The following is a 55,950-nucleotide window of genomic DNA, read 5'->3' on the forward strand; positions in this document are numbered from 1 at the left end:
CCCCCCCCCCCCCCCGCCCCCCCCCGCCCCGGGGGGGGGGGGGGGCCGCCCCCGCCGTCGTGGTGGGGGAGTGCGGACGGGCCCGCAGGCGCCCCGGGGCTCCCGGCTCAGATGTCCAGGGAGGAGGCCCGGAACGTGTCGCACTGACGGATGTCCGGCTCCTGCTGGGAGCTCTGGTAGCCGCGCATGAACCAGGCCATGCGCTGCTCGGAGGTGCCGTGCGTGAACGCCTCGGGGTTCACCCGGCCGGTGTGGGTGGACTGGATGCGGTCATCGCCCACGGCGGAGGCCGCGTCGATGGCCTGGCGCAGCTGGTCCTGCGAGATCGGCTTCAGGAACGGCGCGCCGGACTCGGGGTCCACGGTGGAAGCGGCGTGCCCGGCCCACATGCCGGCGAAGCAGTCGGCCTGCAGCTCCGCGCGCACGGCGCCGGAGGTGGGGCCGGTGGTCCCGTCCTTGGAGTGCTGCAGGTAGCCGGTGACCTGCTGGACGTGGTGGCCGTACTCGTGCGCCACGATGTACTCCTCCGCCAGCGGCCCGCCCTCGGCGCCGAAGTCGGTCTGCAGCGTCTCGAAGAACGCGGTGTCGAAGTACATGGACTCGTCCGCCGGGCAGTAGAACGGGCCCGTGGCCGAGGAGGCGCTGCCGCAGCCGGTGCTCACGCCGCCCCGGAACAGGGTGAGCTGCGGCTGGCGCCACTGGATGTCCGAGAACTGGGCGAGGTACTCGCCCCAGAACTCGTCCGCGGCCTCGGTGGTCGCGATGACGCGGCAGTCCGTGTTCTGGTTGGCGTCCGCACCGCTGGCGCACGCCTCGTCCGAGATGGGCTGGCCCTGGCCGCCCGAGCCCGTCTGCTGCTGGTACTGGCTCTGTCCGGCGGATCCGCCGCCCGTGTCGATGCCGAGCTGCTCGGCCAGCCCGGGCGCGAAGATCGCGAGCAGCAACGCGAGCAGGCCGCCGCCACCGCCGATGGCGATGCCCCGGCCCCCCAGCCCGCCGCCACCGCCCGATCGGGCCCGGCCGGCGTCGATCTGCACGTTCTCGTTGAAGCTCATGGGGCCAGAGTGTAGACGGACTAGACTGGCCCGGCACCGCACTGGCCCCCGCCCGTCGGGATCGGCCGGGCCCCGCCGGTGCACCCCTGTTCTTCCCTCGACCCCTGGAGTCTGACACCCCCATGCTGACCGTCACCGATGTCGAACTGCGCGTGGGCGCCCGTCTCCTCATGGACGAGGTGAACTTCCGCGTGGACAAGGGGGACAAGGTCGGCCTCGTGGGGCGCAACGGCGCCGGCAAGACGACGCTGACCAAGGTCCTGGCCGGCGGCGGGCAGCCCACGGCGGGCACCGTGACCCGGACCGGGCGCATCGGCTATCTGCCCCAGGACCCCAAGGTCGAGGACATGGACCAGTCCGGCCGAGACCGCATCCTCTCCGCCCGCGACCTGGACCAGACCATCCGGCGCATGCGCGAGGCCGAGGCCGGGATGGCCGCCGTCGACGACGCCGAGCGGGAGCGGGCGATGAACCGCTACTCCCGTCTGGAGGCGGAGTTCGAGGCCCGCGGCGGCTACGCGGCCGAGTCCGAGGCCGCCCGGATCACGTCCAACCTCGGCCTGCCGGACCGCGTCCTGGACCAGCCGCTGCACACCCTCTCCGGCGGCCAGCGCCGCCGCGTGGAGCTCGCCCGCATCCTCTTCTCCGACGCGGACATCCTGCTGCTGGACGAGCCCACCAACCACCTCGACCACGACTCGATCGTGTGGCTGCGCGACTACCTGAAGACCTACTCCGGCGGCCTCCTGATGATCTCGCACGACGTCGAGCTCATGGAGATGACCGTGAACAAGGTCCTCTACCTGGACGCGAACCGGCAGACCATGGACGTCTACAACATGACGTGGAAGAACTACCTCGCCCAGCGCCAGCAGGACGAGGCGCGCCGCCGCCGGGAGTTCGCCAACGCGGAGAAGAAGGCCTCGGCCCTCATGGCCCAGGCCGAGAAGATGCGTGCCAAGGCGACCAAGGCCACCGCCGCGCAGAACATGATCAAGCGCGCCGAGCGGCTCATGCGCGGCGTCGAGGGCGAGCGCGCGGTCGATCGCGTGGCCGCGATCCGCTTCCCCACCCCGCAGGCCTCCGGCAAGACGCCGCTGCGCGCCGAGAACCTCTCCAAGTCCTACGGCTCGCTCGAGATCTTCACGGGAGTGGACCTGGCGATCGACCGGGGCGCGCGCGTGGTCATCCTGGGCTACAACGGCGCCGGCAAGACGACGCTGCTGCGCATGCTCGCCGGGGAGGAGACCCCGGACACCGGGGAGGTGCAGGCGGGCCACGGGCTCAAGCTGGGCTACTTCGCCCAGGAGCACGACACCCTGGACCAGGACGCGTCCGTCCTGGACAACATGCGCCACGCCGCCCCGCAGCTCGGCGACACCCAGGCGCGCACGCTGCTCGGCTCGTTCCTCTTCCAGGGCGACGACGTCGACAAGCCCGCCCGCGTCCTCTCCGGCGGCGAGAAGACCCGCCTGGCGCTGGCCACGCTCGTGGCCTCGAGCGCGAACGTGCTGCTGCTGGACGAGCCCACGAACAACCTCGACCCCGCCAGCCGTGAGGAGATCCTCCACGCGCTGCGCCAGTACGAGGGCGCCGTGGTGCTCGTGACCCACGACGAGGGCGCCGTCGAGGCGCTCGACCCCGAGCGCGTGGTGCTGCTGCCGGACGGGGTCGAGGACCTCTGGAACGACGACTACAGGGACCTCATCACCCTCGCCTGAGTCCGCGGGCCGCCGAGGCGGAGGGCGGGCTCAGTCGAAGAGCGCGTCCTCGGCCTCCTCGTCCGTGAGCCGCCCGTCGCGCCGCCGGACCGGCTTGGCGCGGGGGACCCGGTGAGCGGAGAGCAGCCCGTCGTCCGCGGCGTCGTCGAGGGCGTCGGCCCGGTCGTTGCGGGCGCGCATCCACGCGGAGTACCCCCACACCCCGAAGCCCATGGCCGCGAACAGGTACCACTGGATCGCGTAGGACAGGTGCGGGCCCTCGTCGAGGGTGGGCTCGACGAGCTTCTGCGGCATCGGCTCCACCGCCGGGTCCTCCGTGACCATGATCCCGTAGGCAGTTCCGGCCACGGGCCCGCCCACGGTGTCGGCGATCTCGGCGAGGTCGATCGAGGGCACCTGACCGTCCGGGGCGTCGCGGTCCAGGGCCGGCTCCCCGGGCTTGACCCGCACCACGACCTCGGCGTGGCCGGCGGGCGGGGCCGGCACGGCGTCCGGCTGACCCGGACTGTTGCCCACCGGGAGCCAGCCGCGGTCCACCACGACGACGGGGCCCTCGTCCGTCCGGAACGGCACGAGCACCTCGTAGCCGGGCTGGCCGGCCCGGGGGCGGTTGCGGACGATGAGCGTCTCGTCGACGAGGTACTCGCCGGTCAGTGTCACGGGCGTCCACTCGTCGTCGGTCTGGAACGCGGTGAACAGCCGGGAGGCCTCGGCGAACGGAACCGGGTCGTCGTCGTAGTTCTCCAGGACGCGGTTGACGCGGTGCTGGACCTCCACGCGGCGGTCCCACTGCCACTGCGCGAGCGCATGGCACAGGAACGCGAAGAGGACGCACACCACGAAGCCGAGGATCCACGGGCCGGTGGCGAGGAAGCCGAAGCGCAGGGCAGGAAGGCGTTCGGCGTCGCGGGCGGTCGGGTCCGTCATGGGGGCGGGGGTGCTCATGGGCGCGGGGGCTCCTGCGGGGTCTCGGGCGTGTCGACCTCGGGCGCCTGCGTGGCGGCCGGATCGAGCGGGCGGGAGCGCCGCAGGAAGCCGCGGGCGCTCAGGAAGTCGTCCAGGAAGGGCCGATGGTCCGTGCAGGCCAGCCAGGTCTTCACGCGGTCCGGGGCGTGGACGCGCGGGTTGTTCCACTCCAGGGCCCAGGCGGCCTCCGCGGTGCAGCCACGACGCGAGCAGACCGGCCGCTCGGGCCCGTCCACGGCGGCGTGCGGGGATCGGGCAGTGGAGGCACCGGCGGCGGGGTCAAGGCGGCCGGACGCGAGGGCGCCCAGCAGGTCCATGCCCGGCTCACCCGGGACCGCGCCGATCACGCGCCGCCCCGTCCGGGCAGGCCGGGACCGCCGGCGGACGAGGACCCTCGGCCCAGCGCCCGTGGCGCACGGTCGCGCGGGTCGTCCACGAGGTCGCCGGTGAGCACGACCGGCTCGGGCGCCGCCGCGTCGTCGGGGCGGGGGGTCAGGGCCGGTCCCTGGGCGGGCACGGCGCGCAGGGTGCCGGCCTGCTGCGGGCCGGTGTTGTTCACGCGCACGACGGCGACGTAGGGCAGCACGACCGCGCCGAGGATGAACCCGAGCTGCCACCAGCCGTGGGTGAAGAGCGCGGCGACGAAGCAGGCGGTGCGGACCAGCATCTGGACCAGGTAGACCCTCATGCGCGCCTCCCGGTCCGCGCTGCGGCCGGCGGCGGCGGTGGTGACCCCCTGGACCTCCGGTGTCGCCCCGCGCCCGGCGTGGGCGGGACGGCCGGCTCGGGAGCCGGCGGCGGAGCTGGTCATGGCGCATCCTCCTGGCACGTCGCGCCCTGCGGGGCCCCCGCGCGGCCGCGGACGTAGAGTGGTGGTTCACATGCCGGCGCGCCCGCCGTCGGCGGCGTCCCGCAGGACGGCGTCGACGGCGCCGCGCCGGTGCTCCAGTCTAGTCCCGTCCCGTCCGGAAGGTGTTCCCATGGCCGATCAGACCACCACGCCCGCAGCGGACGCGCAGGCCGCCGGCCGCAGCGTCCTCGTCACGGGGGGCAACCGCGGCATCGGCCTGGCCATCGCCCGGGCGTTCGCCGCGAACGGCGACCGCGTGGCCATCACCTCCCGCTCGGGGGAGGGGCCGGAGGGGGTCCTCGCGGTCCGGGCCGACGTGACGGACGCGGCCTCCGTGGACGCGGCCTTCCGCGAGGTCGAGCAGGCCCACGGCCCGGTCGAGGTGCTCGTGGCCAACGCCGGGATCACCCACGACCAGCTGCTGCTGCGCATGTCCGAGGATGACTTCACCTCGGTGATCGACACGAACCTCACCGGCGCCTTCCGCGTAGTGCAGCGCGCCACCAAGGGCATGATGCGCCTGAAGCGCGGCCGCATCGTCCTGATCTCCTCCGTGGTGGGCCTGCTCGGCTCGCCCGGCCAGGTCAACTACGCCGCCTCCAAGTCCGGCCTCGTCGGGATGGCCCGCTCGATCACGCGCGAGCTCGGCGCGCGCGGCGTGACCGCGAACGTCGTGGCCCCCGGCTACATCGACACCGAGATGACGCAGTCCCTCGACGACGAGCTCAAGGCCCAGTACAAGACGTCCATCCCGGCCGGCCGCTTCGCCGCCCCGGAGGAGGTGGCCGGCGTCGTGCGCTGGCTGGCCTCGGACGAGGCCGCGTACATCTCCGGGGCCGTGATCCCCGTGGACGGCGGCCTGGGCATGGGCCACTGACGACCACCGACCGCTGAGCAGACAGGAAGCACAGAACATGACCGAGCAGGACCTGGCCGGACGCGGCGTCGTCGTCACCGGCTCCTCCCGCGGCATCGGAGCCGCCACCGCCGAGCTGCTGGCCGCCCGCGGCGCGGGCGTCGTGGTGAACTACCGCCAGAAGGCGCCGCGCGCGAACAAGGTGGTGCAGAAGATCGAGGAGGCCGGCGGCCGCGCCGTGGCCGTGGGCGGCGACGTGACCGTCGCCGAGGACCGGGCCGCGCTGCTGGACGCCGCCGTGGAGCACTTCGGCTCACTCGACGTGCTCGTGCTCAACGCCTCGGGCGGCATGGAGTCCCAGTTCGGCGAGGACTACGCCCTGAAGCTCAACCGTGACGCCCAGGCCGCGCTGGCCGACGCCGCGCTGGAGCGCATGGGCGCCGGCGGGCAGATCGTGTTCGTGACCTCCCACCAGGCGCACTTCATCGACGAGGTCGCCACCATGGACTCCTACGAGCCCGTGGCCCGCTCCAAGCGCGCCGGCGAGGACGCGCTGCGCGAGCGCATCCCCGCGTTCACGGAGAAGGGCGTGGGCTTTGTGGTGGTCTCCGGCGACATGATCGAGGGCACCATCACCGCCACCCTGCTCAATCGCGCCGAGCCCGGTGCCATCGAGGCCCGCCGCGAGGCCGCCGGCAAGCTCTACTCCGTGGAGGAGTTCGCCGCCGAGATCGCCTCCCTCGTGGGCCGCGACGACCTCGAGGTCGGCCACACCGAGCTCGTGGGCGGCGCCGAGGACTTCCTCGGACAGGACTGAACCGCACCACACCCCTGACGACGAGGGCCGGATCCGTGGGATCCGGCCCTCGTGATATCCGGGCGCGGGCGCCTCAGAGACCGAGGAGCCACCGCAGGGGGGTGAAGGAGGGCACGTCGACGACGACGTCCGCGTGCTCCCGGAGGATCGGCTTCGCGCACAGAGCCACGCCGCAGCCGGCCGCCTCGAGCAGATCGATGTCGTTGGCGCCGTCGCCCACGCCGACGGCCTGCTCGGGGGCGAGCCCCGCGTCCTCGGCCCAGGCGCGCAGCATGGCGGCCTTCGCCGCGCGGTCCACGACGTCGCCGAGCACCTTCCCGGTCAGGTGCCCGTCCCGCACCTCGAGCTCGTTGGCGCAGTAGGCGTGCACGCCCCACGCCTCGGCCAGCGGGGCGAGCACCTGGGTGAAGCCGCCGGAGACCGCGCACACCCGGCCGCCGGCCGCGGTGACGGCCTCGATCAGCGCGAGGGCTCCGTCGGTGGGCCGGATGGCCCGCACCACGTCCGCCACGACGCCCACGGGCAGCCCCGCGAGCGCCTCGACGCGCGCATGCAGCGAGGCGGCGAAGTCGAGCTCACCGCGCATCGCCCGCTCCGTCACCTCGGCGACCTCGGCCTCGCGGCCGGCGTGGGCGGCGAGCAGCTCGATGACCTCCTGCCGGATCAGCGTGGAGTCCACGTCCGTCACCACGAGGGGCGCCGGTGCGGCGGCGACCGTCGCCGGCACCGTGAGCACGTCCCACCCGGAGCCCGGCTCCGGGGCCGCCGCCCACTCGTCCGCGGCGAAGCGCCAGCCCCGCAGGCCGTCGTCGGCGAGCCGTTCGGCGTTCTCCGGCACGCCGGCCGGGGGCGCGTCCGTGAGGAGGAGGGCGGGGTCGGCGGTGAGGACGAGGCGGCGCACGGTGCTCATGCGCGGCATCCTAGGCGGGGGTGCGGGCGCGGCCGGGCGTGCGTCGCATCGGCGACGCGCCGGCCGGCCGGACTAGGCTGGCCCCCATGACCACCCCCGCGCCTCCCGACGACTGGTTCCTCCCGGATGAGGACGCCGTGCTGCAGCTGCGCCGCGTGCGCGTGCGCCGCGGCGCCACCGACATCCTCGGCCCCCTGGACTGGACGGTCCGCGCGGGGCAACGGTGGATCGTGATGGGCCCGAACGGCGCCGGCAAGTCGACGCTGCTCCAGCTGGCCGCGGCCCGCCTGCACCCGACCGCCGGCGACGTCGGCGTGCTGGACGAGGTGCTCGGCGCCGTCGACGTGTTCGAGCTGCGCCCGCGCATCGGCCTGTCCTCCGCCCAGCTCGCCGCCCAGGTGCCCGCGAACGAGACCGTGCAGGACGCCGTCGTCACCGCCGCCTACGGGATCACCGGCACGTGGCGCGAGCGGTACGAGACGGAGGATCGCGCCCGCGCCCTCGGCCTCGTCGCGACCTGGGGGCTCTCCCGCCTCGCGCACCGCGCGTTCGGCACCCTCTCCGACGGTGAGCGCAAGCGCGTGCTCATCGCCCGCGCCCTGATGACCGACCCCGAGCTGCTCCTGCTGGACGAGCCCGCCGCAGGCCTGGACCTCGCCGGGCGGGAGGACCTCGTGCGCCAGCTGACGGCGCTCGCCACGGACGAGGACGCGCCCGCGCTGATCCTCGTCACGCACCACCTCGAGGAGGTGCCCCCGGGCTTCACCCATGCGCTGCTGCTGCGGGACGGCGGCGTCGTGGCGGCCGGGCCCATCGAGTCGACGCTCACCGAGGAGCACCTCTCCGCGGCATTCGGCACGGACCTGAAGGTGACCCGCACCGGCGGTCGGTACACCGCCGTGGCCCGGTGACGGGGCTGCTGACCGCGCAGCTGCTGGGCATGGACCTGTGGCAGGTCCTGCTCGTGCTGGTCGCGGGGTTCTGGGCCGGCACGATCAACTCCGTGATCGGCTCGGGCACGCTCGTCACCTTCCCCACGCTCGTGGCGGTCGGCTTCCCGCCCGTGACGGCGCAGGTCTCCAACGCGATGGGCCTGGTGGCCTCGGGCTTCTCCGGCACGTACGGCTACCGTCGCGAGCTGGCCCAGTCCCGGGTGCTCCTGCCGAAGCTGACCGTCGCGTCCCTGCTCGGCGCGATCATCGGCGCCGCCCTGCTCACCACGCTGCCCCCGGCCGTGTTCGGCTACGTCGCGCCGGTGCTGCTCGTGGTGGCCCTGACGGTTGTCGTCCTGCAGCCGCGCATCCAGCGGTGGGTCCGGCGTCGGGCGGAGGACCAGGGGCCGACCCCCGGCGCGGACTCTCCCGTGCCGGTGGGCCCCGTGACCCCGACGCTCTGGATGCTCGTGTTCCTGACCGGCATCTACGGCGGCTACTTCGTGGCCGCCCAGGGTGTCATGCTCATGGCGATCTTCGGCGTGCTGCTGGTGGGCGGCACCCTCGTGCACGCCAACGCGGTGAAGACGTGGCTGTCGCTGGTGGTCAACCTCACCGCCGCCGCGTTCTACCTGGTCTTCGCCTTTGACCGCATCGACTGGCGGGCCGTCCTGTTGATCGCGCTCTCCTCGCTCGTAGGTGGGCTCGTGGGCGCGCGGATCGGCCGGCGCATCTCACCGACGGCCCTGCGCGTCACCATCGTGATCGTGGGCCTGGTCGGGCTGGTGGTCATGGTGATGCGGCAGGTCTCGGGTGGGTGAGGGCGGGACCCGCGAGGTGCGCCTGGAACGCATCGATGACCTCGCCGACCCCCGCCTGGCCCCCTACACGACCATGACGGACGCGGCCCTGCGCCGTCGCGTCGACGCGGAGCACGGCGTCTTCCTCGCCGAGTCCTCCCAGGTGGTCCGTCGCGCGCTGGACGCCGGACACACCCCGCGCTCCTTCCTGCTGGGGGACCGCTACCGCGGGTCCTTCGCGGACGTGCTCGCCGCCCATCCGGACGTCCCGGTCTTCACCGGACCCGACGACGTGCTCGAGGCCCTCACCGGCTTCCACCTGCACCGCGGCGCCCTGGCCGCGATGGACCGCCCCGCACCCCGGCCGCTCGCCGACGTCCTCGCGGGCGCCCGGCGCGTGCTCATCGCCGAGGACGTCGTGGACCACACGAACCTGGGTGCCGTGGTGCGCTCCGCCGTCGCCCTCGGCTGGGACGCGCTGCTGCTCACCCCGCAGGCCGCCGACCCGCTGTACCGGCGCGCCATCCGCGTCTCGATGGGCACGGTGTTCCGCCTGCCGTGGGCGCGCCTGCCCGGCCCGGTCGCCGCGTCGCTGCCCGCGCTGCGGGCGGCCGGGTTCGCGGTGGCCGCCCTCGAGGTGACGGACCGCGCCGTGGGCCTGGACTCGCCGGAGATCGAGCCGCTGCGGACCGCCGAGCGCCTGGCCCTCGTCCTCGGCCAGGAGGGGCCGGGGGTCCGGCCCGAGACCCTCGCCCAGACCGACGCCGACGTCGTCATCCCCATGCCCGACGGCGTCGACTCACTGAACGTGGCCGCGGCCGCGGCGGTCGCGCTGTGGGAGCTGCGCGCACGCTGACCGGCCCGGGTGCGGTAGAGTGGGCGGCTGGCCCGCCGTCCGGCGGACCCCCTGACCACACCTCTCGCGCCCCTGGTCCCAATCAGGCGGCTGAAACGAAGGATGCACCATGAAGTCTGAGATCCACCCGGATTACCGCTACGTCATCTTCAACGACCTCGCCTCCGGTGAGAAGATCCTCACCCGCAGCACCGCGAACTCCGAGAAGACCGCGGAGTGGACCGATGGCAACACCTACCCGGTGATCGACGTCGAGATCTCGGCCGCCTCGCACCCGTTCTACACGGGCAAGCAGCGCATCATGGACACCGCCGGCCGCGTCGAGCGCTTCAACGCCCGCTTCAAGGGCTTCGGCGGCAAGAAGTGACCGCGGCGGCCTGAGCCGCGCGCCCACCACGACGACGGGCCCCGCGCCCCCGGAGCGATCCGGGCGGTGCGGGGCCCGTCGCGTCGCCCGTAGGCTGGCGGGCATGACGACTCTCCACGGTGAATACAAGGTGATCGGCGGCAAGCTGGTCGCGGCGGACCTGAGCCTCGCGGACGGCCGGATCGCGACCGCCAGCATCAACGGTGACTTCTTCCTCGAGCCGGACGAGGCGCTCGAGGACCTCAACGCGGCGGTGACCGGGCTGTCCGCGGACGCCGAGCATCGCGTCATCCGGGAGGCCGTCGAGCGGGGTCTGCGACCCGAGGCCGAGCTGTTCGGCGTGGACGCCTTCGCGGTCGCCTCGGCCGTGCGTCGCGCCCTCGGCAAGGCGACCACGTGGGAGGACCACGAGTGGGAGGTCATCGGGCCGGAGCCGATGCCGATCGCGCTGACCTTGGCCCTGGACGAGGTGCTCACCCGACAGGTGGCCGAGGGACGTCGCAAGCCGACCATGCGCCTGTGGCAGTGGAACGAGCCGGCCGTGGTGATCGGCGCCTTCCAGTCGCTGGCCAACGAGGTGGACCCCGAGGGGGCGCGGCGGCACGGCATCAACGTGGTGCGGCGGATCTCCGGCGGCGGCGCGATGTTCATGGAGGCGGACAACTGCGTGACGTACTCGATGCACGTGCCGTCGTCGCTGGTCGACGGGCTGGAGACGGCGGAGACCTACCCGTTCCTGGACGAGTGGACCATGGACGCGCTCGCCCGACTCGGCGTGCAGGCGTTCTACCAGCCGCTCAACGACATCGCCACGGACCAGGGGAAGATCGGCGGCGCCGCGCAGAAGCGGGTGGGCACGGCCGGACTGCTGCACCACGTGACGATGAGCTACGACATCGACGCGGACAAGATGCTCGAGGTGCTGCGCATCGGCCGGGAGAAGCTGCGCGGCAAGGGGGTGGCCTCGGCGAAGAAGCGGGTGGACCCGCTCCGCCGCCGGACCGGCGTCTCCCGCGCCAAGATCTGGGAGACCATGATGACCACCTTCCAGGAGCGCTACGGCGCCCGCCGCGTCGAGCTGGACGAGGCCACCCGCGAGGAGGCCGAGCAGCTGGCCCGCACCAAGTTCACGACCCCGGAGTGGACGGCGCGGGTGCCCTGAGCCACCTGACGGCGTCCCGGCACCGTCCGGCACGCTTCCGTCCGGGGGCGGTTTGCGGTGGTATTCGACGTGAATACCGCCCGAAACCGCCCCCGACGCGTCGAGGTGTGGCGGGGCGGCTCTGTCAGGATCGGACCATGACCCCCGACGACGACGCCCCCGTCCGCCTGATCGCCCGCTCCGACGCCCCGCGGCGCCCACGGTCGACCGTGGACGTCCACTGCGCCCTCGAGCTGGAGCTCGCCTCCGGCCGCCGCGTGCCTCTGCTCACGGACCGCGGCTGGAGCGCGGACGGCACGTGGGACCTCGTCACGGTCCGCGACCTCGACGAGGCCGCCGCCACGGTGACCGGGCCGGACGAGCCGGGCGGCGGCCGCACGCCTGCCCAGGAGGAGACGCGACACTGGGACGCGCTGGCAGCGGTCGCGGCCGAGGCCGGGGTGCCGGTGGGGGCCGCAACGTTGCGCGAGCTGCCGCTGGTGGGGGAGACCTCGCCCGAGCTGGCCGCCCTCGTGGACCGGGCGCACCGCGAGGCCCGCGCCCTGAACCGGCTGCTCGGCGTCCACCCGCTGGCCCTCGGCACGCTCGCGCCGGCCGACGTGCTGGGCGCCGACGCGACCGCCGCGCTGCGGACCGGACTGGCCGCGGGACTCGGCGTCGCGCCGACGGCGTGGGAGGACCCGGGCGTCGTGCTCGCGCCCGCCGCGGACGCCGACCCGGAGCTGCTGCACGTGGTCCTGCTCCACACGACCGCGGTGGTCGCCGGGCCACCCGCACTCGTGGCCCGCCTCGCGGACGCCGACGTCTCCGACCTGCTCGACGACGCCTCCCTCGGCGCGCACCTGCGCGGCCCGGTGGAGGACGTGTCGGCGGCCTGGCTCCACGCGGCCGACCGGCAGGCGCTGTCTCTCGACCCGGACGGCGGGGCCGCGCACGTGGCGCGCCACGCCGAACTGACGGCCGTGCTGGAGACGCGGCCCGTCGTCGTCGAGCGGGTGGGGATGCGCGACCGGGACGCCCAGCGCGCCGCCGACGCCGTGGGCCTGCGCCGGGTGGGCCGGGAACGCGTGCTCCGCGTCGCCGCGCCCTGAGCTGGAATGGTCACGACACGCCGTCTCGCCCGAGGGGAGGCGGCGTGTCGTGACCACTCTGCGCGGGAGGACTTACCGCTCAGCCCGCCGGCTGCACCGCCTGCACGCGCAGGGACCGCCGCAGGGCGTCCGTGTGCTCCACGACCAGGCGCCGCAGGGCCCCCGGGGCGTCGGGGTGCTCGTCCAGCCAGCGCTGGGCCGCGGCCAGCGTCGGGTGCGACTCCTGCGCGTCGGCGTCGCCGGCCACCGCGTCCTGGCGGCCCGGGAACAGCCCGCCGATCGCGCGCGAGGCCAGCCCGTTGGACCGCGAGGCCCACACCGAGGTCAGGCGCGGCCAGAAGCCGGACTCGTAGGGGGCGAGGAGCTCGACCCCACCCGCGGCGAAGCCGGCCGCCGTGGCCGAGAGCAGGTCGTTGGACAGCTCCGTGCCGGTGGCCGTGCGGCCGGACATGACCGCCTCCCACGCCGCGGCCTTGACCTCGGCCTCGGGGCGGGCGGCCGCGGCGAGGCGGTGCCACGTGACCGTCTGGGCGGTGCGGCCGGCCTCGAGCTCCGCGTCCAGGCGGTCCTGGCCGGCCCGGCCGGTCGCGGCGAGGGCCTGGAGCACGAGCCAGCGCAGCTCCGCGTCGATCGCCAGGCCCGGCGCCGACGTCGCCGCGTCCTCGCCGAGCAGGGCGGCCTCGAGGGCCGCGGCCATCCCGACGTCGGCCCGCGCCAGCGTCGCCCACGTGCGGGCCGCGGTACGCTGGCGGTCGGAGCCGGCCTCGAGCGTCCGGGTCTGCTCGGCCAGCACCTCGCCCAGCCGGGTGCGCAGAGCGTCCCGGTCCTCGGCGCGGGCGTACTGGCCCACGGCCGCGGCGGCCTGCGCCAGCACCTGCGCGTGCACGCCCACGGTGGCGATCCGCGCGGACAGCGTCGCGACCGCGTCGAGGAACCGGGCGACCGGCAGCTCGCCGTCGCGGGTCATCGACCACAGGGCGGCCCACACGGTGGCCTCCGCGAGCGGGTCCGCGATGGGGTGGGTCAGGGCCGCGCGCAGCGAGCCCGCGTCGAGCGCGACGGCGGCGTAGGTGAGGTCCTCGTCGTTGGGCAGCACGAGGCGGACGCCCCCGGGGACCTCGAGGTCCGGCAGGGGCACGGCCGCGCCCTCCGCCCCGCCCGGCACGTCGGCGGTGACCTGGGCGGTACGGCGCAGGACGCCGTCCTGCCCGGGCGTGAAGACGCCGACCTTCAGCACGTGTGGGCGGAGGATCGACCCGCCCGTGACCGGGTCCGTGCCCTCCTGGCGCAGCGCCGGGGCGTCGCCGTCGACGTCGACCCGCAGCCGGGGCACGCCGGAGGTGTGCAGCCACGCGTCCGCCCACGCGCGCATGTCCCGCCCCGAGGCGGCCTCGAGCGCGGCCATGAAGTCGGCGAGGGACGCGTTGCCCCACGCATGGGCGGCGAAGTAGCGGTGCGCGGCGTCGAGGAACGCGTCCCGGCCCACGTAGGCGGCCAGCTGCTTGAGCACGGAGGCGCCCTTGGCGTAGGTGATGCCGTCGAAGTTCTGACGGGCGGCCTCGAGGTCGACGATGTCCGCGACGATGGGGTGCGTCGTCGGCATCTGGTCCTGCACGTACGCCCAGGCCTTGCGGCGGGACGCGAAGGTCACCCACGCGGTCCGGAAGTCGGTGGCCTCGTCCACGCCGAGGGCGCCCATGTAGTCCGCGAACGACTCCTTGAGCCACAGGTCGTCCCACCAGTGCATCGTCACGAGGTCGCCGAACCACATGTGCGCCATCTCGTGCAGGATCACGTTGGCCCGGCCCTCGTACTGGACCGCGGTGGCCCGCGAGGTGAACACGAAGTCCTCGGTGAAGGTCACGAGGCCCGGGTTCTCCATGGCGCCGAGGTTGTACTCGGGCACGAACGCCTGGTCGTACTTGCCCCACGGGTACGCGACGCCGAAGAGGTCGTGGAAGAACGTCAGCCCCCGCTTCGTCACGTCGAACACGGCCTCGGGGTCGAACGCGTCGGCCATCGTGCGCCGGGTGAACAGCCGCAGCGGCACGGCCTGCGCGCCGCTGGCCGGGTGACCCTCCCAGGCGTCCTCCCACTGCGCATAGGGGCCGGCGAGCAGCGTCGTGATGTAGGTGGACTGGGGGAGCGTCGAGGCGAACTCCACCCGGACGACGCCGTCCCCGGCCGGCGTCCGGGACACCTCCGGCCGGTTCGAGGCCAGCACCCAGTCCTCGGGTCCGGTGAGGGAGAAGGTGAAGGCGGCCTTGAGGTCCGGCTGCTCGAAGTCCGGGAACACGCGGCGCGCGTCGGCGGGCTCGTACTGGGTGTAGAGGTAGACCTCGCCGTCGGCGGGGTCCGTGAAGCGGTGCAGGCCCTCGCCCGACCGGGAGTACACGGACCGGCCGACCAGCTCGACCACGTTCTGCGCCGCCAGGTCGGGCAGCAGCACCCGGGCCTCGCCCACGACCTCGGCCACGTCCAGTGCCGTGCCGTTGAGGGTCACCGACTCCACACCGCCGTGGATCCAGTCCAGGTGGGTGTCCGCGCCCGGCTCGGCGCACGAGAAGCGGATCACGGTGCGGACCGGATAGGTGTCGGTCGCGGCGTCCCGGGCGTCGGAGAGGTCCACGTCCACGACGTAGTCCTGCACCGTGAGCAGGCGGGAGCGGTCCGCGGCCTCAGCGCGGGTGACGTTGGTGGCGTCGAGGTCGGGGGTGGTGTCGGTCAAGGCGAGCCTCCGGTCGGGGATCCAGCGGGGACGGCGACGCGCGGACACACCGGGGCGTGCCCGCGCGTCGGCGGTGGTCCGGGACCGGCGGCCCGGGGCCGCGTCAGTGCGGCTTCGGGACGGGCTGGCCCTTGGAGAGCACCGTCAGGCCGGATTCTGTCACGGTGTAGCCGTTCGCCTCGTCCTCGGCGCGGTCGAAGCCGATGCGCGCTCCCGGGGGCACGACCACGTTCTTGTCCAGGATCGCGTTGCGCACGTGGGCCCCCTCGCCGATCACGACGGAGTCCAACAGCACCGACTGCTCCACCCACGCCTCGTTCTGCACGCGCACGTCCGTGGAGAGCACGGACTGGGCCACGGTGCCGCCGGAGATGACCACGCCCTGGGAGAGGATCGAGTCGTTCGCCGAGCCGGGACGGCGGGTGGAGGAGCGCACGAGCTTGGCCGGCGGGGAGACGGACTGCCGGGTGTAGAGCGGCCACTCGCGGTTGTAGAGGTTGAACTCCGGCCACGGCTGCACCAGGTCCATGTGCGCGTCGTAGTAGGAGTCCAGGGTGCCGACGTCCCGCCAGTAGTGCTTGCCGGCCGTGCCGCCGGGCACCTCGTTGGAGGTGAAGTCGTACACCCCGGCCTCGCCGCGCTCCACGAACAGCGGGATGATGTCCCCGCCCATGTCGTTGTTCGACTCGGGGTTCTCCTCGTCCTGGTTCAGCGCCGCCACGAGGGCGTCCGTGTCGAACACGTAGTTGCCCATCGAGGCCAGGAACTGCGTGGGGTCGTCCGGCAGGCCGGGGGTCGTCTCCGGCTTCTCCACGAACGCCGAGATCCGCGTCCTGTCCTGCGGGTCCGTCTCGATCACCCCGAACGAGGAGGCCAGCTCGAGCGGCTGGCGCACCGCGGCCACGGTCGCCTTGGCGCCCGAGGCGATGTGCTGGTCCACCATCTGCTGGAAGTCCATGTGGTAGACGTGGTCCGCGCCGATGACGACGACGATGTCCGGCCGTGCGTCGTGGATCAGGTTCATGGACTGGTAGATGGCGTTCGCGCTGCCCGTGAACCAGTCCTTGCCCCGGCGCTGCTGCGCCGGCACGGAGGCCACGTAGTTGTTCAGGAGCGTGGACATCCGCCACGTCTCGGAGATGTGGCGGTCCAGCGAGTGCGACTTGTACTGCGTCAGCACGACGATCTCGCGGTACCGGCTGTTGACCAGGTTGGACAGCGCGAAGTCGATGAGGCGGTACGTGCCGCCGAACGGGACGGCCGGCTTGGCACGGTCGGCCGTCAGCGGCATCAGACGCTTGCCCTCACCGCCCGCCAGCACGACCGAGAGGACCTTCTTCTGCACCATCTGCGTCACTCCTCATGAGCCGGGTCGTCGCGACCCGCACGCGTGCTCTGGGCGTGCGGGGCATCCGTGCCGCCAGACTATCGACCCCCGCCGGGCTGAACTAGGTTGGGGGCGTGCGCATCGACATCGTGAGCAAAGAGTTCCCCCCGTCCATCTACGGCGGTGCCGGCGTCCACGTCGCCGAGCTGACCCGCGTCCTCGCCTCCCGCGTCGACGTCCGCGTCCATGCCTTCGGCGAGCCGCGCGACCCGGACTACCACGGGGCCCGCGTCCTGACGTACCCGAACCCGCCCGGGTTCGACGCCGCCAACGGGGCCGTGCAGACCCTGGCCACCGACCTCACGATCCTCGGGGACCTCGAGGGCGCCGACGTCATCCACTCCCACACCTGGTACGCCAACATGGCCGGCCATCTCGGCAAGCTCCTGCACCAGGTTCCCCACGTCCTCTCCGCGCACTCCCTCGAGCCGCTGCGCCCCTGGAAGGCGGAGCAGCTCGGCGGCGGCTACGCCCTGTCCAGCTGGGCCGAGCGCACGGCCTACCTCGGGGCGGACGCGGTCATCGCGGTCTCGGACGGCATGCGTCGGGACATCCTGGCCTGCTACCCGGACGTGGACCCGGCGAAGGTGCACACGGTCCACAACGGCATCGACACGCAGGTCTGGACCCCGCAGACCGGCACCGCCGCACTGGAGAAGTACGGAATCGACCCGGACAAGCCCTCCGTCGCGTTCGTCGGCCGCATCACGCGCCAGAAGGGCGTGCCCCACCTGCTCCGTGCAGCGCTGCGGTTGCCGGAGGACGTCCAGCTCGTGCTGTGCGTCGGCGCCCCGGACACCGCGGAGCTGGCGCACGAGGTGAACGAGTTGATCGCCGAGCTGCGACGCACCCGCCAGGGCGTCGTCGTGATCGAGGGGATGATCCCGCGCCACGAGGTGATGGAGATCCTCACGGCCGCCACCGTGTTCGCCTGCCCCTCGGTCTACGAGCCGCTGGGCATCGTCAACCTCGAGGCGATGGCGTGCGGCACCGCCGTCGTCGCCTCCGCCGTGGGCGGCATCCCGGAGGTCGTGCAGGACGGCGAGACCGGCCTGCTCGTCCCCTTCGAGCAGGTCGACGACGGCACGGGGGCACCCGTGGACGAGGAGGGGTTCGCCGCCGACTTCGCGGCCGCGCTCACCCGCGTCGTGGAGGACCCGGAGCGCGCCCGCGCGATGGGTGAGGCCGGCCGGACCCGCGCGATCGAGCACTTCTCGTGGGAGACCATCGCCGAGCGCACGATCGAGGTCTACGAGGCCGTGCTGCGCTGAGCCCGCCCGGCCGACCACGCAGACGTGCCCCCGCCACCGCGAGGTGACGGGGGCCCGGTGCGTCCGGGGACGGACGCGGTCAGCCGCGGCGACCCCGCGCCGCCTTCTCGCGGGCGCGCACGGCCTTCTCGTCCTCCGGCTCCTCGCCGGCGGCCCGGCGGGCCGTGAACCAGGCGTGGGCCTCCTCCTGGCGCTGGGTCTCGGCGTCCGTGGCCACCGCCATGCGCAGGTGCTCGGGCTCGAGGCCGAACGCCTCGACGAGCTCGAGGGCGAAGGGGCGCAGCCGCTCGGCCAGCCGGTTGACGTAGCCGCGCAGGGCCCGGGCGCGCTGGCTCGAGACGCGGCCGTGGGCCACGAACCAGCCGAGGTCGTCCTCGATGAGGCGCAGCGCGAACAGGTCGCGCAGCCACGTCAGGACGGTCTTCGTGGTCTCATCCGTGATGCCCTCCAGGGCGCGGGTGAAGGCCTCCCACTGCAGAAGCTCGCCGTGGTTGCGGGCGGCCTCGATGAGCTCGTGCTGGCGCGTGTTGAACGCCTCCGCCTGCGCCGCCTGGCCCTTGCCCCGGGCCCCCGAGAGGGTGCCGGCGATGTCGGCGGTCTTGGCACGGACGCGCTCGGTGAGCAGCTCATGCTGGACGGCGGGGTCCTTGAACCAGTTCGCCGAGCGGCGCTCGGACCCGCCGTCGGCCACGGACTGGACGGCCTTGTGCAGGCCCGCACGGTGGAGGGCGTCCGAGGCCTGGTGGACCACGTAGCGGGAGAGGGCGCCCACATTGAGACGTCCGAACTCCTTCGAGTAGTCGGTCAGCAGGCGCTTGCCCACGAGCTGCAGGAGCACCGTGTTGTCACCCTCGAACGTGACGTACACGTCCAGGTCGGCGCGCATCTGGGCCACCCGGTTCTCAGCGAGGAACCCGGCGCCGCCGCACGCCTCGCGGGCCTCCTGCAGGGTGTCCAGGGCGTGCCACGTGGTCAGCGGCTTCACGGCCGCGGCGAGCGTCTCGAGCTCCTGCCGGTCCACGTCCGTGTCGGAGCGGCCGGAGAAGACGTCGTCGAACTTCTCCACGAGCTCGTTGGAGGAGAAGGCGTCCGCGTAGGCGCGGGCCAGGCGGTCGATGAGGCGGCGCTGGTGGTTCTGGTAGTCCAGCAGCACCTCCTCCCGCTGCGGGTCGGAGGCCTTGAACTGGCGGCGCTGCTCCGCGTAGGCCAGCGCACCGTGCAGGCCGAGGAAGGAGGCCGTGGTGGCGGCGAGGGACAGGGAGACGCGGCCCTGGACGAGCGTGCCGAGCATCGTGAAGAAGCGACGCCCGGGGGAGGCGATGGGCGAGGAGTAGGTGCCGTCCTCGGCCACGTCGCCGTAGCGGTTGAGGAGGTTGGTGCGCGGGATGCGGACCTGAGTGAAGTGCAGACGGCCGTTGTCGATGCCGTTCAGTCCGCCCTTGAGGCCGTCGTCTTCGCCGCCCACGCCGGGCAGGAAGGCGCCCTTCTCGTCCCGGATGGGGACGTAGAAGCAGTGCACGCCGTGGTTGACGCCCCGGGTGATCAGCTGCGCGAAGACCGTGGCCGCCCTGCCGTGCAGCGCGGCGTTGCCGAGGTAGTCCTTCCAGGCGCCCTTGAACGGGGTGTGGATGACGAACTCCTGGGTCGCCTCGTCGTACGTGGCGGTCGTCGCGATCGAGGCGACGTCCGAGCCGTGCCCGATCTCGGTCATGGCGAAGGCGCCCGGGACGCTCAGGTCCATCGCGCCCGGCAGCCACCGGCGGTGGTGCTCCGCGGTGCCCAGGTGCAGGATCGCCGAGCTGAACAGGCCCCACTGCACACCGGCCTTGATCTGCAGGGAGGGGTCGGCGAGCACGAGGTCACCGAAGGCGGCGAGGTTGCCGCCGTGGTTGTCCTCGCCGCCGAACTCGCGCGGGAAGGCGCGGTGGACCGCGTTGCGCTCCACGAGGACGCCCAGCTGCCGCAGGACGCGGGCGCGGTGCTCGTCCATGCCGAGCAGCGGGTCGCGCCACAGGGCGGGATCCTTGACCAGTTCGCGGGATTCGCGGCGCTCCGCGGCCCAGCGGCCGAGGAGGGCCTCCTCGAGGGCCGCGGCGTCGAGGGAGCCGGGCGTCGGCCGCTCGGGCGCGATCTCGGCGACGTCGGAGGGAACCTCGGTGCTGGGCGTCGAGGACTGGGGGGCGAGCTTCTCGTGGACGGTCATGACGATGCTCCTGTTCGTGAGTGGGGGCGGGCGCGGTCGGCGTCCGCCGCCGCGGGTTCGAGGGAGGCGCCGGGCGCGGCACCGATGAGGCCGGTGAGCAGCCAGTCGGCGATGGCGCGGGCCATCGCCTCGACCGGGATGCGACCGGCGGCCGGGGTCCGCAGCCAGGTCTCGGCGGCGGCCCGGACGAGGCCGACGGCGGCGCGCGGCCACAGGGCGAGCGGGTCCGCCGGCGCCGGGGCGTGGCCCCGCGCGGCCATCCCGCGCGCCAGGCCCGACTCGAGCATGGCGTAGACGCGCTCGAGGAACGGGCCCAGCACAGGGGCCTCGGCCGCGGCGGGGGACGGGGCGACGGCGAACGCGTACACCTCGGGCGACGTCGCCGCGACCGTGAGGTACACCTCGACCATGCGACGCAGCGCCTCGGGTTCGGAGACCGGTTCGTCCGCGACCTCGAGCAGGCGGCGCTCCATGTGGGCGGTGACCCGCTCGGACACCGCCAGGCGCAGGCCCTCGCGGTCGCCGAAATAGCGGTAGTAGACGGTCTTGGAGGTGCCCGCGTGGGACGCGATCTCCTCCATCGAGGCGTGTGCGCCCAGGGCGTGCACGGCCGACCGGGCGGCCCGGACCAGTTCCAGACGGCGCTCGGCGCGGTGCCGGTCCCAGCGGACGCTGCGACCGTCCCGGGCGGTGGACGTGACGGGATTCACGAAACCGAGCGTATCAGGTACTGTGGATCACAGTCACCCACCCCGCCGACGTCCGTATCGTCCGTATCGTCCGGGGTGACAACGCCCCCGCCGCGTCGGCGGTGGGCCCGCCGTCGAGAGGACCGTCATGACCCACCACGAGACCCCCGCGTCCGAGACCGCCTCCCGCCCCGCCGTCGCCGGTGGAGCGCTGCGCCCCGCCGTCATCCTGGGCGGCAACCGCATCCCCTTCGCCCGCGCCAACACCGCCTACGCCGAGGTCGGGAACCAGGAGATGCTCACGGCCACGCTCGACGGACTCGTCGCGCGGTTCGGGCTCCAGGGCGAGCGCCTCGGCCAGGTCACCGCCGGCGCCGTCCTCAAGCACCCGCGCAACTTCAACCTCACCCGCGAGGCCGTCCTGGGCTCCGCGCTCTCCGCCGCGACCCCGGCCGCCGACGTCCAGGTGGCCTGCGCCACCGGCATGGAGGCCGTGGGCACCCTCGCCAACAAGATCCGGCTCGGCCAGCTCGACTCCGCCATCGGCGGCGGCGTGGACTCGATCTCGGACGCACCCGTCTCGCTCTCGGACGGCGCGCGCCGCGTGCTGCTGCAGCTCACCACCGCCAAGACCATGAAGGACCGCCTGCGCGCCCTCGCCCAGCTGCGCCCCGGTCAGCTCGTGCCCGAGCCGGCCGGCGCGGGCGAGCCGCGCACCGGCATGTCCATGGGCGAGCACCAGGCCCTAACCACCCACAAGTGGGGCATCACCCGTCAGGCCCAGGACGAGCTCGCCGCGGCCTCCCACCGGAACCTCGGCGCTGCCTACGCCGCCGGGTACATGGACGATCTGGTGACCCCGTTCCATGGCCTGGCCCGCGACAACAACCTCCGCCCCGACTCCACGCCGGAGAAGCTGGCCGGCCTGAAGCCCGTGTTCGGCCGCCAGCTGGGGGACGAGGCGACCATGACGGCCGGCAACTCCACCCCGCTCACCGACGGCGCCTCCGCGGTGCTGCTCTCCTCCGAGGAGTGGGCCGCCGAGCGCGGACTGCCCGTGCTCGCCGAGTTCGTGGACATGGAGAACGCCGCCGTGGACTTCGTCGACGGACACGAGGGCCTGCTCATGGCCCCCGCCTACGCCGTCCCGCGCCTGCTGGCCCGGCACGGGCTCACCCTCGACGACCTCGACTTCGTGGAGATCCACGAGGCGTTCGCCGGCACCGTCCTGTCCACGCTCGCCGCCTGGGAGGACGAGGAGTACTGCCGCGAGCGCCTCGGGCTGCCGGGTGCGCTGGGCTCGGTGGACCGCGCCCGGCTCAACGTGCACGGTTCCTCGTTGGCGGCCGGTCACCCCTTCGCCGCCACCGGCGGCCGCATCGTCGCCCTGCTGGCCAAGATGCTGCATGAGAAGGGGGAGGGCTCCCTCGGCCTCATCTCCGTCTGTGCCGCCGGCGGCCAGGGCATCGTCGCCCTGCTCCGCGGCCGCTGAGCCCCGACCGACCCGACCCGAGAGGACCGACCATGACCGACCGTTACGGCACCTTCGTCGCCTCGCCCCTGGGCCGCCGCCTCACCGGCGCCCTGGGCCTGCCTCAGCCCGTCGAGCTGCGCCGGCACACCCCCGGCGACCCCGTGCTGCCCGGCTCCGTGCTCGTCCTGGGCGCGACCCCCGCAGCCGCGGACGCCCGCACCCTCTTGGCCTCGTGGGGCCTCGAGGTCGCCGACGCCCCCCGGGAGGGCGCCCGCCACGCGGCGATCGTCGCGTGCTTCGACGGGGTCGCCACGCCCGCGGACCTCGGCGCGGTGGCGCTGGAGATCGGCGGCGCGCTGCGCTCGCTGGGCTCCTCCTCGCGCGTGGTGACCGTGTTCGAGGACCCCGAGGCCGCCACGGACCCGGCCCTGCGCGCCGCCCGCCAGGGCGTGACGGGCCTGACCCGCTCGATCGCGCACGAGATGCGCCGTGGCGGCACCGCCAACGGCCTCGTCCTGGGCGAGGGCGTGCCGCTCACTGCCCCCGGTGCGGCCGGCGCGCTCGCGTTCCTGCTCTCCGGTCGCGCGGCGTACGTCTCCGGCCAGTTCGTGCCCGTCTCCACCGCCGACGGCGCGGTCCCCGCCGACGCGGCGCGCCCCCTGGCCGGCAAGGTCGCCGTGGTCACGGGCGCCGCCCGCGGCATCGGCGCCGCCATCGTCCGGACGCTGGCCCGCGACGGGGCCGTCGTCGTCGGCGTGGACGTCCCGGCGGCGGGCGAGACGCTGGCCAAGGTCGTGAACGAGGTGGGCGGCACCGCGCTCGCCCTGGACATCACGGCGCCGGACGCCGGCGCGCGCATCCTCGAGCACTGCCGCACCCGGCACGGCCGGATGGACGTGGTGGTGCACAACGCCGGGATCACCCGGGACCGGATGCTGGCCAACATGGACGCCGCGCGCTGGGACTCCGTCCTCGCTGTGAACACCACGGCCCAGCTGGCCATGAACGAGGCGTTCCTCGCCGAGGACGCCCGGGACGTGGCGGGCCACGGGCTGCGCATCGTGGGCCTGGCCTCCATCTCCGGCATCGCGGGCAACCGCGGCCAGACGAACTACGCGGCATCCAAGGCCGGGGTGATCGGCCTGACCGCGGCCTCCGCACCGGTCCTCGCGGCCCGTGGGGGCACGATCAACGCGGTGGCCCCGGGCTTCATCGAGACCGAGATGACCGCGAAGATCCCGCTCGCCACGCGCGAGGTGGGCCGGAGGCTCAACTCGCTCCAGCAGGGCGGCCTGCCGCAGGACGTGGCCGAGACGGTGGCCTGGCTCGCCTCGGACGCCGCAGGCGGCACCAACGGGGCCACGCTGCGGGTCTGCGGCCAGTCGAAGCTGGGGGCGTGAGGATGCAGACCACGCAGCTGTCCGCCCCGCCCTCCCTCGCCCGGCTCTACGCCCGGGCCGCCAGGCAGGCCGCCACGGACGCCGTCGTCCGTCGGCGCCGTCCCCGCGAGCTCCCGGACCGTCAGGTGGTCGTGACCGGCCACCGCATCCCGGCCGAGGCCGTGTCCGCGTGGCGCGGGGCCGTCGGGTCCGCGGATCCGGCGGACCTGCCCTCGGTCCTGGTGCACACCCAGGTGTTCGGTGCGGCGATGGAGCTGATGGCCGACCCCGAGTTCCCACTGCCCCTGCCCGGACTGGTGCACCTGAGCAACACCGTCCTGCACCACCGGCCCGTCGCGGCGGAGACCCCGCTGCGCGTCACCGCGCGTGCCGTGGGCCTCGTCCCGCACCACGCAGGCACCGCCGTGGACGTCGTCGTGACCGTCGAGGGGCCCGGCGACGACGGCGAGGAGGCACTGCTGTGGGAGGGCGTCTCCCGGTACCTCGCCAAGGGCGTCCACCTCTCCGGCCTGCGTCCCGAGCGGCCCGCCCGCGAGGACTTCGTGCCCCCGACGCCGACCGCCCAGTGGCGCTTCGGGACGGGGGCCGGACGCCGGTACGCGGGCGTCTCCGGAGACTGGAACCCGATCCACCTGACGGGCGTCTCGGCCCGACTGTTCGGCATGAAGGGCGCGATCGCCCACGGGATGTTCCTGGCCGCCCGGATGCTCGAGGGCCGTGAGCCGGCCGGCGCCGGGTTCCGCTGGCACATCGACTTCGAGGCACCCGTCGTGCTGCCGACCACCGTGGCCGTCCGCTACGCGCCCGGGCCCGACGGCGGCACGCGCGTGTGGGGCTGGGATGCGCGGCGCCGGCGCCCGCACTTCTCCGGGGAGATCACTCCGCTCGAGCCCTGATGGCCACCGGACCCGCGCTCCGGCCCGCCGAGACTCGCTGTCTCGGCGGGCCGGTGACCGCGGCGGCTCAGGCGTCCAGCCCGGGCGACCGCCGCGGCACGGCGGCGACGGCCTCGAGCAGCCCGTCCGCGTAGGCCTCCCACGAGTGACCGGCGGCGTGACGCACGGCGCCGGGCCCCAGCGCGGCCCAGGCGTCACGATCCGCCAGGATCTCGGCCAGGGCATCGGCCCACGCCTCAGGGGTGCCCGCCGTCACGTGGTGGCCGGACACGCCGTCGAGGACCGCGTAGACCAGTCCGCCGACCCGGTGCGCCAGCACGGGCGTGCCGCAGGCCTGTGCCTCGAGGGCGACCAGGCCGTAGGTCTCGGACGCGCTCGGCATCGCCACGACATCCGCCGCCCGGAACTGGGCGGCCAGGGCGGGCGCGGGCACCGGCGCGGAGAACGTCACCAGGTCGGCGACCCCCTCCTGCACGGCCAGGCTCGCCAGGTCCAGCTCGTCGTCCCCCGAATCGGCGCCGTTCACGTGCAGGCGCACGCCCGGGTCGGCGCCCTTGCCACCGGCCCGCTCGCGCAGCACCCCGAGGGCGGACACGAGCAGGTGCGGGCCCTTGTGCCGCTGCACGCGGCCGGCGAACAGAACCCGCAGGGCTCCGTTGTCGTCCGGTGCGCCCGGCCACTGCGCGGCACCGTCCGGCGTGAACGTCTCGAGGTCGGCCGCGGGGGGCAGCACCCGGGTGCGGGCGCGGGGCACGTCCAGCAGCTCGCGCAGGTCGGCGACCTCGGCGGCGGAGTTGACCACGAGCAGGTCGGCTCGCCCGACGATCTCACGCTCGGCCTCGATCCGGGCGGCCGGCTCGCGCAGCTCGGGGTCCTCGAGCATCTTCGCCGCCGCCGTGGTGTGCATGGTCTGCAGGTACGGGGCGTGCGCCGCCCGCGCCAGGGCCGCGGCGGTGGACCCGGAGAGCCAGTAGTGGCCGTGCACGAACGCGACCGGGGGGGCCTCCGCTCCACCGAGGACGGGACCGCCCGGCACGGCGTCCGAGGCGAGCCAGTCGAGGGCCGCGCGGGTGAACTCGTCGCGGAGGCCCGCCAGATCCGCCTTGGCCACGGGAGCGGACGGCCCGGCCGCGAGGTCGACCACCGTGACCGGCGGGGCCTGCCCGCCGGCGTCCAGCATCCGGACCCGTGCGCCGTCCGGCCCCACCGGCTCCTCCGCCCGGGTCAGCAGGATCATCCGCACGCCCCGGCGGGCCAGGGCCACGGCGGCCTGCCGCACGTAGACGTTCATGCCGCCGGCGTCGCCGCGGCCGGGCTGGGCCAGCGGGGAGGTGTGCAGGCTGACCCCGATCCCCACCGGCACGGACGCCCGCAGTTCGGCGTCCACGGCGTCGAACAGCCGGGCCGCCGACGCCGAGTCCGCCAGGTCCTCGACGGAGACCATCCGTCCGGCGCCGTCGCCGAGCGGCACGGTCCAGTTCGGGTACTGGTCCTGGAGAGTGCCGGGCTGGTTCTGGATGCGCCGCTCGCCCACGGCGTCCACGAGCGCCACGCTGTGCAGGGCCGAGGGCGCCTGCGCGAGCAGGCGGTACAGGGCCACGATCTGGCGTTCGCGCACCTCGGGGCCGGCGTCGGGGACGTCCACGTCCGCCTCGGCGAGCAGCCCGCGCCGGGCCGCGGCGGCGAGGAACGCGCGCACCTCCTCCGCCGACCGGCGGCGTTCCTGGGCGACGTCCACGGTGTAGAGGCCCAGCCGTTCGCGCAGGTCCACCTGGACGCCCTCGAGGTAGCCGGCCGTCGGCGGCAGGTCATGCGTGTTCACCGCCGCCATGGCCAGCCGCCGGTAGCGCTCCGGCGGGGTGGGCTCGCCGTCCTCCTGCTCGAACCAGAGGATCGACGTGCCGAGCACGCCGGCCTCGGCCAGGCGACGCTGCACCCACGGCTCGAAGGTGCCGAGGTCCTCGCCCACCACGACGACGCCGGCCCGCTCGGCCTCGAGCGTGAGCACGGCGAGCATCGCCTCGTGGTCGTACTCGACGTACGCGCCCTGGGTGGCGCCGGCGCCCTCCGGGATCCACCACAGGCGGAACAGCCCCAGGACGTGGTCCATCCGGATGCCGCCCGCGCCGCGCAGCACGGTGCGCAGCATGTCCCGGAACGCGGCGTAGCCGGTCTCGGCCAGACGGCGCGGATGCCAGGGGTGCTGCGACCAGTCCTGGCCCAGCTGGTTGAACAGCTCCGGCGGCGCGCCGACGGACATGGTCGGCACCAGCACGTCCCCGAGCATCCACGCGTCCGCGGTCTCGCGGGTGGCCCCGACTGCCAGGTCCACCATGACGCCCATGCGCATGCCGGCCGCCCGGGCCCGCTCCTGCACGCCGGCGAGCTGCTCGGCGGCGATCCACTGCACCCAGCGGTGCAGGTCGACGTCGGTCGCGCGTTCGACGCGGACCCGCTCGGCCTCGACCCCGCCCGGCGCCCAGGCCGGGTCGGCGAGATCGGGCCCGGTGCCGTCGCCGTCCAGGCGCAGGACGGACCAGAGGGCGAAGTCGTCCAGGCCCGGGCCGGCCTCGGCGCGGAACCGCGCGTAGGCGGCCTCGCGCTCGGGGGAGCGGGGCACCTCGTGCACGCGGCGCAGCGCGGGCCACAGGACGGCGGCGACGGCGGCCCGGTCGATCCGGCCGGTGCGCTCCAGCTCCGCCTGGACGCGGGCGCCGGCCGACCGCAGCTCCGCCTGCTCCGCGGCGGGCAGGTCGGCGAACTCGGGGATCGAGGGCACGTGCACGACCAGCGCCGAGAGGAACCGACGGGAGACGGGGGAGTAGGGGGAGTCCGCCGGATGGGGGCCGGGCTCGACCGCATGCAGGGGGTGCAGCAGCAGGAAGTCGGCACCGTGCCGGGCGACGATCTCGGCCAGGGACCCCATGTCCGCCGCGTCGCCGATGCCCCACGAGTCCGCCGAGGTCACCGAGTAGCCCTGCGCGGCCGCGCCCCAGCCGCGGCGCTCGAGGAAGGGACGCGGCGTGCTCAGCCGGGCCGGGGCGCAGACCAGGACCGCGGAGGCGGTGGAGCCGGAGCCGCTGGTCACCTCCAGCCGGTGCCAGCCCGGGGCGAGGTCGGCGGGGATCTGAACGTGGACGCGCTCGCGCTCGACGCCGTCGACCAGGCGGACCTCGGACACCGGCTCGCTCACGCTCACCTCGAGGGTCCGCCCGTCCTCTGTGTGCACGCGGGCCACGACCGGCTCGCCCGCGGCCACGTGGCACGGCACGGACAGGCGGTGACCGGACCGGGCGGCCACGGTGGGCGGGAGCACGTCCCGCCAGGGGGCCGTCTCCGCCTCCTCCACCGCCTCGGCCAGGGCGGCGACCCCGTCCGGACGGACCGACACCCCGAGGGCGGCGAGCACCTTCACGAGGGCCTCGTCCGGCACGGTCTGGGCCGAGCCGTCCTGCCCGACGTACTCGGGCTGCACCCCGTGGGCTCGCGCGAGCCGATGCAGCAGTGCGGGGGCTTCCAGGGCCATCGGGTCCTCCATGCCGTCGTGCGGTTCCACCGACGGCGCCTGCCGTCGCACGGACACCACTCTAGAGGGGACCCCGGACGGGGGAACACGCAGGGCCCCGGTCGTGACGACCGGGGCCCTGCTGCTCGACGAGCGGTGCGCGAGGGGGGACTTGAACCCCCACGTCCTTGCGGACACAGCGACCTCAACGCTGCGCGTCTACCAATTCCGCCACTCGCGCTCATCGGTGGAACCCTGGGAGAGGCTCCGTCGCCCACCGCGTTCCGGTCCTGTCCGGTCCGTCCCGCTCCGGGCAACTCGAGAAAGATAGCACGGGTTCGGGCTAGGCTCAAAACCATGGTCGAGAACATCGTGAACCCCGCCCGCTCGCGCCCCGAGGACCGCGTCGTGGAGATCTGCCGCGACCTCATCCGGATCGACACGACCAACCGCGGGGGCAACGTCTCCGTCGGTGAGCCCGAGGCCGCGGAGTACTGCGCCCGGCTCATGGCCGAGGCGGGGATGACCCCCCGCTTCTTCGAGTCGGCGCCGGGCCGGGTCTCCGTCGTCGGGCACCTGCCGGGCTGGGATCCGGAGGCGCCGGGGCTCGTCATCCACGGGCACACGGACGTGGTCCCCGCCGAGGCGGACGAGTGGAGCGTGGACCCGTTCGGCGCCGAGCTCAAGGACGGCATGATCTGGGGGCGCGGCGCCGTGGACATGAAGGGCATGGACGCCATGGTGCTCGCGGTGCTGCTGCACCTGGCCCGCACGGGCCGCCGGCCGCGGCGACCCCTGACGGTCGCGTTCTTCGCCGACGAGGAGGCCGGCGGCGTCTACGGCGCACGCTGGGTCGTGGACCATCACCCCGAGGTGTTCGACGGGTGCACCGAGGCGATCTCCGAGGTGGGGGGCTTCTCCACCGAGGTGCACGGCTCGCGCGCCTACCTCGTGCAGACCGCGGAGAAGGGGCTCGCCTGGCTCAACCTCACCGCGGAGGGCGCCCCCGGGCACGGCTCGGCCCCGCACCCGGACAACGCGGTCACCCGGCTGGCCGGCGCCATGACCCGCATCGGCGGGCACGAGTGGCCGCTCGTGTACACCAAGACCACGCGCGCGCTGCTCGAACAGGTGGCCGAGATCATGGGCGTGGACTTCGACGAGACGGACCCGACGCCGCAGCTCGACGCGCTCGGGCAGGCCCGTTCCTGGGTGGCCGGCACCCTGCGCACCTCGTCCAACCCGACGGGGCTGACCGCCGGCTACAAGCACAACGTCATCCCGTCCTCGGCCACCGGCACCGTGGACGTGCGCCTGATCCCCGGGGAGGAGGAGTCCGCCCTCGCCACGATCGCCGAGCTCGCCGGTCCGGACGTGACCATCGCACCCGAGCACCGGGACGTCGCCCTGGAGACCCCCTTCTCCGGGGACCTGGTGGAGCTGATGATCGCCTCGCTGCAGGCGGAGGACTCCGAGGCCCAGGTGCTGCCGTTCATGCTCGGCGGGGGCACGGACAACAAGTCCCTCTCCCGGCTGGGCATCACCGGCTACGGCTTCGCGCCCATGCGCCTGCCCGCCGACCTGGCCTTCACGTCCCTGTTCCACGCCATCGACGAGCGGGTGCCCGTGGACGCGCTCGAGTTCGGCTGCCGGGTGCTCGAGCGGATGCTGGAGCCGCGCTGATCCGGGCCGCGGGCGGCGACGACGGCCGGGGCGGCGTCGTCGCGCCCGCGCCTCAGAGGGTCTGCAGGGTCGAGGCCACGCGCATCACCCGGCGGCGCATCCAATAGCGGCGCGCCCCGTCGCGGTAGTGCACGGAGCGCTGCAGCTCCCATTGGCCGTACTCCGCGTGCTCCACGAGGCGCCGTCGGGCGTCGGCGAGGGACTCGTGGGCGGCGACCGTCATCACCAGGTACTCCCACTTCTGTCCGCGGGAGATCGCGTCGAGGGTCGAGGACATCAGCTGTTCACGCACCCGCCCATCCTGGCAGACGGACTCGGGTCCGGCGGCCGGTCCCGCACGGCCCACCCCTGGCCGCGCCACCGGCCACCGGGTTACCGTTCACCCATGAGCTCTGACGCCCGCATGGCCCTCGAGGCCCTCACCACCGCCCTGAACGAACACCTCGTGGCCGCGCAGAACAAGCGGGGCGAGGACGACCCCGCCGTCGAAGCCGCGTTCTTCGCCGTGGCCGACGCCTTCGAGGCCTACGAGGACGCCCTGTACGCGGACACCGAGGAGGTCACCCCGCTCGACCTCTTCGACGACGAGGACGACGACGACTGACCGTCCTGCTCGTGACGGACCGCACGGCCCCGGGTTCCCACCCGGGGCCGTCGCGTACAGTGACCCTCCGTGACGTGGATCGAAGCCATCATCCTGGGCCTGGTGCAGGGCCTCACGGAGTTCCTGCCCATCTCCTCCTCCGCCCACATCCGCATCGTGGGCGAGTTCCTGCCCTCCGCGACCGACCCGGGGGCGGCCTTCACGGCCATCACGCAGCTCGGCACGGAGCTGGCGGTCCTCATCTACTTCTGGCGCGACATCACCCGCATCATCGGCCGGTGGTGCGCCGCGGTCACGGGGCGGATCCCGCACTCGGACCCCGATGCGCGCATGGGCTGGCTGATCATCGTGGGCTCGATCCCGATCGCGGTCCTGGGCCTGCTGCTGGAGGACTGGATCGACACGGAGTTCCGGTCGCTGTGGATCACGGCGACCATGCTCATCGTGTTCGGCGTCCTGCTCGCCCTGGCGGACCGGCTCGGCCGTCAGACCAAGCCGCTCGAGAAGCTCACCGTGCGGGACGGCGTCCTCTACGGCCTGGCCCAGGCCCTCGCGCTGATCCCGGGCGTCTCGCGCTCCGGCGGCACCATCGCGGCCGGCCTGGCCATGGGCTACACCCGGCCCGCCGCCACCCGCTACGCGTTCCTGCTGGCGGTGCCCGCCGTGTTCGCCTCCGGCCTGTACAAGCTGTACACCTCGCTCACCGATCCCGGCACGCAGGGCCCGTACGGCATGGGGGAGACGCTGGTCGCGACCGCGATCGCCTTCGTGGTGGCCTACGCGGTCATCGCCTGGCTCATGCGCTTCATCAGCACCAACTCGTACCTGCCGTTCGTCTGGTACCGCATCCTCCTGGGCGGCGTCCTGTTCGCCCTGCTGGGCGCGGGCGTCATCAGCGCCTGAGCCCGCTCCCGCCGCCGGGCATGGCGGCCCGGCACCGCCGAACCACCCCGATGTGAGGAGTCCCGTGAAGTCCTGGAGCACCCCCGCCCCGCCCACCGTGCCGAGCCGCCCCGACCGGCTGCGGCTGCACGACACCGCCACGGGACGGACCCGGCATCCGGGCAACGACGCCCAGCGCGCCTCGCTGTACGTCTGCGGGATCACCCCGTACGACGCGACGCACCTCGGCCACGCGAGCACCTACGTGGCCTTCGACCTGCTGCACCGCTACTGGCGCGCGGCCGGTCTCGAGGTCGCCTACGTCCAGAACGTGACCGACGTGGACGACCCCCTGCTCGAGCGGGCCGAGGCGACCGGCGTCGACTGGCGCGCGCTCGCCGAGGAGCAGACCGACCTGTTCCGTGCGGACATGGCCGCCCTCGAGGTGCTCGCCCCGGACCACTACGTCGGCGCGACCGAGGCGGTGGGCCTGGTGGTGGACGCCGTCGAGACGATGCTGGCGGCGGGCCGGGCCTACCGCGTGCCGGGCGGCGACGGCGAGCCCGACGGGGACGTCTACTTCGACGTCCGCGCGGCCCAGTCCGCGACCGACTGGCGCCTCGGACAGGTCTCCGCGATGGGCCTGGACGAGATGGCCGCGGTGTTCCCGGAGCGGGGAGGCGATCCCGACCGCCCCGGCAAGCGAGACCCGCTGGACCCGCTGCTGTGGCGCGTGCACCGCGAGGGCGAGCCGGCCTGGGACGGTCGGTCGCTCGGCTCCGGCCGGCCCGGCTGGCACATCGAGTGCTCCGTGATCTCCCGGGCCCACCTGCCGGCGCCGTTCACGGTGCAGGGCGGCGGCTCCGACCTGCGGTTCCCGCACCACGAGTTCTCCGCCGCGCACGCCACCGCCGTCGACGGCCTGCCGCTCGCGCACACCTACGCGCACACCGGCATGGTGGCCCTGGACGGCGAGAAGATGTCCAAGTCCCTCGGCAACCTCGAACTCGTCTCCCGCCTGCGGGCGCGGGGCATCGAGCCGGTGGCCGTCCGCGCGGCGATCCTCGCGCACCACTACCGGTCGGACTGGGAGTGGTCCGAGCAGGTGCTGGCCGACGCCCAGGCGCGGGTGGCCCGCTGGCGCGCCGCCCTGGACGGACCGCATGCCGCCGCCGGCGTCGCCGTGCTGGACGCGGTCCACGCGGCGCTCTCGGACGACCTCGACGCCCCCCTTGCGCTGGAGGCCCTCGACGCATGGGCGGCCGGCACCCTGCCGGGCCTGGCCGAGGCCGCCGCCGATCCGGTGCCGGTGGTCGACGTCGTGGCGGCGCTGCTGGGTCTGCGCCTGCGCTGACCCCGCCGGGCGGGGCCGGGCGTCAGCGTCCGCCGCGCCCGCGAAGGTAGCGCTCGAACTCCCGCGCGATCGACTCGCCCGAGGCCTCCGGCAGCTGCTGGGTGTCCTGGGCCTCCTCGAGCTGCCGGACGTAGGCGGCGACGTCGGGGTCCTCGGCGGCCAGCTCGTCCACGCCGCGCTGCCATGCCCTCGCGTCGTCCTCCAGCCCGCGCGTGGAGACGCTCACGTGCAGCAGGTCCTCGACCGCCTCGACCAGCCCGAGCAGCGTCTTGGGGGAGGGCGCCTGGGCCACGTAGTGGGGCACCGTCCCCCACAGTGAGAGGCTCGGCAGGCCGCGGCGTGCGGCCTCGTCCGCGATGACGCCGATGATCCCGGTGGGCCCCTCGTAGACCGGACGGTCCGCGCCGACGGCCACCCGCACGTCCACGAGCGGCGAGGTCGGGCGGGCGCGCAGGGGCCGGGTGTGGGGCACGTCCGCCAGCAGCGCGCCCAGCGTCACGACGGCGTCCACGTCACGCGCGTCGGCCGCCGTGAAAAGCTCCTCGAGGAAGGCGCGCCACCGCACGTTCGGCTCCACGCCGACGGCGAGGAGCACACGCACCCCGTCCGGCGGGGCGGCCTCGCCCGCGACGGGCCGGCCCTCCCGGTCCAGGAGCGCCTCGTGCAGGGTGACCGCCGGCCAGTCCAGCGTCCCCAGCCCGTCGGCGTCGCGCCGGACCAGGGGTCGAGTGACCTGGTAGTCGTAGAACTCGCCGTCGCACACCCGTCCCGCGTCCGCCGCGTCCCACTGCTCCCGCAGCGCGCCCAGGGCCCCGGTCGCGGCCTCCCCGGCGTCGTTCCACCCCTCGAAGGCCAGCAACAGGACCGTGGGGGCCCGCCGCCCGGCCTCGAGCGCGTCCACGGTCGCCGTCAGGTGGGTCCGCAACGGGCCCAGGACGTCGTCCGGCTGGTCCTCGGAGGTAGCGTCGGTCATGGCGGCCAGCCTAGACACGGCCCGACGACGGGGCCACGGCCCGCGACCCGCCCCGCACACCCCGGCGGCGGCGCTCGATAGGATGCACTCCATGCCCCGCCACCCCGCGCCCGCCCCGGACGACCGTGCCCGCCGCCTGCCACGCGCCGTCCTGTGGGACATGGACGGCACCCTCGTGGACACGGAGCCCCTGTGGAACGCCGTCCAGCGCCGCCTGGTGGCCGAGCACGGCGGCACCTGGTCGGATGACCTGGCCGCCTCCCTCGTGGGACGCCCCCTCGACGAGGGAGCGCGCCGCCTGCAGGAGGCCGGGCTGGACCTGCCCGTGCAGCGGATCATCGACCTGACGATGGACGAGGTCGTCCAGGGGGTCGTCCGTGGGGTGCCGTGGCGGCCGGGTGCCCGGGAGCTGCTCGTCGCGCTCGCCGAGGCCGGCGTGCCGGGCGCCCTCGTGACGATGTCCCATGCCCCACTGGCCCGCGCACTGGCCGAGCGGGCGCCGGCGGGCACGCTGGACGTCGTCGTCTCGGGGGACATGGTCTCCCGGGGCAAGCCCGACCCGGAGGCGTACCGGCTGGGCCTGCAGCTGCTGGCCGAGCGGACACCGGGGCTGACGGCCGCCGACTGTGTGGCGGTCGAGGACTCCCCGGTGGGCGTCGGCGCGGCCATGGCCGCGGGCCTGCCGACGGTCGGCGTGCCCAGCGTGCTGCCGCTGCCGGCGGGGCTCGCGACCGTCGAGTGGACGACGCTTGCCGGCCGCACGCCGGCCGACCTCGCCGCGGTCCGTCGGATCGCCGCCGCGCGCGGGCCCGGGGCGGACGGGGCCGGATGAGCGGGCCCGCCTCCGTCCGGCTGGGCACGATCGCCGGCGCGCCGGTGCGCCTGTCCTGGTCCTGGCTTCTGATCGCCGCGGTCATCACCCTCGCGTTCGGCCCGCAGATCCAGCGCGCGCTGCCCTTGATCGGCGGCGGCGCCTACGGGGTGGCCCTGGGGTACGCCGTGCTCCTGGCGCTCTCCGTCCTGGTCCACGAGGCCGCCCACGCCCTCACCGGCCGCGCCTTCGGCCAGCGCACCGAGGAGATCGCGCTCACCCTGTGGGGCGGGCACACCCAGTTCCGCAGCCCGTCCGCCCGACCGCTGGACACGGTGCTCACCGCGATGGCCGGCCCCGCCGCGAACCTCGTGCTCGCGGGCCTCGCCCATCTGGCGGCCCGTGCCGTGGCCGGCCCGTCCGTCCTCGCCCTGCTGCTCGAGGTCACGGTGTGGGCCAACCTCCTCCTGGCCGCGTTCAACGCGCTGCCGGGCACCCCGCTCGACGGCGGCCGCATGGTCGAGTCCGCCGTCTGGGCCGCCACCGGCTCCCGGGCCCGTGGCGTCGAGGCGGCCGGCTGGGCCGGGCGCGTCGTCGCGGTGGGCGTCCTCGCGGCGGTGTTCGGCCCCCCGACCCTCGCGGGCCGCGCGCCGGACCTGTTCGTCGTCGTCCTGGCGGCCTGGGTCGCCCTCACGCTGTGGCGGGGCGCGGACGACGCCGTGCGCCACGGGCGCTGGAGCCGCCGGCTGGAGACCCTGCGGCTCGAGCAGGTCGAGGCGCCCGCCATCGCCCTGCCCGAGCACCTCTGCGTCGCCGAGGCCCTGGCCCAGGCGGACGGCGGCCGCCGCGCCGTCGTGGCCGTGGACGGGGCCGGTCGGCCCCGCGGCGTGCTGGACCACACGGCCGCGGCGGGCCTCACCCCGGCGCGCCGCACGACCACCGCCCTGGCCGCGGTCGCCGTCGCCCTGGCTCCGGAGGCCGTCCTCGTCCGCGACGACGTCCCCGCCGCCGGTCCCGACCTGGCCTCCCGCCTGGCCGACCCCCAGACCCCCGTGTGGGTGCTGACCGACGCGCACGGCCTCGTGCGCTCCGTGGTGCCCCGCGAGACGATCCTCGCCGCCGTCGACGCGACGCGGCGTCCCTGAACCGAAGGAGCCCCCCATGACCGAACCCACCGGCGTGAGCGCGCGCCGCGGCCCCCTGCGGGCCGGCCAGCGCGTGCAGATCAAGGACGCGAAGGGCCGCCTCAACACGATCACCCTGCTGCCCGGCGGGGAGTTCCACAGCTACCAGGGCGTGCTGCGGCACGACGACCTGATCGGCGGCTTCGAGGGCGTCGTGGTCGAGAACTCGGCCGGCCAGCCGTACCAGGTGCTGCGCCCCCTGCTGAACGACTTCGTCCTGTCCATGCCCCGCGGCGCCACGGTGGTCTACCCGAAGGACGCGGCGCAGATCGTGCAGCAGGCGGACATCTTCCCGGGCGCCGTCGTGGTCGAGGCCGGCGTGGGCTCCGGCGCCCTGTCCATGTCCCTGCTGCGCGCCGTGGGCGACCACGGTCGCCTGCACTCCTACGAGCGCCGCCCGGAGTTCGCGGACGTCGCCCGGGCCAATGTGGAGGCCTTCTTCGGCGCCGAGCACCCCGCCTGGTCGGTGCACCTCGGCGACGCGCAGGAGGAGATGCCCAAGGTCCACGAGCCGGGCTCCGTGGACCGGGTGGTCCTGGACATGCTGGCCCCCTGGGAATGCCTCGACACCGTCGCCGAGGTCCTGGCCCCCGGCGGTGTGTGGCTGAACTACGTGGCCACCGCCACCCAGCTCTCCCGCGTGGCCGAGGCCATCCGGGACTCGGGCCGCTTCACGCAGGTCGAGGCCAACGAGACCCTCGTGCGCGGCTGGCACCTGGACGGGCTCGCCGTGCGCCCCGACCACCGCATGGTCGCGCACACCGGCTTCCTCCTCACGGCCCGCCGCCTGGCCTCGGGCGAGGAGGCGCTGCGCCTGAAGAAGCGCTCCAAGGTCTCCGAGTTCAAGGCCGAGGACGTCGAGGCCTGGCAGCCGGCCGACGAGGCCCGGTGGACGCCCGAGGCCCTCGGCGAACGGCCGGTCACGGACAAGAAGGCGCGCAAGGCGGCGAAGGAGGCCCGCCTCATGGCCGCGCGGTCACGCGCCGCCGAGCAGGGCGTGGACGCGTACGGTGGGAGGACCCCGACCGGGGAGCAGGACTGAGTGGACGGAGCACCGGTGGACCACCACGCGCAATCAGGCACGGAGCACGCCGAGCAGCGCCTCGCCGAGGCGCGGGAGCTGCTGCGGCAGTCCCAGGCCGAGGCCGAACGGCTGCGGCACCAGCTGCAGTCCGCCCAGCGGCACGCCGCCGGCCTGAGCGAACGCCGTCGGGCCGCCGAGGCCCAGACGCAGACGACCGCCCGCAACAACCGGCGCATGGTCGAGCTGCTCGAGGCCACGCGCGCCGAGATCACGACGCTCAAGGAGAACCTGGACGCCGTCACGCATCCGCCGTTCACCTTCGCCACCCTCGAGGCCGTCCACGCCCCGCGCGATCCCGAGGAGGGCGTGGAGACCGGCGCCGTGGTGCGCGGGGGAGCGGACGTCGTGCAGAACGGCCGACGGCTGCGCGTGACGGTCTCCCCGCTGCTCGACGCCGCCCGCCTCACCCCCGGCGCCCAGGTGCTGCTGGACGAGTCCAGCTCGATCGTCGGCGTCGCCCCGGGCACGGGGTCGGGTCAGCTGCTGCGCGTCAAGGAGGCGCTGCCCGACGGCGGCCTCGTCCTGGCCGGCACGGCGGACGAGGAGCGCGTGGTGCGGCGCGCGCCCGCGCTGGAGGGCGTCGACCTGCGCCACGGGGACGCCGTCACCGTGGACGCCCGCGTCGAATGGGCGCTGCGGCGGGTCGAGCTGTCCGAGGTGGACGAGGTGCTGCTGGAAGAGGTCCCGGACGTCACATTCGAGGACATCGGCGGCCTCGGCCCGCAGATCGACCGGATCCGCGAGGCCGTCGAGATCCCGTTCCTGCACCCCGAGGTCTACCGCGAGCACGGCCTGCGCGCCCCCAAGGGGATCATGCTGTACGGCCCGCCCGGCACCGGCAAGACCATGCTCGCCAAGGCCGTGGCCAACGCCCTCTCGGCCCGCAGCGCGGACGGCGAGCGCTCGTTCTTCCTCAACGTCAAGGGACCCGAGCTGCTGAACAAGTACGTGGGCGAGACCGAGCGGCAGATCCGCGTCATCTTCGACCGGGCCCGCGAGAAGGCCGACGCCGGCTTCCCCGTGGTCATCTTCTTCGACGAGATGGAGTCGCTGTTCCGCACGCGCGGCTCCGGCGTCTCCTCGGACGTGGAGACCACGATCGTCCCGCAGCTGCTCACCGAGATCGACGGCGTCGAGGCCCTCGAGAACGTGATCGTCATCGGTGCCTCGAACCGTGAGGACATGATCGACCCGGCCGTGCTCCGCCCCGGCCGACTGGACGTGAAGATCCGCGTGGACCGTCCCGACGCCGCCGGCGCCGCGGAGATCATGGCCAAGCACCTCACCGCGGACGTGCCCCTGCACGCCGACGACGTCGCCGCGGCCGGCTCCGCGGACGCGGCCCGCGCGACGCTCATCGCCCGGACCGTCGCCGCCCTCTACGACCGCGGCGGAGACACCGCGCTGGCGGAGCTGACGGACGTGTCCGGCACGACCCACGCCCTGCACCTGGCCGACCTCGTCTCGGGCGCCGTGGTGGCCGACGTCGTGGACCGCGCCAAGCGGCACGCGGTGCGCGACTACCTCGCCGCCGGCCAGGCCCCGGCCGCGCTCGGCGTCCGCGAGGGCCACCTGCGCGAGGCCGTGGCCGCGGTGATGGAGGACCAGACGGACCTGCTGGCCACGGTCGCGCCCGCCGAGTGGGCGCGCACCTCCGGCTGGCGCGGTCCTCGGCTGCGCTCGCTGCGCATGGTCCGGGGGGTCGAGGCATGAGCGCGTTCGGCCGCGGGGCCGCGGACGGCTTCGCCCGGGTCGCCGCCGTCGACGTCGGCCCGACCCCCGCCTTCGAGGGCCAGCGCCGGCTGTTCCACGGCGCGGCCGTGCCCCCGAACGGGCGGGACGCCGCCGGCTGGGGCGTGCACCGCGTGATGGGCACGGAGACCGAGTTCGGCATCCACGCGCCGGCCAACCCGGGGGCGCACCACAGCGTGCTCTCGGTCGAGCTCGTGAACGCGTACGCGGACCTGGTCACCCGGTCCGGCTCGGCGGTGGCCGGCACGGAGTGGGACTACACGGGGGAGTCGCCGCTCGTGGACGCCCGCGGCTGGCGGCTGCCGCGTTCGGCGGCGCACCCCTCGCAGCTGACCGACGAGGCGCTCGTGGGCCCGGACGGGGAGCCCGTGCACCTGCTGCTGTCCACCGTGCTGGCCAACGGCGCGCGCTGGTACGTGGACCACGCCCACCCGGAGTACTCGTCGCCGGAGACGACCACCCCGCGGGACGCCATGGTGTGGGACGCCGCCGGGGACCTGGTCGCGCAGGCGGCGGCCGAGCACATCGGCCAGGCCGAGGGCGCCCCGGAGGTGCTGGTCTACAAGAACAACGTGGACGGCAAGGGTCAGTCCTACGGCGCGCACGAGAACTACCTCGTGGCCCGGTCCCTCGACTTCGAGGAGCTCACCGCCGTCCTGCTGCCGTTCTTCGCGGCGCGGCAGGTGCTCGTGGGCGCGGGCCGCGTGGGCCTCGGCCCGGCGGGGGAGCGGCCGGGCTTCCAGCTGTCCCAGCGGGCGGACTACTTCGAGGAGCCCGTGGGCCTGGAGACCACGATCCACCGGCCGATCGTCAACACGCGGGACGAGCCGCACGCCCGCCCCGAGGCCTACCGCAGACTCCACGTGATCATCGGCGACGCGACGCTGAGCCAGCACGCCACGTGGCTGCGGATGGGCATGACCGCGCTCGTCCTCGCGATGGCCGAGGCCGGGACGGCGCCCCGGCTCACCCTGGACGACCCGGTGGCCGCGTTGCAGACGATCAGCCACGACCCGGGTCTGCGGGCCACGGTGCCGCTGCTCGAACGCACCGCGGACGGCCCCGTGCGCCGGCACTGGACCGGGCTGCAGATCCTGCGGTCCTACCTGGACGCGGCCCGCGCCCACTGCGCCGCCTTCGGGGTGACGGATCCGCAGACGCGCGAGGTGCTGGAGGCCTGGGCCATCGACCTCGACGACGCCACCGCGGATCCGCTGTCCCTGAGCGACCGCGCCGATTGGGCGGCCAAGCTGCGCGTCCTCGAGGGCCTGCGGGCCCGCACGGGCGCGGACTGGACCGACCCCCGCCTCGCGATGGTGGACCTGCAGTACGCCGACCTGCGCCCGGCCCGCTCCCTGCACCGCCGCCTCGTGGCCGCCGGCGCCCTCCGGACGCTCGCCGACGAGGCGGAGATCCGTGCCGCCGTCGCCACGCCGCCGCGGGCCACCCGCGCGTGGACCCGCGGCAACCTCGTGGGCCGCCACGGTGACCGCGTGGCCGGCGCCGCGTGGGAGACCCTGCTGCTGCGCGGGGCGGGGGAGCGGGTGCACCGGCTGCACCTGGCCGAGCCGCTGGTCGGCGCCGCCGTCGACCTGCCCGGCTGGTGGGAGGACGCCGCCGCGCCCCGGCCCGACGACGAGGCGCTCGTGGCCACGCTGCCGCCGCTGTTCGGCGCGCGGGCCTGAGGCGAGGGCGGGCGCTCAGCCCGCGACGGCCGCGCGCACGCGGCCCAGCAGGGCGTCCGCCCGCGCGACGAGACGGTCCGCCCGGTCGACGTCGGTGCGCAGGACGCCCTCCAGGCCCTCGTCGCGGAGGGGGCCCAGGTTGGTCTCGAGGGTGACCGCGGCGGCGGTGAGGCCGCCCCGGACGCAGCCGAGCGCCGCACCGACGTCGGAGAGCACGTTCGGGTTCGCCGCGTCCAGCACACGCTCGGCCAGGTCCAGCGCACGCTCGGCGACGTCGACGATCCCGCGGGGCGGCTGGACGGCCTCGGCCAGGGCGGCCTGGATCGCGGCCGAGCGCCGGGCCCGGTCCTCCGGGGTGTCGCGGGGCAGCCCGAACGCCTCGGCCACGGCGCCGAAGCCCCGCTCGTCGCCGTCGGCGAGGCCGAGGCACGCCGCGATCAGGCCCTCCGATGCCCGGGCGTCCTCCTCGGCCGCGCTGAACCGGGCCGCCATGGCCAGCAGTCCGGCGCCCTCGGCGACCGCGAGCGCGCCCGTCGCGCCGCCGCCGGGGGTGGGCTCGCCGGAGGCGAGGCGCCCCAGATAGCTCTCGATGCTCTCGTCGCGGATCATGCCCCCACGGTGCCAGACCGGGCCCGACCGCGGCCCGCCCTCAGGCGCGCTCCCAGGAGGCGACCGGCCCCGGGACGATCGTGAACAGCGGGTGCACGTCGGGGACGGGCGTGTCCGACCACCGTTCGAGCCAGGCGGGGCTGCGCGCGGCCAGCTTGGCGCACAGGTGACGCCACTCCAGGTCGCGCTGGCCCGTGGTGGCCGGGATCGGTGCGAGACCGGCGGGCGGGATGCGCACCGCGCCGTCGGGGGCGGGGCACGGCCGGTCGATCCGGGAGTGGTCGAAGCGATAGCCGCGCGCCGTGGCCTCGGCCTCGAGGCCGGAGAGGAACGCACCGATCGCGCCGGACGGGTCCGGGTGCTCCCGGAACCTCAGCAGCTGCGGGTGGTCCCGATACCCGCGCGTGCGGCCGGCCAGGACGGCCTGCGCGAGCAGGGCCTCGCGCCAGGCGCCCGTCAGGCCCTGACGGTCGAGGTGGCGGGGGTGAAGGGTCCACAGGCGCATGCCCCCATCCTGCCAGCGCGGGGCAACCCGGGGGCGTGGGGCTGAAACGTGGCCCGCGCGTGGGGCAGGATGGGTGGACGCGGACGGAGCACACCGACCCGCGTCGACGCACGAGGAGGCCACCATGTCCCAGGAGCAGATCCGCCCACGCCCGTCCGGCGGCGACGACGAGACCGGCGCCGCGGCGGGCCAGGCGCACGTGAAGCCCGCGGCCCAGGACCAGCGCCTGGACAGCCTGCTGGACGAGATCGACTCGGTGCTGGAGTCCAACGCCGAGGAGTTCGTCAAGGGCTTCGTCCAGAAGGGCGGCCAGTGACCGACGCGGACCGCGCCCGCCGGATCTTCGGCCTGGAGACGGAGTACGGCGTCCAGCACTGGAACCCGCAGGGGCGCCCGCTCAGCCCCGAAGAGGTCGTCCGCTACCTCTTCCGGCCCGTCGTCGAGTGGGGGCGGTCCTCGAACGTGTTCGTGGCCAACGGCTCCCGGCTCTATCTCGACGTCGGCTCCCACCCCGAGTACGCGACCGCCGAGTGCTCGACGCTCGACGAGCTCATCGCCTCGGACGGGGCGGGGGACCTGCTGCTGCACGACCTCGTGGTCCAGGCCGAGGAGCGCATGGCCGCGGACGGGGTCGGCGGCCGGATCCACCTCTACCGCAACAACGCCGACTCCTCGGGCAGCTCCTACGGCTCCCACGAGAACTACCTGCTGCGCCGGCGCACCGAGTACCGGCGGCTCACCGAGGCGCTCGTCCCGTTCCTCGTCTCCCGGCAGATCCTCGTGGGCGCGGGCCGCGTCGTGCCCGCCGGCACGTGGCCCGAGGGCGAGGGCCCGGCCCACTTCGCGTTCTCCCAGCGCGCCGACTTCGTGCAGGACGGCGTGTCCTCCTCCACCACGCGGTCCCGGCCGATCATCAACACGCGGGACGAGCCGCACGCGGACGCCTCCGAGTACCGGCGCCTCCACGTGATCGTGGGGGACACGAACCTCTCCGAGCACACCCACCTGCTGCGCTTCGGCGCCACCGACCTGCTGCTGCGGATGATCGAGGCGGGCTTCCCGCTCGGGGACCGCGTCGTCGCCCACCCCACCCGTGCGGTGCGGCAGATCTCCCACGACCTCACCGGCACGGCCCGCATCGCGCTCCGGGAGGGGGAGGCCTCCGCCCTCGAGCTGCAGGAGCACTACCTCGAGCGGGCCCGCGCCTTCGTCGCCGCGGAGGGTGCCCACCACGACCGGGTGGGGGAGGTCCTCACCCTGTGGGGCGAGGTGCTCGACGCCGTCCGCACCGGTGACCGGTCCCGCATCGAGGACCGCATCGACTGGGCGATCAAGCTGCGCCTGCTGGAGGACTACCGGGCCCGCCACGACCTGGGCTGGGACGCGCCCCGCCTCGCCCAGCTGGACCTGGCCTTCCACGACATCGACCCCGACCGGGGGCTGTTCCGCCTGCTGCTGCGGCGCGGGGCCGTCGCGCGCCTGCTGCCCGAGGACGCCGCCCGGTCCGCCGTGGAGGCCGCCCCGCCCACCACCCGGGCCCGTGTGCGCGCGGACTTCGTGTCCCGCGCCCGGGAGCGCGGCCTGGACTACGCCGTCGACTGGACGACCCTGAAGCTCACCGACCATCCGCTGCACGCGATCGTGACGAAGGACCCGTTCGACACGTCGTCGGCCGCCGTCGACCGGCTGTTCGAGCGGATCGCCTGACAGCGCGCGTCCAGGACGCGCCGTTAGGGTGACCCGCATGAGTTCGTTCGAGACCCCCCAGCCCCCGACGGCCCGCCGCCGTCGCCGCCTGCTGCCGCTGCTGTCCCTCGGCGCCGCGGGCCTGATGCTGGCCACCGCCTGCGCCACCGGCGACGACGGCGCGGACCAGCCCCACAGCGACACCGCGTCGGCCTCCACGTCGGCCGCCCCCGAGCGGGCGGCCGTCGGCGAGGGCCAGGGGGAGCCGGACGCCCTGACGGGTGTCACCTTCACGGAGGGCGACGGCGGGGCGCCGACGGTCGAGATCGACGGGGAGATCGACACCGACCAGCCCACCACGCGCGTGCTGACCGCCGGCGAGGGGGAGCAGGTGCAGGAGGGCGACGTCCTGAAGATGTCGATCGCCGTCGTCGATCCGGCCAGCGGCGAGGTGGTCGCCGAGAACTTCAGCGGCGAACCGGAGGCCGTGCCCGTGGACGACCAGCTCAAGTCCATGAACCCGGAGATCCACGAGATGCTGGTGGGCAGCGGCGCCGGCACGATCGTCGCCGCGTACAGCCCCGAGTACGACGTCTCCGTCCCGCAGACCGAGAGCGCGTCGCCGAGCGCCTCCCCCTCCACCCAGACGCAGCCCGCCCAGCTGTTCGTCTACAAGATCGACGCCATCCTGCCGACGCAGGCCGAGGGCGAGGAGGTGACCGAGCGGGACGAGCGCCTGCCCGACGTCACCGTGGACGAGCAGAGCGGTCGGCCGAGCATCGCGAAGCCCGACGGCGAGGCGCCCCAGGAGCTGGTGGTCCAGCCCCTGATCGAGGGCGAGGGCCACGAGGTCGGGGCGGACGACACCGTGACCGTGCAGTACGAGGGCGTGACGTGGTCCGACGGCGAGGTCTTCGACTCGTCCTGGGAGACGGGCCAGGCGATCACGTTCTCCCTCAACCGGGTCATCGAGGGCTGGAAGGAGGGTCTGGCCGGCCAGAAGGTGGGCTCGCGCGTCCTCCTGTCGATCCCGGCCGAGAAGGCCTACGGTGAGCAGGGCAGCCCGCCGGACATCGGCGAGAACGAGCCCCTGCTGTTCGTGGTGGACATCCTGGACGCCCAGGCGTCCGCCACCCCGTCGGCCAACTGACCCCGTCCACGAGAACCCCAGAGGAGAGCACCGTGTCCTTCGGACAGCGCGACTACGACCGCACCAAGCCCGAGATCGACTTCCCGGGCGAGACCCCGCCCACCGAGCTCGTGGTGGAGGACCTGATCGAGGGCTCCGGCCCGGCCGTCGAGGCCGGCTCCCGCGTGCAGGTCCACTACGTGGGCGTGGCCTGGTCCACCGGCGAGGAGTTCGACGCCTCGTGGAACCGCGGCACCCCGCTGCCCCTGACCGTCGGCGTCGGCCAGGTCATCGCCGGCTGGGACCAGGGCCTGCTCGGCATGAAGGTCGGCGGCCGCCGCCGCCTCGAGATCCCGCCGCACCTGGGCTACGGCGCCCGCGGCGCCGGCTCCGCGATCGGGCCGAACGAGACGCTCATCTTCGTCTGCGACCTCGTCTCGGTCGACTGACCCCGGGCCCCGTGACCCCACCCGCCCCACGGCGCGCCGGCGACGAGGCCGCCGAGCGCATCATCTCGCTGCTGTGGCTGCTGCTCTCGGCGCCGCACGGCCTCGAGCGTGACCGGATCCGACGGCAGGTCGTCGGCTATGAGGGGCTCACGGACACCGCTTTCGAGAAGCTCTTCCAGCGGGACCGCCGCGTGCTGCGCGCCGTGGGGGTCCCGCTGGAGACCCTCGAACCCGCGGGCTTCGACGAGGGCGAGGCGGGGGTGCGGCACCGCGTCGTCCGCGACGCGCTGCTGCTGCGCGACCTCGACCTGACCGTGGACGAGCGCCGCGCCCTCGTGCGGGCGCGGCGCCTGTGGGGCGACTCGCCGCTGCGCGCCGACGTCGTCCGCGCCGTGGGCCTGCTGTTCCAGCCGGCCACCGACCTCACGGGCGATGACGAGCTGGCCGGGTACCACACCCTCATGCCCCGGGCCGACCCCCGGCTCGAGGCCCTCACCCAGGCCGTGGCCGACGAGGCCGTGCTGCGCTTCCCCTACCGCGACGCGCGGGGGCGGGCCACCCGGCGCACCGTGCGGGCCTGGTACCTCACCCTCGTGCGCGGCCGCTGGTACCTCACCGGCTGGGACCTCGACCGCGGCGCCGAGCGCAGCTTCCGGCTCACCCGGATGGAGGGGGAGCCGCGCCGCGTCGAGCGGGCGACGGACGCCCCCGGCCGTCCCGAGGACCACGACCACGCCGGCCTCGTGGCGCGCCTGGCCGGGCAGGCCGACGCCGAGCGGGTCCGGGTGTGGCTCGCGCCCGGCCGGGGTCAGGGCGTCCGCGCGGTCGGTGAGCCCGCCGAGCCCCGGGTCGAGGACGGCGCCGCACCGGGGCCCGACTGGGAGCTCTGGGAGGCCCCCGCCGGGCCGCGCGAGGACGGCCTCGCCGCGGAGATCGGCGGCCTGCTGGGCCGGGCCGTGCCCTCCGCCGCGCACCCGGACCTGACCGACCGCGTCCGCGCGGGCCTGGCCGCCGCGGCGGAGGCCCACGCCGGCCCCGCCGACCCGGCCCTGCTCGAGGTCCCGCTCGCCGCGCCCGTCCGACGTCGCGCCCGCGACTCGAGCGAGGACCTCGTGGGCCGCCTGCTGGACATCGTGGGGCTGGCCAACCGGGCCGGTGGGGTGGACCGGGCGGAGCTGCGCGCCCGCCTCGGCATCACCGACGAGCGCCTCGACGCCGACCTCGAGACGCTGCGCTACTGCGGCATGCCCGAGCGGGACTTCCCCGGCTTCCAGTTCGAGGTGGCGGAGGTCGGTGGCCGCGTCCACGTGGAGCGCGCCGCCGACCTGGCCGGTCCCGTGCGGCTGACGCGCCCCGAGGCGCACAGCCTCGTCGCCGCCCTGCAGACGGTCGCGGACCTGCCGGTGCTGGACGAGGCCGACCGCGAGGCCGCTCGCTCCGCCCAGCGCCGGATCCGCGCCGCGGTCCTGGACGCGGGGGCCCCGGATGCGGACGACGCGGACGACGCCGCCCTCCGGGAGGCCGAGGCGCACACCGCCGGCGAGCCCCCGGTCGCCGTCGCCGCCCACTGGGACGTGGCCGTGGACCCCGCGACGGTGCGCACCCTGCTGGCCGCCGTGGCGGAGCGGGCCGTCGTCCATCTGACCTACCGCTCCGTGCATGCCGATGCCCTCACCGAGCGGGACGTGGAGCCGCTGGCCCTCGTGCAGGACGGGGCGCGCCTCTACCTGCAGGCGTGGTGCCGTCGCGCCGAGGACCACCGGGTGTTCCGGGTGGACCGGATCAGCGCGCCCGCACCCACGGGGGAGACGTTCGCGCCCCGGGCTCGGCCCGCGCGCTGGCGGGTCCATCCCGACGACACTGCGGGGGTGCCGGTGCTGCTGCGCTGGGCCCATCCCGTCCGCGACGCGGCCGCCGGCTACCGCCCGGACGCCCAGGCCGACCTGCCCGACGGCGACCGGCTCACCCGGGTGCATCTGACCGACGCCGCCGTGGCGGCCGCGCTGGTCGGACGCCACGGCGGCGCCGTCGAGGTGCTGGCCCCCGCCGACCTCCGGACGTCCGTGGCGGACGCGCTGGGCGATGCCCTCGCGGCCCTGCCGGCGCGGTAGCCTGGACCCCGGAACCCCATCGAAAGGACCCTTCATCATGGCTGGACTCCAGGGCTGGCAGCTCGTCATCATCATCCTGCTCGCGATCCTGCTCTTCGCGGCGCCGAAGCTGCCCGCGATGGCCCGCAACCTCGGCCAGTCGATGCGCATCTTCTCCTCCGAGGTGAAGCAGATGCGCACCGAGGGCAAGGGCACCACGGACGAGCGCTCCGGCGCCGGCTCCACCGCCGCGGACGAGCCGGTCGAGGGCCGCGTCGTCGAGCGTGACGAGACCGACCCGCGCGACCCGCGCTGAGCCGGAAGGACCCCCACCCGATGACCGAGGTCGACGAGGTCGCCCGCCGCACCCGGCGCCGCCGGAAGCGGCGGGACAACCCCACCGGCGAGATGCCGCTGCGCGAGCACCTCACGGAGCTGCGCAACCGACTGCTGAAGTCGGCGCTCGCCGTCGCGGTCGGCATGGTGATCGGCTTCCTCGTCTACCAGCCGGTCATGGCGGAGCTGTTCCGCCCGGTCAAGGAGATCGCCAGCCAGGGACACACGGCGGCCGTCGCCTATGACACGGTGGCCTCGCCGTTCGACCTCATGCTCAAGGTCAGCATGTTCATCGGGCTCATCCTGTCCAGCCCGGTCTGGCTCTACCAGATCTGGGCATTCATCGTGCCGGGTCTGAAGAAGGCCGAGAAGAAGTACGCCCTGGGCTTCATCGCCGCGGCCGTGCCCCTGTTCATCTTCGGCATCGCGCTGGGGTGGCTCGTGATGCCGCAGGCCGTCCAGTTCTTCGTGGGCTTCACTCCCGAGGGCGGCGCGAACCTCCCGACGGCGTCGGTGTACATCAGCTTCGTCACGCGTCTCTACCTCGCGTTCGGCGTGGCCATGGTCCTGCCGGTGCTGCTGGTGGGACTGAACATGCTCGGCATCCTGCCGGGCCGCACGATCGTCCACCACTGGCGCATCACCGTCTTCGTGATCATGCTGATCGCCGCGATCGCCGCCCCCGGTGCGGACGCCATCTCCATGTTCTACATGGCGATCCCGCTCGTCGTCCTCTTCGGCGTGGCCATCGTCCTGTGTCTGTGGGGCGATCGGCGTCGCGACCGTCGGAAGGGCCAGCGTGAGATGGACGTCGAGGCGGAGCTCGCCGCAGGCCCGAAGCCGCTCGATCAGATCTGAGCGGCGCCCGCCGCAGCCCTCCCGCCCGGACGCACGAGCACGACGGTGTCCGGACCCGCCAGTAGGGTGGGGCCATGGCCCACCATCCCGCGTCCGCGACCCCGCACGACGAACCCGAGCTGAGCCCGGCGGAGCGCTACGCCCGTGCCCGGGCGGCCCGGCACCATGCCGGCTCCGAGCTCGGCCGGTTCGCCGCACGCGTGGGCTTTCCCCTCGACGACTTCCAGCGCCGCGCGTGCGCCGAGGTCGAGGACGGCCACGGCGTCCTCGTCGCGGCGCCCACCGGTGCCGGCAAGACGGTGGTCGGCGAGTTCGCCGTCCACCTGGCCCTGGCCCGCGGCACGAAGGCGTTCTACACCACCCCCATCAAGGCCCTCAGCAACCAGAAGCACGCGGACCTCGCCCGCGTGCACGGCGCGGAGAACGTCGGCCTGCTCACGGGGGACACCTCCGTCAATCCGGACGCGCCCGTCGTCGTGATGACCACCGAGGTGCTGCGCAACATGCTGTACGCGCAGTCGGACACCCTCATCGACCTCGGCTTCGTCGTCATGGACGAGGTCCACTACCTCGCCGACCGGTTTCGGGGACCGGTGTGGGAGGAGGTCATCATCCACCTGCCCGAGCACGTGCAGCTGATCTCCCTGTCCGCCACGGTGTCCAACGCCGAGGAGTTCGGCGCCTGGCTCGACACGGTCCGGGGCGCCACCACCGTGATCGTCTCGGAACACCGGCCGGTGCCGCTGTGGCAGCACATCATGGCCGGGGGCCGGCTCTACGACCTGTTCGCCGAGGACATCGCCTTCGAGGACGCCGCGGACCGGGACGGGGAGGCCCTGCTCAACCCCGAGCTCAAGCGCCTGGGGGAGGAGGCCGAGCGCCGGTTCCAGCGCGCCGACTGGGGGCGCCCCGGGCGGCAGCAGCACCGCGACGGGCGCGGGGGCGGCACGAAGGGGCGGGCCAGGGGCGGCCGGCACACGGGTCGCGACGGCGGCCGGGGCCGGACCGGCTCGTCCGCACTGGACCGGGAGCGGCCGGTCTCTGGTCGGCCGGGCGGTCACGACGGCGGCCCGCGGCGCGGACCGCGGCTGTCCACGTCGCGTCCGGAGATGATCCGGGTCCTCGACCGCGACGGGCTGCTGCCATGCATCACCTTCATCTTCTCCCGGACCGGCTGCGACGCCGCCGTGGAGCAGTGCCTGCGGGCCGGGCTCGACCTCACCACGGCGCGGGAGAAGGCGCTCGTGGCCGAGCGGGTCGAGGAGGCGGCGCGCCTGCTGCCCGTCGAGGACCTGGAGATCCTCGGGTTCTGGGCGTGGCGGGACGGCCTGTCCCGGGGCTTCGCGGCCCACCACGCCGGCATGCTGCCCCCGTTCAAGGAGGCCGTCGAGGACCTGTTCACCGCCGGCGCGCTCAAGGCCGTGTTCGCCACGGAGACCCTCGCCCTCGGCATCAACATGCCGGCCCGCTCCGTGGTGATCGAGAAGCTGGTCAAGTTCAACGGCGAGAACCACGTCGACATCACGCCGGGGGAGTACACCCAGCTGACGGGCCGGGCGGGCCGCCGCGGCATCGACGTCGAGGGCCACGCCGTGGTGATGTGGCGTCCCGGGCTGGACCCGGCCGCCGTCGCGCGCCTGGCCTCGCGCCGCACGTACCCGCTGCGCTCCTCGTTCCGGCCCACCTACAACATGTCCGCGAATCTGCTGGCGCAGGTCGGCGCGGAGCAGGCGCGGGGCATCCTCGAGTCCTCGTTCGCCCAGTTCCAGGCGGACCGCTCCGTGGTGGGCCTGGCCCGCGAGCTCCGTTCGAAGCAGGCCAGCCTCGAGAAGTACGAGGAGGCCATGCAGTGTCACCTCGGCGACTTCGCCGAGTACCTCACCCTGCGCAAGGAGCTCGCGGCCGCGGAGAAGTCCGGCTCGCAGGGACGCCGTCGAGCCCACCTGGCCGCCGTGAAGGACTCGCTCGCGAACCTCGCGGTCGGGGACGTCGTCGAGCTCGATGCCGGCCGCTCACTCGGCCGGGCCGTCGTCGTGTTCCCCGCCGGCAACCCCCAGAATCCGCGCGTCGGCGTCGTCACGGACAAGGCGCAGCTGCGCCGCATCACGGTGGACGACGTCGCCGGGCCGGTCGAGCCGGTGGCAGGCGCCGCCCTGCCCCAGGTGGTGCAGGTGAAGACGCCCGCGCAGCGCAAGGACGTCGCCGCGCTCATGCGCGAGGCCGTGCGCACGGGCCGCCCGCCCGCCGGAGGCCGCAGCACGGCGGGCTTCCGCCTCCGGGAGGACCCGGCCGCGCCCCGGGTCGAGGAGCTGCGCCGGGCGCTGCGCCGCCACCCGTGCCACGGCTGCCAGGACCGCGAGGAGCACGCCCGCTGGGGCGACCGCTGGTGGGCCATGCGGCGGGAGGTCTCCGTCCTGAGGGAGCGCATCGCGGGCCGCACCAACACCATCGCCCGCACGTTCGACCGCGTGGTCGGTCTGCTGCGCGCCTACGGCTACGTGCAGGAGGACGCGCCCTCACCCCGTGCGGCGCTCACGGAGCGCGGCGAGGCCCTGCGCCGGATCTACGGCGAGCGGGACCTGTTCACCTCGCTGGTGCTGCAGGATCCGGCCATGGACGGCCTGACGCCGGAGGAGTGGGCCGCCGTCGCCGCGCTGCTCGTGTACCAGGGCAAGGGGGAGACCGAGCCCGGACTGGTCCCGATGCCGACCCCCCGGCTCGCGCGCGTCGTGGAGGCCGCCGAGCGCATCGAGGAGCGCCTGCGCACGGACGAGGCCCAGGCCCGGCTCGAGCCGACGCCCCGGACGGACCCCGGGCTGGTGGCACCCATGCACCGCTGGGTGCGGGGCGCCACCCTGCGCCGCACCCTTGACGGCGCGGACCTCGCCGCGGGCGACTTCGTCCGCTGGGCGCGGCAGGTCATCGACGTGCTGGGCCAGCTGGCCAACGTCCCCGGGGACACCCGTCGCAGCCGTGCCTGCCGCCGGGCCGCGGACCTCGTCTCCCGCGGCGTCGTGGCCACCTCGCTGCCGGCGGCCTCGGCGCCGCGCGCGGACGAGGACTGACACGGGCTAGGGTGGGCGGGTGAGCGCACACCTGTTGACCCGCGGCATCATCCACTCCACGACGGACCCGTACGCACAGGCGCTGCTGGTCCGGGACGGGATGATCGCCTGGCTCGGCGCGGACGACTCCGCGGACCGCGTGGCCGATCCGGGTGACGAACGGCGGGACCTCGACGGCGCCGTCGTCGTGCCCGTGTTCGTCGAGCCGCTGGCCCGGCCCGCGGACGCGCGTGACGCGCTGAGCCGCGGCACCGCCGTCGTGACGGTCCTGGCCGGGCCCGAGGACACGGGCGCCGCGCCCGCCGACGAGGACATCCAGACGGTCGTCTACCGGCACGCCGACCGCGTGGACGCCGAGGCGGCCGGGGTGTGGCTGCCCGTCAGGACCGACACCGACCCCGCCACGCTCACCGGCCTCCTGACGGCCTCGACCCAGGCGGGGGAGCAGGCCTACCTCGTCCCCGACGGCGGTGCGGACGCCGGGCCCGCCGCCCAGGACGTGGCCCTGACCGCCCTGCGCTCGGTCGCGGAGGAACTCGGCACCGCCGCCCTGGGCCGCGTGCGCCATCGGCTCGTGGTCACCCACTCGGTCACCGCCGAGGACCGCGCCTTCCTGGCCGCCGCCGGGGTCAGCGCCACCGTCGTCCCCGACGCGGACGGCGTGCTGCACGCCCCCGTGGCGAGCCTGCTGGCCGACGCCGTCTCCGTGTGCCTGGGCGCCGGCCCGGCCGGGGACCCGTGGGCCGCCGTCCGGTCGGCGCTGTCCCACCCCGACCCGGACGAGCGCATCTCCGCCCGCTCCGCCTTCGCCGCCGCGACCCGCACCCCGCTGCGCGCGCTGCCCGACGCTCCGGCGGCCGGCCTGTCCGTCGCCCCGCGCCTGAGCGTGTCGGCCCCGGCAGTGTTCGGCGTCTGGGACGCGGACGCGGTCGCTGTGCAGTCGCCGGACGGCCGGGTGGCGGCGTGGAGCACGGACACCCGAGCCGGCACCCCGCTGCTGCCGGCCCTCGACGCCGAGACCGCCCTGCCCCGCTGGCGGGCCACCTGGGTGGACGGCCGGATCGCCGCGGAGGACGTGGCCCGCGACGCGCGCGATGGCGCGACGCCGGCCTGAGACCTCCGCTTCCTATACTCGAACGGATGCGATGGCCCGTCCGACCGGCGGGCCGCCCCCACGACCCCGGCCGGAAGGCGAGAACCGCACATGCGCGTGCTGACCATCATCCCCACGTACAACGAGATCGAGTCGCTGCCGCTGACCCTCGGCCGACTCCGTGACGCCGTCCCGGAGTCCGACGTTCTCGTGGTGGACGACGCCTCCCCGGACGGCACCGGCGACTGGGCCGACGCCCGCGCCGCCGAGGACCCCTCGGTGCACGTGCTGCACCGCACCACCAAGGACGGCCTGGGCGGTGCCTACATCGCCGGGTTCCGCTGGGGCCTGGAACGCGGCTACGACGTCCTGGTCGAGATGGACGCGGACGGCTCGCACCAGCCGGAGCAGCTGCCGCGCCTGCTGGAGGCCGTCCGCACCGCGGACCTGGTGATCGGCTCGCGCCGCGTGCCGGGCGGAAAGATGGTGAACTGGCCGACCTCCCGCAAGATGATCTCGTGGGCCGGCTCCCTGTACCCGCGGATCATGCTCGGCCTCAACCTGACGGACATCACGGCGGGCTACCGCGCCTACCGGGCCGACACGCTCCGTGCGATCGACCTCGACGCGATCGAGTCCAAGGGCTACGGGTTCCAGGTGGACATGACCTTCCGCACGGCCCGCCTCGGCAAGCGGATCGTCGAGGTCCCGATCACGTTCGTGGAACGTGAGCTCGGCGAGTCCAAGATGAGCGGCGGTATCATCGGCGAGGCCGTGGTCAACGTGACCCGGTGGGGCCTGGCCGCGCGCTGGGAGGGCCTGCGCGCCCGCCTCGGCCTCTGAGGCGCACAGCCCCCGAAGGACGACGGGGCCGGATCCATGGCGGATCCGGCCCCGTCGTGCATGGGGGAGCGGCGGGTCAGGCGTCAACCTCCTCGCCGCGGCTGGCGCGCAGCTTGTTGAGCTGGATCTTGTAGGTCTCCTCCAGCTCCTCGAGACTGCGGCGCTCGCGCAGCATGTCCCAGTGGGTGCGCACGGGCTTGCCCTCGGTCTCAGCCGGCTTCTCGCCGCTGACGAGGAACGCCTCCTTGCCGGTCTTCGAGGTCCAGGTCGCCGGCACGTCCGCCTCCACGGAGAAGGTCACGAACACCTGCTCGCCGTCCTCCGTGCGGTACTCCACCCGCTGCCGGGCGGCGGGCTCGACGCCGGCCTCGGACTCCAGGGACTGCGCGCCCAGGCGCATGCCCCGCAGGCTGCGATCGCTCACGTTTCCTCCTCGTCAGGCCGCGCCGAGGCCCGCGCGGGGGCGCGGGCCGATCGAGGCGCGGCGGGTCGTCCTCACTGATGGAACCATTCAGTGTCCCACAGCATTCCCGTCCGCCTCGCCGGCCGGGCGGGTGCCGGGGGTGCGGCCGGCCGACGGGTCGGGCTCGATCTCCTGCGGCGTGGCGAGGGCCTCGTCGAGCGAGGTCTGCGGCATGTCCTCCGCCGTCACCGCGCCGGCGGTCATCGCGTCCATGACGCCGCTGGCGCGCAGGGCGTCCGCGGTGGTGGGCCGGGACCCACGCGGCCGCCGCGCGCGCTCCGGGGTGACGCCGGCGTGCTCGGCTCCCGACTCGCCCGCGCGGTCCCCGGAGTCCCGACGCCGGGGTGCGTGCTCCGGGGTGGGGCGGCCGCCGTCGCCGGGGGCGAACGCCTCACCGAGGCCCTGCAGGGCGCGGGTGAGCTCGGCAGGGACCACGAACATGGTGGTGGCCTGGCCGTCGGCGATCTTGGGCAGGGACTGCAGGTACTGGTAGGCCAGGACCTCGGAGTCGGCGCCGCCGGAGTGGATGGCGTCGAAGACCACCTCGATCGCCTCCGCCTCGGCGTTGGCGCGCAGCACGCGGGCCTGAGCCTCGCCCTCGGCGGAGAGGATCTGGGACTGGCGCTCGCCCTCGGCCGTGAGGATGGCGGCCTGCTTCGTGCCCTCGGCGGTGAGGATGGCGGCGCGACGGTCGCGCTCGGCGCGCATCTGCTTCTCCATCGAGTCCTGGATGGACATGGGCGGGTCGATGGCCTTGAGCTCCACCCGCGAGACCCGCAGGCCCCAGCGCGTGGTGGCGTCGTCCAGCACGCCGCGCAGCTGGGAGTTGATGGAGTCGCGAGAGGTCAGGGCCTCCTCGAGGTTCATGCCGCCCACGACGTTGCGCAGGGTGGTGGTGGTGAGCTGCTCCACCGCGTGGATGTAGTTGGCGATCTCATAGGTCGCGGCCTTGGCGTCCGTGACCTGGAAGTAGACGACCGTGTCGATGGAGACGACGAGGTTGTCCTCGGTGATCACCGGCTGGGGCGGGAAGGAGACGACCTGCTCGCGCATGTCCACCATCGGGAGCATGCGGTCCACGAACGGGATGATCAGGGTCAGCCCGGCGCCGGCCGTGCGGTTGTACTTGCCGAGGCGTTCGATGTTGGCCGTCCGCGCCTGCGGGATGATCTTGACCGAGGAGGCCACGATCACCGCCGCGAGGACGGCGAGGACGACGAGGACGATGAGGGTTTCCATCGGGGTCCCTTCTTCTGGGGTCGGTGCGGTCGGAACGAGGACGTGGGGCGGCTCAGGCGCCGTCCGCCTCCCAGTCGATGCGGGGGAGCGGGCGGACCACCAGGGTGGCCCCGTCGATGCGCAGGACGGTCACCTCGTCGCCGGGGGCGACCTCGGGCGCCCCGGGCTCGACGCGGGCGGACCAGGTGTCGCCGTCGACGGCGAGCGTGCCGGCGTCGCCGGTGATCGCTCCCTGGGCCGCGACGCGGCGCCCCGGGAGCGTGTCCAGGTAGGAGGCGCCGGCGCCGGTGTCCTTGCGCAGGTGGCGCAGCGCGACGGGGCGCACGGCGGCGAGCATCAGCAGGGCGACGGCGGCGAACGCCGCGAGCTGGAGCGCCAGCGGGCCGCCCACGAGCGCGACCACGCCCGCCGCGCCGGCCCCGGCGGCGATCATCAGGAAGACGAGGTCCAGGGTCAGCAGCTCGACGCCGGCCAGGCCGGCGGCCAGCACCAGCCACAGCCAGCCCGCGTTCGCCTCGATCCACTCCATGCGTGCGCTCCCCTCCGTGTCGGGTGCGCGGACGGGTCTGCCGCGCGTCGACGTGTGATCCCCATCCTGCCCTACGCAGTGGCGCCGGACACAGCGTGTCCCCAGGCGGTCCTGGAAGGAGGGGGCTACCGCCCGGTAATGTGAGCTGCATGACATCTTCACCCGTCGCGGTCTCGCCCCTGCTCCAGCCGATCACTCTGGGCCCCCTCACGCTGCCCAACCGGGTGGTCATGGCCTCGATGCACATGGGACTGGAGGACCGGCACGACGACCTGCCGCAGCTGGCGGCGTTCTACGCGGAGCGGGCACGCGGCGGCGTCGGGCTCATCGTCACCGGCGGCCTGGGCGTCGTCCCCGAGGGCACGGTGACGCTGGGCGGGGGGATGCTCGCCAGCGAGGAGGACGCGCGCGCCCATCGCGTCGTCACGGACGCCGTCCACGCAGCCGGGGGCAGGATCCTCGCCCAGCTGCTGCACGCGGGACGCTACGCCCCCAGCCCCGACCTGGTCTCGGCCTCCGCGGTGCGCGCCCCGATCTCGCGGCACACGCCCCGGGAGATGACGGCCGCGGACATCGAGCGGACCGTGAACGCGTTCGCACGCGCGGCCACGTTGGCCCTGGAGGCCGGATACGACGGCGTGGAGATCATGGCCTCGGAGGGCTACCTCCTCAACCAGTTCCTCGCCCCGGCGACGAACCGACGCGCCGACGAGTACGGGGGCGACGCCGAGCGCCGACGCCGGTTCCCGGTCGCGGTGGTCGCGGCCGTGCGCGAGGCGCTGGGGGAGCGCGGCGTGCTCTCGGTGCGCACCTCGGCGGCGGACCTCGTCCCCGACGGGCAGACGCGCGCGGAGATCGCGGACACCGCCCGGGCCTTCGAGGCCGCCGGAGCGGACGTCTTGATGACCGGCATCGGGTGGCACGAGTCGCGTGTGCCGACCATCGTGACCTCCGTGCCGCGCGCCGCGTTCCTCGCCGCCTCGGCTGACCTGACCGCCGCCGTCGACATCCCCGTGATCGCCTCCAACCGGCTGACCACCCCCGCCGAGGCGGAGGAGGCGCTGACGTCCGGGGCCGCCGCGCTCGTCGGGCTGGCCCGGCCCCTGCT

50 protein-coding genes and 1 tRNA gene (1 of these 51 only partly in view) are annotated in these 55,950 nt (G+C 74.5%); 33 read left to right on the forward strand and 18 right to left on the reverse strand.

What is annotated here, in order from left to right; translation table 11 throughout:
- Window positions 1-107: 107 nt before the first annotated feature.
- Window positions 108-1,055 (reverse strand): KPN_02809 family neutral zinc metallopeptidase, encoded by a 948-nt coding sequence (gene ypfJ, locus ACFI33_RS00005; protein WP_101967462.1) that lies wholly within the window; start codon window positions 1,053-1,055, stop codon window positions 108-110.
- Window positions 1,056-1,177: 122 nt separating this feature from the next.
- Between ypfJ and abc-f the strand changes: the two genes are divergently transcribed.
- Entirely contained in the window at window positions 1,178-2,776 is a 1,599-nt protein-coding gene (gene abc-f, locus ACFI33_RS00010) for a ribosomal protection-like ABC-F family protein (RefSeq protein ID WP_036336826.1), read from the forward strand.
- A gap of 30 nt (window positions 2,777-2,806) precedes the next feature.
- On the opposite strand, the gene ACFI33_RS00015 is transcribed toward abc-f, so the two are convergent.
- Genes ACFI33_RS00015 through ACFI33_RS00025 form a run of 3 tightly spaced genes read right to left on the reverse strand, consistent with a single transcriptional unit; the run spans window position 2,807 to window position 4,553 of the window.
- Complete coding sequence (locus ACFI33_RS00015; protein ID WP_036336829.1) at window positions 2,807-3,721, reverse strand: SURF1 family cytochrome oxidase biogenesis protein; 915 nt, start codon at window positions 3,719-3,721, stop codon at window positions 2,807-2,809.
- Window positions 3,718-4,089 (reverse strand): hypothetical protein, encoded by a 372-nt coding sequence (locus ACFI33_RS00020; RefSeq protein WP_036336831.1) that lies wholly within the window; start codon window positions 4,087-4,089, stop codon window positions 3,718-3,720. Before ACFI33_RS00020 ends, ACFI33_RS00015 begins: the two co-directional genes overlap by 4 nt.
- Window positions 4,086-4,553: a DUF3099 domain-containing protein gene (locus ACFI33_RS00025; RefSeq protein ID WP_036336833.1), complete on the reverse strand. Its 468-nt coding sequence runs from the start codon at window positions 4,551-4,553 to the stop codon at window positions 4,086-4,088. The genes ACFI33_RS00020 and ACFI33_RS00025 overlap by 4 nt, the downstream gene beginning before the upstream one ends.
- A gap of 169 nt (window positions 4,554-4,722) precedes the next feature.
- On the opposite strand from ACFI33_RS00025, the gene ACFI33_RS00030 reads away from it, so the two are divergent.
- A complete protein-coding gene (locus ACFI33_RS00030; RefSeq protein WP_036336835.1) occupies window positions 4,723-5,469 on the forward strand; it encodes a beta-ketoacyl-ACP reductase in 747 nt (248 codons plus the stop codon).
- Window positions 5,470-5,506: 37 nt separating this feature from the next.
- Window positions 5,507-6,265 carry an SDR family oxidoreductase gene (locus ACFI33_RS00035; protein ID WP_036336837.1) on the forward strand — a complete coding sequence of 253 codons (759 nt, stop codon included), beginning with the start codon at window positions 5,507-5,509 and terminating at the stop codon, window positions 6,263-6,265.
- 73 nt (window positions 6,266-6,338) lie between these two features.
- On the opposite strand, the gene serB is transcribed toward ACFI33_RS00035, so the two are convergent.
- The gene (gene serB, locus ACFI33_RS00040) at window positions 6,339-7,175 is read right to left on the reverse strand and encodes a phosphoserine phosphatase SerB (protein WP_036336839.1); all 837 of its coding nucleotides are present in this window, start codon (window positions 7,173-7,175) and stop codon (window positions 6,339-6,341) included.
- A gap of 86 nt (window positions 7,176-7,261) precedes the next feature.
- Here serB and ACFI33_RS00045 point away from each other — a divergent pair, with 86 nt between their 5' ends.
- From ACFI33_RS00045 to ACFI33_RS00070, 6 genes are all read left to right on the forward strand, one after another.
- Entirely contained in the window at window positions 7,262-8,086 is an 825-nt protein-coding gene (locus ACFI33_RS00045) for an ABC transporter ATP-binding protein (RefSeq protein ID WP_052001030.1), read from the forward strand.
- Window positions 8,083-8,928 carry a sulfite exporter TauE/SafE family protein gene (locus tag ACFI33_RS00050; RefSeq protein ID WP_036336841.1) on the forward strand — a complete coding sequence of 282 codons (846 nt, stop codon included), beginning with the start codon at window positions 8,083-8,085 and terminating at the stop codon, window positions 8,926-8,928. Before ACFI33_RS00045 ends, ACFI33_RS00050 begins: the two co-directional genes overlap by 4 nt.
- Window positions 8,921-9,763 (forward strand): TrmH family RNA methyltransferase, encoded by an 843-nt coding sequence (locus tag ACFI33_RS00055; protein ID WP_052001031.1) that lies wholly within the window; start codon window positions 8,921-8,923, stop codon window positions 9,761-9,763. Before ACFI33_RS00050 ends, ACFI33_RS00055 begins: the two co-directional genes overlap by 8 nt.
- A gap of 109 nt (window positions 9,764-9,872) precedes the next feature.
- The gene (locus ACFI33_RS00060) at window positions 9,873-10,130 is read left to right on the forward strand and encodes a type B 50S ribosomal protein L31 (RefSeq protein WP_036336843.1); all 258 of its coding nucleotides are present in this window, start codon (window positions 9,873-9,875) and stop codon (window positions 10,128-10,130) included.
- A gap of 103 nt (window positions 10,131-10,233) precedes the next feature.
- A complete protein-coding gene (locus ACFI33_RS00065) occupies window positions 10,234-11,292 on the forward strand; it encodes a lipoate--protein ligase family protein (protein ID WP_170747636.1) in 1,059 nt (352 codons plus the stop codon).
- 137 nt (window positions 11,293-11,429) lie between these two features.
- Window positions 11,430-12,383: a hypothetical protein gene (locus tag ACFI33_RS00070; RefSeq protein WP_036336847.1), complete on the forward strand. Its 954-nt coding sequence runs from the start codon at window positions 11,430-11,432 to the stop codon at window positions 12,381-12,383.
- Window positions 12,384-12,462: 79 nt separating this feature from the next.
- Here ACFI33_RS00070 and pepN read toward each other — a convergent pair whose 3' ends face one another.
- Window positions 12,463-15,111 (reverse strand): aminopeptidase N, encoded by a 2,649-nt coding sequence (gene pepN, locus ACFI33_RS00075; RefSeq protein ID WP_036336849.1) that lies wholly within the window; start codon window positions 15,109-15,111, stop codon window positions 12,463-12,465.
- 103 nt (window positions 15,112-15,214) lie between these two features.
- Entirely contained in the window at window positions 15,215-16,459 is a 1,245-nt protein-coding gene (gene glgC, locus ACFI33_RS00080; protein WP_036336851.1) for a glucose-1-phosphate adenylyltransferase, read from the reverse strand.
- A gap of 113 nt (window positions 16,460-16,572) precedes the next feature.
- Here glgC and glgA point away from each other — a divergent pair, with 113 nt between their 5' ends.
- Window positions 16,573-17,769, forward strand: a complete 1,197-nt coding sequence (glgA, locus tag ACFI33_RS00085; RefSeq protein WP_036336853.1) for a glycogen synthase — start codon at window positions 16,573-16,575, stop codon at window positions 17,767-17,769.
- Between the two features lie 79 nt (window positions 17,770-17,848).
- On the opposite strand, the gene ACFI33_RS00090 is transcribed toward glgA, so the two are convergent.
- Both ACFI33_RS00090 and ACFI33_RS00095 read right to left on the reverse strand, forming a co-directional pair.
- Window positions 17,849-19,972 carry an acyl-CoA dehydrogenase family protein gene (locus ACFI33_RS00090; protein WP_036315214.1) on the reverse strand — a complete coding sequence of 708 codons (2,124 nt, stop codon included), beginning with the start codon at window positions 19,970-19,972 and terminating at the stop codon, window positions 17,849-17,851.
- Window positions 19,969-20,682, reverse strand: a complete 714-nt coding sequence (locus ACFI33_RS00095; RefSeq protein ID WP_036336855.1) for a TetR/AcrR family transcriptional regulator — start codon at window positions 20,680-20,682, stop codon at window positions 19,969-19,971. The genes ACFI33_RS00090 and ACFI33_RS00095 overlap by 4 nt, the downstream gene beginning before the upstream one ends.
- 127 nt (window positions 20,683-20,809) lie before the next feature.
- Between ACFI33_RS00095 and ACFI33_RS00100 the strand changes: the two genes are divergently transcribed.
- From ACFI33_RS00100 to ACFI33_RS00110, 3 genes are read left to right on the forward strand one after another with little or no spacing between them, the layout of a single operon-like run.
- Window positions 20,810-22,153 (forward strand): acetyl-CoA C-acetyltransferase, encoded by a 1,344-nt coding sequence (locus tag ACFI33_RS00100; RefSeq protein WP_036336857.1) that lies wholly within the window; start codon window positions 20,810-20,812, stop codon window positions 22,151-22,153.
- A 32-nt stretch (window positions 22,154-22,185) separates the two neighbouring features.
- A complete protein-coding gene (locus ACFI33_RS00105; protein WP_036336858.1) occupies window positions 22,186-23,535 on the forward strand; it encodes a 3-oxoacyl-ACP reductase in 1,350 nt (449 codons plus the stop codon).
- Window positions 23,536-23,537: 2 nt separating this feature from the next.
- A complete protein-coding gene (locus ACFI33_RS00110) occupies window positions 23,538-24,431 on the forward strand; it encodes a MaoC family dehydratase (protein ID WP_036336859.1) in 894 nt (297 codons plus the stop codon).
- A 67-nt stretch (window positions 24,432-24,498) separates the two neighbouring features.
- Here the strand turns inward: ACFI33_RS00110 and malQ are convergent, their stop codons facing one another.
- Window positions 24,499-28,008, reverse strand: coding sequence for a 4-alpha-glucanotransferase (gene malQ / locus ACFI33_RS00115; RefSeq protein ID WP_462623635.1), 3,510 nt, complete (start codon window positions 28,006-28,008; stop codon window positions 24,499-24,501).
- 85 nt (window positions 28,009-28,093) lie between these two features.
- Window positions 28,094-28,177, reverse strand: a tRNA-Leu gene (locus ACFI33_RS00120).
- Window positions 28,178-28,293: 116 nt separating this feature from the next.
- Here ACFI33_RS00120 and ACFI33_RS00125 point away from each other — a divergent pair.
- The gene (locus ACFI33_RS00125; RefSeq protein WP_122054322.1) at window positions 28,294-29,619 is read left to right on the forward strand and encodes a M20/M25/M40 family metallo-hydrolase; all 1,326 of its coding nucleotides are present in this window, start codon (window positions 28,294-28,296) and stop codon (window positions 29,617-29,619) included.
- 52 nt (window positions 29,620-29,671) lie between these two features.
- On the opposite strand, the gene ACFI33_RS00130 is transcribed toward ACFI33_RS00125, so the two are convergent.
- On the reverse strand, window positions 29,672-29,911 hold the full coding sequence (locus ACFI33_RS00130) for a DUF5703 family protein (RefSeq protein WP_036315193.1): 240 nt from the start codon (window positions 29,909-29,911) through the stop codon (window positions 29,672-29,674).
- 93 nt (window positions 29,912-30,004) lie between these two features.
- On the opposite strand from ACFI33_RS00130, the gene ACFI33_RS00135 reads away from it, so the two are divergent.
- The 3 genes from ACFI33_RS00135 (at window position 30,005) to mshC (ending at window position 32,459) form a co-directional block, all read left to right on the forward strand.
- Window positions 30,005-30,223: a hypothetical protein gene (locus tag ACFI33_RS00135; RefSeq protein WP_036315190.1), complete on the forward strand. Its 219-nt coding sequence runs from the start codon at window positions 30,005-30,007 to the stop codon at window positions 30,221-30,223.
- Window positions 30,224-30,292: 69 nt separating this feature from the next.
- Window positions 30,293-31,126, forward strand: coding sequence for an undecaprenyl-diphosphate phosphatase (locus tag ACFI33_RS00140; RefSeq protein ID WP_036315183.1), 834 nt, complete (start codon window positions 30,293-30,295; stop codon window positions 31,124-31,126).
- A gap of 64 nt (window positions 31,127-31,190) precedes the next feature.
- On the forward strand, window positions 31,191-32,459 hold the full coding sequence (gene mshC, locus ACFI33_RS00145; RefSeq protein ID WP_122054324.1) for a cysteine--1-D-myo-inosityl 2-amino-2-deoxy-alpha-D-glucopyranoside ligase: 1,269 nt from the start codon (window positions 31,191-31,193) through the stop codon (window positions 32,457-32,459).
- A gap of 22 nt (window positions 32,460-32,481) precedes the next feature.
- On the opposite strand, the gene ACFI33_RS00150 is transcribed toward mshC, so the two are convergent.
- A complete protein-coding gene (locus ACFI33_RS00150; protein WP_052833426.1) occupies window positions 32,482-33,432 on the reverse strand; it encodes a proteasome assembly chaperone family protein in 951 nt (316 codons plus the stop codon).
- A 91-nt stretch (window positions 33,433-33,523) separates the two neighbouring features.
- On the opposite strand from ACFI33_RS00150, the gene ACFI33_RS00155 reads away from it, so the two are divergent.
- The 5 genes from ACFI33_RS00155 to dop are packed head-to-tail and all read left to right on the forward strand — an operon-like array spanning window position 33,524 to window position 39,948.
- A complete protein-coding gene (locus tag ACFI33_RS00155) occupies window positions 33,524-34,264 on the forward strand; it encodes an HAD family hydrolase (RefSeq protein ID WP_122054326.1) in 741 nt (246 codons plus the stop codon).
- Complete coding sequence (locus ACFI33_RS00160; RefSeq protein WP_122054328.1) at window positions 34,261-35,388, forward strand: site-2 protease family protein; 1,128 nt, start codon at window positions 34,261-34,263, stop codon at window positions 35,386-35,388. Before ACFI33_RS00155 ends, ACFI33_RS00160 begins: the two co-directional genes overlap by 4 nt.
- A 16-nt stretch (window positions 35,389-35,404) precedes the next feature.
- The gene (locus ACFI33_RS00165; RefSeq protein WP_122054331.1) at window positions 35,405-36,469 is read left to right on the forward strand and encodes a tRNA (adenine-N1)-methyltransferase; all 1,065 of its coding nucleotides are present in this window, start codon (window positions 35,405-35,407) and stop codon (window positions 36,467-36,469) included.
- Entirely contained in the window at window positions 36,470-38,224 is a 1,755-nt protein-coding gene (arc, locus tag ACFI33_RS00170; protein WP_122054333.1) for a proteasome ATPase, read from the forward strand. It abuts the gene before it with no gap.
- The gene (gene dop, locus ACFI33_RS00175; protein WP_122054335.1) at window positions 38,221-39,948 is read left to right on the forward strand and encodes a depupylase/deamidase Dop; all 1,728 of its coding nucleotides are present in this window, start codon (window positions 38,221-38,223) and stop codon (window positions 39,946-39,948) included. Before arc ends, dop begins: the two co-directional genes overlap by 4 nt.
- Window positions 39,949-39,963: 15 nt before the next feature.
- Here dop and ACFI33_RS00180 read toward each other — a convergent pair whose 3' ends face one another.
- Together ACFI33_RS00180 and ACFI33_RS00185 are read right to left on the reverse strand one after the other, a co-directional pair.
- Window positions 39,964-40,557: a cyclodeaminase/cyclohydrolase family protein gene (locus tag ACFI33_RS00180; protein ID WP_073116889.1), complete on the reverse strand. Its 594-nt coding sequence runs from the start codon at window positions 40,555-40,557 to the stop codon at window positions 39,964-39,966.
- Between the two features lie 40 nt (window positions 40,558-40,597).
- Window positions 40,598-41,062, reverse strand: coding sequence for a pyrimidine dimer DNA glycosylase/endonuclease V (locus ACFI33_RS00185; RefSeq protein WP_036336875.1), 465 nt, complete (start codon window positions 41,060-41,062; stop codon window positions 40,598-40,600).
- A gap of 124 nt (window positions 41,063-41,186) precedes the next feature.
- Here ACFI33_RS00185 and ACFI33_RS00190 point away from each other — a divergent pair, with 124 nt between their 5' ends.
- The 10 genes from ACFI33_RS00190 to ACFI33_RS00235 all read left to right on the forward strand — a co-directional run bounded on the left by ACFI33_RS00190 (window position 41,187) and on the right by ACFI33_RS00235 (window position 52,611).
- Window positions 41,187-41,378 (forward strand): ubiquitin-like protein Pup, encoded by a 192-nt coding sequence (locus ACFI33_RS00190; RefSeq protein WP_036336876.1) that lies wholly within the window; start codon window positions 41,187-41,189, stop codon window positions 41,376-41,378.
- Window positions 41,375-42,769 carry a Pup--protein ligase gene (pafA, locus tag ACFI33_RS00195; protein WP_069941584.1) on the forward strand — a complete coding sequence of 465 codons (1,395 nt, stop codon included), beginning with the start codon at window positions 41,375-41,377 and terminating at the stop codon, window positions 42,767-42,769. Before ACFI33_RS00190 ends, pafA begins: the two co-directional genes overlap by 4 nt.
- Before the next feature lie 37 nt (window positions 42,770-42,806).
- Window positions 42,807-43,898 (forward strand): FKBP-type peptidyl-prolyl cis-trans isomerase, encoded by a 1,092-nt coding sequence (locus ACFI33_RS00200; RefSeq protein WP_251679514.1) that lies wholly within the window; start codon window positions 42,807-42,809, stop codon window positions 43,896-43,898.
- Window positions 43,899-43,930: 32 nt separating this feature from the next.
- Window positions 43,931-44,326 carry an FKBP-type peptidyl-prolyl cis-trans isomerase gene (locus ACFI33_RS00205; RefSeq protein ID WP_010078659.1) on the forward strand — a complete coding sequence of 132 codons (396 nt, stop codon included), beginning with the start codon at window positions 43,931-43,933 and terminating at the stop codon, window positions 44,324-44,326.
- Window positions 44,327-44,337: 11 nt separating this feature from the next.
- Window positions 44,338-46,437 carry a helix-turn-helix transcriptional regulator gene (locus ACFI33_RS00210; RefSeq protein ID WP_396830857.1) on the forward strand — a complete coding sequence of 700 codons (2,100 nt, stop codon included), beginning with the start codon at window positions 44,338-44,340 and terminating at the stop codon, window positions 46,435-46,437.
- A 37-nt stretch (window positions 46,438-46,474) separates the two neighbouring features.
- Window positions 46,475-46,732: a twin-arginine translocase TatA/TatE family subunit gene (locus tag ACFI33_RS00215; protein ID WP_002855080.1), complete on the forward strand. Its 258-nt coding sequence runs from the start codon at window positions 46,475-46,477 to the stop codon at window positions 46,730-46,732.
- Between the two features lie 20 nt (window positions 46,733-46,752).
- Window positions 46,753-47,610: a twin-arginine translocase subunit TatC gene (tatC, locus tag ACFI33_RS00220; protein WP_070708942.1), complete on the forward strand. Its 858-nt coding sequence runs from the start codon at window positions 46,753-46,755 to the stop codon at window positions 47,608-47,610.
- A 74-nt stretch (window positions 47,611-47,684) separates the two neighbouring features.
- Complete coding sequence (locus tag ACFI33_RS00225) at window positions 47,685-50,675, forward strand: DEAD/DEAH box helicase (protein ID WP_462623636.1); 2,991 nt, start codon at window positions 47,685-47,687, stop codon at window positions 50,673-50,675.
- Window positions 50,676-50,694: 19 nt separating this feature from the next.
- Window positions 50,695-51,789: a hypothetical protein gene (locus ACFI33_RS00230; protein WP_036336528.1), complete on the forward strand. Its 1,095-nt coding sequence runs from the start codon at window positions 50,695-50,697 to the stop codon at window positions 51,787-51,789.
- A gap of 90 nt (window positions 51,790-51,879) precedes the next feature.
- Window positions 51,880-52,611, forward strand: coding sequence for a polyprenol monophosphomannose synthase (locus ACFI33_RS00235; RefSeq protein WP_036315073.1), 732 nt, complete (start codon window positions 51,880-51,882; stop codon window positions 52,609-52,611).
- Window positions 52,612-52,687: 76 nt separating this feature from the next.
- Here ACFI33_RS00235 and ACFI33_RS00240 read toward each other — a convergent pair whose 3' ends face one another.
- The 3 genes from ACFI33_RS00240 to ACFI33_RS00250 all read right to left on the reverse strand — a co-directional run bounded on the left by ACFI33_RS00240 (window position 52,688) and on the right by ACFI33_RS00250 (window position 54,842).
- The gene (locus tag ACFI33_RS00240; RefSeq protein WP_060774975.1) at window positions 52,688-53,035 is read right to left on the reverse strand and encodes an RNA polymerase-binding protein RbpA; all 348 of its coding nucleotides are present in this window, start codon (window positions 53,033-53,035) and stop codon (window positions 52,688-52,690) included.
- 87 nt (window positions 53,036-53,122) lie between these two features.
- Window positions 53,123-54,313 carry an SPFH domain-containing protein gene (locus tag ACFI33_RS00245; protein ID WP_020624805.1) on the reverse strand — a complete coding sequence of 397 codons (1,191 nt, stop codon included), beginning with the start codon at window positions 54,311-54,313 and terminating at the stop codon, window positions 53,123-53,125.
- 52 nt (window positions 54,314-54,365) lie between these two features.
- Window positions 54,366-54,842, reverse strand: coding sequence for an NfeD family protein (locus ACFI33_RS00250; protein ID WP_020624804.1), 477 nt, complete (start codon window positions 54,840-54,842; stop codon window positions 54,366-54,368).
- A gap of 149 nt (window positions 54,843-54,991) precedes the next feature.
- Here ACFI33_RS00250 and ACFI33_RS00255 point away from each other — a divergent pair, with 149 nt between their 5' ends.
- Window positions 54,992-55,950: the beginning of an NADPH-dependent 2,4-dienoyl-CoA reductase gene (locus tag ACFI33_RS00255; protein ID WP_020624803.1), read on the forward strand. The gene runs 1,147 nt beyond the window's last position; 959 of the gene's 2,106 nt are visible here — the first part of the coding sequence; it begins with the start codon at window positions 54,992-54,994; its stop codon lies off the right edge, out of view.

It is taken from the genome of Micrococcus sp. PSi08 (assembly GCF_054960655.1).

What these genes read in the sequence shown, in the direction of transcription:
- ACFI33_RS00015 (WP_036336829.1), bottom strand. Translation starts at nt 3,721, where the DNA reads ATGAGCACCCCCGCCCCCATGACGGACCCGACCGCCCGCGACGCCGAA.
- serB (WP_036336839.1), bottom strand. Translation starts at nt 7,175, where the DNA reads ATGAGCACCGTGCGCCGCCTCGTCCTCACCGCCGACCCCGCCCTCCTC.
- ACFI33_RS00135 (WP_036315190.1), top strand. Translation starts at nt 30,005, where the DNA reads ATGAGCTCTGACGCCCGCATGGCCCTCGAGGCCCTCACCACCGCCCTG.
- ypfJ (WP_101967462.1), bottom strand. Translation starts at nt 1,055, where the DNA reads ATGAGCTTCAACGAGAACGTGCAGATCGACGCCGGCCGGGCCCGATCG.
- ACFI33_RS00065 (WP_170747636.1), top strand. Translation starts at nt 10,234, where the DNA reads ATGACGACTCTCCACGGTGAATACAAGGTGATCGGCGGCAAGCTGGTC.
- ACFI33_RS00030 (WP_036336835.1), top strand. Translation starts at nt 4,723, where the DNA reads ATGGCCGATCAGACCACCACGCCCGCAGCGGACGCGCAGGCCGCCGGC.
- ACFI33_RS00245 (WP_020624805.1), bottom strand. Translation starts at nt 54,313, where the DNA reads ATGGAAACCCTCATCGTCCTCGTCGTCCTCGCCGTCCTCGCGGCGGTG.
- abc-f (WP_036336826.1), top strand. Translation starts at nt 1,178, where the DNA reads ATGCTGACCGTCACCGATGTCGAACTGCGCGTGGGCGCCCGTCTCCTC.
- ACFI33_RS00200 (WP_251679514.1), top strand. Translation starts at nt 42,807, where the DNA reads ATGAGTTCGTTCGAGACCCCCCAGCCCCCGACGGCCCGCCGCCGTCGC.
- tatC (WP_070708942.1), top strand. Translation starts at nt 46,753, where the DNA reads ATGACCGAGGTCGACGAGGTCGCCCGCCGCACCCGGCGCCGCCGGAAG.
- ACFI33_RS00225 (WP_462623636.1), top strand. Translation starts at nt 47,685, where the DNA reads ATGGCCCACCATCCCGCGTCCGCGACCCCGCACGACGAACCCGAGCTG.
- glgC (WP_036336851.1), bottom strand. Translation starts at nt 16,459, where the DNA reads ATGGTGCAGAAGAAGGTCCTCTCGGTCGTGCTGGCGGGCGGTGAGGGC.
- ACFI33_RS00035 (WP_036336837.1), top strand. Translation starts at nt 5,507, where the DNA reads ATGACCGAGCAGGACCTGGCCGGACGCGGCGTCGTCGTCACCGGCTCC.
- ACFI33_RS00060 (WP_036336843.1), top strand. Translation starts at nt 9,873, where the DNA reads ATGAAGTCTGAGATCCACCCGGATTACCGCTACGTCATCTTCAACGAC.
- ACFI33_RS00165 (WP_122054331.1), top strand. Translation starts at nt 35,405, where the DNA reads ATGACCGAACCCACCGGCGTGAGCGCGCGCCGCGGCCCCCTGCGGGCC.
- ACFI33_RS00125 (WP_122054322.1), top strand. Translation starts at nt 28,294, where the DNA reads ATGGTCGAGAACATCGTGAACCCCGCCCGCTCGCGCCCCGAGGACCGC.
- ACFI33_RS00180 (WP_073116889.1), bottom strand. Translation starts at nt 40,557, where the DNA reads ATGATCCGCGACGAGAGCATCGAGAGCTATCTGGGGCGCCTCGCCTCC.
- ACFI33_RS00155 (WP_122054326.1), top strand. Translation starts at nt 33,524, where the DNA reads ATGCCCCGCCACCCCGCGCCCGCCCCGGACGACCGTGCCCGCCGCCTG.
- ACFI33_RS00190 (WP_036336876.1), top strand. Translation starts at nt 41,187, where the DNA reads ATGTCCCAGGAGCAGATCCGCCCACGCCCGTCCGGCGGCGACGACGAG.
- ACFI33_RS00160 (WP_122054328.1), top strand. Translation starts at nt 34,261, where the DNA reads ATGAGCGGGCCCGCCTCCGTCCGGCTGGGCACGATCGCCGGCGCGCCG.
- ACFI33_RS00185 (WP_036336875.1), bottom strand. Translation starts at nt 41,062, where the DNA reads ATGCGCCTGTGGACCCTTCACCCCCGCCACCTCGACCGTCAGGGCCTG.
- ACFI33_RS00250 (WP_020624804.1), bottom strand. Translation starts at nt 54,842, where the DNA reads ATGGAGTGGATCGAGGCGAACGCGGGCTGGCTGTGGCTGGTGCTGGCC.
- ACFI33_RS00235 (WP_036315073.1), top strand. Translation starts at nt 51,880, where the DNA reads ATGCGCGTGCTGACCATCATCCCCACGTACAACGAGATCGAGTCGCTG.
- ACFI33_RS00105 (WP_036336858.1), top strand. Translation starts at nt 22,186, where the DNA reads ATGACCGACCGTTACGGCACCTTCGTCGCCTCGCCCCTGGGCCGCCGC.
- ACFI33_RS00215 (WP_002855080.1), top strand. Translation starts at nt 46,475, where the DNA reads ATGGCTGGACTCCAGGGCTGGCAGCTCGTCATCATCATCCTGCTCGCG.
- dop (WP_122054335.1), top strand. Translation starts at nt 38,221, where the DNA reads ATGAGCGCGTTCGGCCGCGGGGCCGCGGACGGCTTCGCCCGGGTCGCC.
- ACFI33_RS00070 (WP_036336847.1), top strand. Translation starts at nt 11,430, where the DNA reads ATGACCCCCGACGACGACGCCCCCGTCCGCCTGATCGCCCGCTCCGAC.
- ACFI33_RS00100 (WP_036336857.1), top strand. Translation starts at nt 20,810, where the DNA reads ATGACCCACCACGAGACCCCCGCGTCCGAGACCGCCTCCCGCCCCGCC.
- ACFI33_RS00090 (WP_036315214.1), bottom strand. Translation starts at nt 19,972, where the DNA reads ATGACCGTCCACGAGAAGCTCGCCCCCCAGTCCTCGACGCCCAGCACC.
- ACFI33_RS00045 (WP_052001030.1), top strand. Translation starts at nt 7,262, where the DNA reads ATGACCACCCCCGCGCCTCCCGACGACTGGTTCCTCCCGGATGAGGAC.
- ACFI33_RS00025 (WP_036336833.1), bottom strand. Translation starts at nt 4,553, where the DNA reads ATGACCAGCTCCGCCGCCGGCTCCCGAGCCGGCCGTCCCGCCCACGCC.
- ACFI33_RS00110 (WP_036336859.1), top strand. Translation starts at nt 23,538, where the DNA reads ATGCAGACCACGCAGCTGTCCGCCCCGCCCTCCCTCGCCCGGCTCTAC.
- ACFI33_RS00150 (WP_052833426.1), bottom strand. Translation starts at nt 33,432, where the DNA reads ATGACCGACGCTACCTCCGAGGACCAGCCGGACGACGTCCTGGGCCCG.